Raw genomic sequence first — 57,671 nt, 5'->3', positions numbered from 1 at the left:
TCAGGAACAGATGCTCTCCCAGACTGAACCATTGAGCGAGACTATACATGAGCAAACATAAGGCCAGACCTGTCATCAGTCCCTGCAGCATTTGCTCATTCAGTGCACGTGCATGGAAATTCGACGGCTTGTTTAAACTGATCGGGACAATCATTGCTCCGACGGTTTCTACCCGCAGATACAGAGTGTAATCGGTATTTGGTGTAAGTTTTAATCCCAGTGCATGTGAACGGCTGGTAATTGGACGTTTTGAATAGGCTTGCATATTACCGAGCAAGGCGTGTTGTACTTGCAGGTTATTCTGTGTCAGATAAACGTCGATTTTATTCAAAGCCGCATAGTCAATATCCAGCACCCAGAGACCATTACTGGCAGAGGAAACGGTAAATGGAATACGCAGCCAGACGACGTCTTTGCGCAGACCCAGAGTATCTGCGGAAGTTTTTGGCGGGGTGAATGGCGATTGATCGGCAATGACCTGATCCAGAGTCAGCTTGCCTAGCGGATCGGACATGATATTGACGGCGGACCATACATTGACGACGGGATTTGCGTCGCGTAGCTGCAATATCTTCTGTGAAGCAGTCGTGATAACAGGATTTACCGGTTCGGCTGCAAAGGTTTGTGCAGCAAACAGCCATACTATAAGACAAACGATAAAGTAGTCAGGCAGGAACTGGCGGCCAGCAAAACGTCTGACGAAATTTGTCCAAAAACGGATGACCTGATACTGTCGGCTTCTCATGAGTTGCAAGATGGGATACTAAACCTGTAATGATGGAAGCGATTGGATTACCCTCATGTCCTGGGGCGCAAGGCAAAAGAAATAGTATCGTGGTGCTGAGCTTTTTCTGTCAAGCGCCATTTTGGACGAAGTTACGAGTATTTCATGAAAATTGTACAGAAGATAATGCAAAATTATTATTTCAATCGTTTGTAGTCGCATTAATTTTTTACCTCTGACAAATTTTCATCAGGAGCAGATTTTTTTTCAATCATGTCGGCTATTTTGGTTTCCAGAGAGTTCATCCAGCCGGGAGCTTTTGGATCAGATGACCAGCCAGACACCATCGTATTCACATTAGATAAAAGATGCTCCGGCAGTTTGAGCGGACGCGTCTGATCCATCAGGATGTCACTCATAAATTGTGTACCGAGTACGCGGGTAATGAAGCGGGAGATAGAAAATTCCGGCAACATCAGGCGTACCACGCCATCAATCGCTGCCGTGGCTAGCATGAACACGCTGAAAACGAATTTTGGCAACAAGCCGACGCGTTGATTAATACCGAGATCTTGCGCTGTAGAGGGGCCGCACAGGTAGCGTGTCATCAGAACTGGAAAAGGTTTGATCAGGCGAAAAGGAATAACGGATTCCATCGTTGCCATCAGCGCTACACCCAGACCCGGACGTGGGTCTGGTGAGATCGGCTCTGCACGCCCACGGGCTTGCATTTGCGCGAACATGGCTTCGGCTTGCTCCATGTCGTCAGCCATTAATTCACGGCGTATTCCGAGGATATGGCCGACTACGTTCCAGCTATGCAGGTAGGCAATTTCATCGTCTTGAGATAAACCCAGGCCAAGACGACGCAGGCTGCGTAAGAACACATAACCGAAGGTCAGCAGAGTATAGGCGAGCTCTTCCTGGTTGCACGGTAAACCGTCTTCACCTAATTTCCAGCCGTGTGCAAACAGCGCCTGGTACATATTGTTCGAGGTTTCCGGCAGGGCACTTGCGGCCAGCGGCGGGATGATGCCGGCATCTTGATCATTTTGTTTGTTACCCAGCGCTGAAACGACGTCTTCAGGTTTGCCATGCAAAATCAGATTACGGATTGTCGCGTGAATCAGACGGACTTTGAGAATTTGCGCAATGCCGCTGCCATCGGGGCTGGTGAGCCCACCTTTCATCATGACGGGGAAAATCATCGCAGCCGTTGAACGTATTCTGTATTCGGTGTGTTTTTCCAGTTGTCCGGCGACATGCAAGACGGCGGATAAATCAGGGATCACATAGCATTCTGGCAGGCTTGAGCAAAACAGCAGAGTGCATGACAGCATGCCGTAATCGATAAACAGCGTTTCGGCACGACGGATTTTGGCAAAATCTGCCCACGCTGGCAAAGTTTGACCGCTAGCCAGATAGGTTTGTAATGCTTGAGTGATTTCTGCCGGGGTGCTGCTGTCAGCCGGTGCCCAGTGCTGAATACTGGCATTGGTTTGCCACTGATCAAACTGCTGATTCACGATACCGATTTTTCGCCATTGCATTGCGTGGCTGGCGAGGTGCGTAATACCGCTGGCAGACGGTGCTGTCCATGTGCCGACAATGTCAGCAATAGCGGTATCTGCTAAAGGATCGGCCTGGTACTTTGACAGATCAAGTTGCGCGTCGCTGATTTTGCTGACTGCGACGACATTTGTTTCGTGAATATTCCACTGCCGCCAGCCTGCCCAGGCGCAGAGCAGAGGAATGCCCATCACAAACACTGTCATACTACGGATTTCGACCGGATAGCCGACCAGTAACTGGAATACCATCGCGCTGGCATACAAACCCATAGGCAGCAATGCATCGCGCTTGCTGTAGCTGCTCCCAGCCTGTAATCGAAGATCCTGCGTGGATAAGCGGAAAGTCAATAAAATCATGAGTGAGACAAAGACCCAGCCAAAAAAACCTTGGATCGTTTCGCCAAACCACCAGCCATCGGTTTTTGTCATGATCCAGGCTTTCAGCTTGAACACCATGTAAGGGTCTGCGCCGAGATCGAATGCGGTGACCAGCATTGCCGCAAGAAAAGACATAAACAGGATATTGCTGTAGCTTGATCTGGTGTCGACCGGTGTACGCCATACGATCAGATTGCTGATCACATAGCAGGAATAGGTCAGTGCAAACCACATCAGCGGGATCACTGCCGGTACATCGCCCAACCGCCATCCAAGCACATCGGTATAAACATAGCTGCCAAAAAACCAGCCGCGTGATGATCCCATCTGTTCGGCAAACCAGCCAAAACTGACTGCGATCAGCATGAATTTCAACGCAGTTTTTGCACCCAATAAATGCGTTGCATTGACCCAGCACATCGCAAACATCAATACCGAACTCGCGACGATAGCAATCGTTGTTTCACTGTGCGTACGCAAAGCCATGACGATTAAAAAAGCAGAGAAGAGGAGGTAACCGAGAACAGACCAGCGCGTCAGAGAAGATTTCATAGTTGCTTTTGAATGTGAGCGTTGAAATAGGGCTTAATGTATGGACTTAGCTGAATCGGCCAATGCGCGAGCGCAGGTCAATAGGTTCTTGGTAAATAGAAATATTTGCGTTGAGAATCTTACTCTATGAATACGGCGATGTGTGAATAATCCAATAGACTTGTCGCGAATGACGAGCCTGCAAAATATTAAATGATTGACGTCGCGCTGTTGTAGCGTCAGATAGGAATTGAAGTGCAGTTGAACCTGAAAAACGAAACTTAAAAACGAAACTTAAAAACAAAAAAGCCTCACAACAGAATTGTGAGGCTTTTTTTAGCGCCTGATTTGGCACTAAGTCAGCACTACATCAGTGCCAGGCTTAGTGCGTGGTCAGCAATGTAAGTCCTTGCGGAATTACATCATGCCGCCCATACCACCCATACCGCCCATGTCATGACCGCCCATGCCGCCGGCTGGTTTGTCTTCTGGCAGTTCTGCAACCAATGCATCCGTTGTCAAAATCAGGCCAGCAACAGACGCTGCGTTTTGCAATGCAGAGCGAGTTACTTTAGCTGGATCCAGAATACCCATTTCGATCATGTCGCCATAGGTATCGTTGGCAGCGTTGAAACCGAAATTACCTTTGCCGTTGATGATCGCATTGACCACAACGCTTGGTTCGCCACCAGCATTGGCAACGATCTCACGCAATGGTGCTTCGATGGCTTTCAATACTAACTTGATGCCAGCTTCTTGATCTGCATTGTCGCCTTTGATGACGCCAGCTGCTTCACGTGCGCGCAACAGTGCTACGCCACCGCCAGGAACAACGCCTTCTTCTACGGCAGCGCGAGTTGCGTGCAGAGCATCTTCAACGCGGGCTTTTTTCTCTTTCATTTCAACTTCAGTTGCAGCACCAACCTTGATCACAGCAACGCCGCCTGCCAGTTTGGCAACGCGTTCTTGCAGTTTTTCACGGTCGTAGTCAGAAGTTGCTTCTTCGATTTGCGCGCGGATTTGTTTAACGCGTGCTTCGATACCTACAGCCTGGCCAGCGCCATCGATGACTGTCGTGTTTTCTTTGCCGATTTCGATACGTTTAGCTTGACCCAGATCAGCCAAGGTAGCTTTTTCCAGTGTCAGGCCAACTTCTTCAGCAATCACTTGACCACCGGTCAGGATAGCGATGTCTTCCAGCATGGCTTTACGACGGTCACCGAAGCCTGGTGCTTTAACAGCAGCAGTTTTCAGGATGCCACGGATGTTGTTCACAACCAGAGTTGCCAGCGCTTCGCCATCAACATCTTCAGCGATGATCAACAGTGGGCGACCGGATTTTGCAACTTGTTCCAATACTGGCAGCAGGTCACGGATGTTCGAGATTTTTTTGTCGAACAACAGGATGAACGGATTTTCCAGGATAACGGATTGTTTTTCTGGATTGTTGATGAAGTACGGTGACAGGTAGCCACGGTCAAACTGCATACCTTCAACGATGTCGAGTTCGTTGTCCAGGGATTTGCCGTCTTCAACAGTGATCACGCCTTCTTTGCCGACTTTGTCCATTGCCTTAGCAATGATGTCGCCGATGTTGGCATCGGAGTTAGCAGAGATGGAGCCAACTTGAGCGATTTCTTTGTTGGTTGTTGTTGGTTTGGACAGAGTTTTGATTTCAGCAACGATAGCTGTAACTGCTTTGTCGATACCGCGTTTCAAGTCAGTTGGGTTGAAGCCAGCTGCTACATATTTGAAACCTTCGCGAACGATGGCTTGTGCCAACACGGTCGCTGTCGTTGTACCGTCACCAGCGTTGTCAGACGTGCGGGAAGCCACTTCTTTCACCAGTTGAGCACCCATGTTTTCCAGCTTGTCTTTCAGTTCGATTTCTTTAGCGACTGAAACACCATCTTTAGTGACTGTAGGCGCGCCGAAAGAGCGTTCCAACACGACGTTACGGCCTTTAGGGCCTAGTGTTACTTTAACTGCGTTAGCGAGAATATTCACGCCATTAACGATTTTAGCGCGTGCGTCATCGCCGAAAATTACTTGTTTAGCTGCCATGTTAAATCTCCAGAATCTTGAATGGGATTGTGATGCGGGTAGGGATTACTTCTGTACGATCGCGAAGATGTCTTCTTCACGCATCACCAGAACTTCGTTACCGTCAACTTTGACTGCTTGACCAGAGTATTTGCCAAACAGGACGCGGTCGCCTACTTTGACTTCTAATGCGCGTACAGAGCCGTTTTCCAGCACTTTGCCGTTACCAACAGCCAGTACTTCACCTTGATCTGGTTTTTCAGCCGCTGCGTCAGGTAATACGATGCCGGATGCAGTTTTTGTTTCTTGATCCAGACGCTTGACGATAATGCGATCGTGCAGGGGACGAAGGTTCATACAAACTCCTTTTGATTAGCTATGAATAGCAATGGTTTTACAAAATAATGTGTAGCTCTATTTACAATCGGGCAGAGAGGTAAATCGCTGACCAGATATGGCTACACGTAAATTCTTAAGTGAGGGAGGTGTTATTAGCACTCTCTCCCGACGAGTGCTAATTATATGGGCGAGGGACGTCTATTTCAAGACCGATTCGCAGGTTTTATTGAAAATACTTTAATAATCAGTTGCTTAGCCGGATTGTTTGGCTGCTGGAATTCATTTGAGTTTGAATCGTGGCGATCTAATGCAAAGGTCTGTGTGTTGTTGCCGGTAAGCGTTTTGCTTCATTTTTTGGAAGAGTGGCAGAATTCGATTCCTGAATGCTGATGTTTGAGTCTGAATTTCCAGGGTGGTCATTTTTTTATTCAAATCGGCATGGCTTACTTGCCTGTGCTTTATAGATAGAGCATTGCATCATCGAAATTGATACAGCGGTAATGAAGTGACGAATACGAGTCTGTATTTACTGCCGGGATATCGGTTGATTCACTTTTGCCTTATTCAAATCCATCTCCATAAAATGCCAGCTATTGTGCAGGGACCTTGCTACTTCGGTTCCTTCGTAAGGGGCGCAGTCATTGAATCCCATACTTTTATAAAGATGCTGAGCGGACAGCATGAAAGGGGCGGTATCAAGCACGACATGTTGATATCCAAATGCTTTAGCGTCGCTGAGTATTTTGCGTAAAAAAGCCTCTCCGAGGTGTTTGCCGCGAAAGCCTGGGCGGACATATAAACGCTTGATTTCTGCGATGCCAGTATTAAGGTAGCGCAAACCGACCATGCCAGCTAATTCATCCTCCAGTTCCACCAGATAAAAAACACCGTGTGGTGGTGTATCACTACATACTTTATTCATCATGCTCTCACTATATTCAGGAACGGACATACCCAGCAGGTCTGCGACCTGTATGCCAAATGAGCTTTCAATACCAGCTACGACCCATGTCATGTATTCATTATTCATACTCAGGATTTCTTTTCTGTGTACTTGAGAATCTGCGAGTTTGAAATTCAGCGTTGGCATTGTTTTGTCCATGGATTGAGTGGCTCAGAGTAATTGAGGCGGAGTAAAAAGCCTGATTGTCAGGTCTTTGCGAGCTGACACAATATTAAATTAGTTCATTATCTTTTAGTAAAAACTTAGTTTATAAAAATAAGCATAATGACATTTTTTATATTTCCAGACTGATAACTAATTGTGGTAATTGTGGCAAATAGTAGTGGGATCAGAATTTTCTATTGTGGTGCCGTAAATGTAACATTTTTCACATTGCAATATTGCAACGATTCCATTTTCAAGCGTCTTAATGTCTGATTAACTGCGTATCAGCTATCGGGCAATAGCGAGTTGAATCAACTGGCGAATAGGCTTTGGTTCAGCATGAATGTTCAGCGTATTTGTTGGGATACAGATCAAATGCCCTCACTCTGATCCACTTGGTTTTTTAGATTGGTTTATATCAACGCTAACCGCGTTTACTAATACTCACAGGGACACAATTCCTGTGGCAATTTGAAAATGGAGAGTATATGGAACAAGCTTTGAAGTTGACACAAATAGTACGCCCAACATTGTTGGCGGTACTGGTTGCAGGTGCCTGCAATGCGATGGCTGCTGAACGTGTTGAGCTGGACAAATATGTAGCGCCTGCCTCAACGCTCTCGGCAGCCAAGTCTTTAAGTGGTACGGTAGCGACAAGAGATTTGCTGGGGCTCTCGGCCAGTGAATTGCAGGCAGTTCGCAGCCAGACTTATGCTAACGGTAAAGTGGTAACACGCTACCAGCAGTTTCATCAGGGCGTACCTGTCTGGGGTGAGGCAATCGTCGAGCATGTGATGCCTGGTGCTACGCAGCCAACGCTGTCCGGTGCGATGCTAAGAAATGTAACGAACGATTTGCCTAGTGCCAATCCCTTATATTCAGCATCGCAAGCACTGACTCTGGCAAAGACGCAGTCCCGTGTTAATTCGACAGAGAATGAGCAGGCAAAATTGCATGTTCAGCTCGGTGCAAACAACGTTGCCAAATTGATTTACGTCGTTTCTTTCCTGGACACATCGAATCCTGCCAAGCCTAGCCGGCCGCACTATGTGATTGATGCCAACACAGGTGCCGTGCTGAAAAAATGGGAAGGCCTGACCCACACGCTGAGCGGCACAGGTCCTGGCGGTAATGCTAAAACAGGCCAATACGAATACGGCACTACCGCTGGTTACGGTTATTTAGACGTGTTGGTCAGCGGCTCTACCTGTAAGCTGAGCAGCACCAATGTTGATACCTACAACATGAATAACGCAACGTCCGGTTCCGGCACGCTGCACAGCTTTACCTGCCCGCGCAATACGGTCAAAACAGTGAATGGCGGTTACTCACCGATGAATGACGCGCATTACTTCGGCAATCAGGTCTTCAACATGTACCAGGCTTATCTTGGCGTACGCCCGATCAGTCAAAAACTGGTCATGAAAGTGCATTACGGTTCCGCTTACGAGAACGCTTTTTGGGATGGTAGCTCGATGAACTTCGGTGACGGTGCCTCCACCTTCTACCCGTTGACATCGCTTGACGTAACAGGTCACGAAGTCAGCCACGGCTTCACAGAACAGAACTCGAATCTGACTTACTCCGGCATGTCCGGCGGTATGAATGAAGCGTTCTCGGATATGGCTGGTGAAGCAGTCAAGTACTATGTCAAAGGCACTAATGACTTCAAAGTCGGTGTCGACATTTTCAAAGCCAGCGGTGCCTTGCGTTACATGTACAACCCACCATTGGACGGCGGCTCTATCGATAATGCAGCGAACTACACCAGTAGCCTCGATGTGCATTACACCAGCGGTGTATTCAACAAAGCCTTCTATCTGCTGGCGACAACTTCTGGCTGGAATACACGTAAAGCATTTGAAGTCATGGCGGATGCAAACCGTTTGTACTGGACTGCGAATAGTACCTTCGACCAAGGTGCTTGCGGTGTGGAGAAGGCAGCGGCAAATCGCGGTTATACCGTGGCGGATGTCACTACGGCATTTAACACAGTCGGTGTCCACGGAGGTTGCGGTGTCGTAGTGCCGCCAACGACGACAGTCTTGTCTAACGGCGTACCAGTAACCGGACTTTCCTTCACATCAGGTCAGCAGAAGTCTTACTCATTTGTCGTACCTTCTGGCTCAACCAACGCTAGCTTTAATACGTCTGGTGGCACAGGTGACGTTGATCTGTATGTACAACTGAATTCAGCGCCGACAACAACGACTTATTTGCAAAAGTCAGATGGTTCTTCTACGACTGAGAGCGTTTCCTTGGCAAGCCCAACAGCAGGTACTTACTATGTATTGCTGAATGGCTATGCGGCATCAAGTGGTGTTCAGATCGTCGCAAACTATACGACAGGAACTCCATCGAATGTGTTGACAAATGGGGTGCCGGTAACTGGTATTTCACTCGCTGCCGGTGCTAGCAAAGTCTATACAATCGTTGTTCCGGCAGGTAAAACCAGTGTCACATTCAAAACTACCGGAGGTACCGGTGATGCTGATATTTATGAGAAGCTGGGCTCCGCACCGACGACATCGTCTTACACCCAAAAATCGGATGGCGCGACGACAGTAGAGACCATCACAGTCAGCACGCCAGCAGCAGGCACGTACTACTTGTTGTTAAACGCTTATACAACGATTAGCGGTGTATCGCTGGTTGCGACATACTAAGAACGTGCTTTGTTAATGTAGGTGCATTTCTGTTGAATCCCGCTCCGTACTTCGTACCGGGCGGGATTTTTTTGTGGATGTGGAATAACTTTTTAAAGTAGTGCTGCGGTGCTGTAAACGTGAAATGGGGCGGCAACTGCCACCCCATTTTTATTCGAGCATAGATAAGGTTGGTTCGTTGTAGCTAACTTAGCTTCACTAAAATTAAGCTTATATTAAAACCACACTAAACCCACACTAAGCCAGTTTAAACGGCAACTCCCGTAAGCGTTTGCCAGTGATCTTAGCGATAGCATTCGCAAAAGCCGGTGCCAGTGCCGGTACGCCCGGCTCGCCCATACCAGTTGGCGCATCCGCGCTTGGTACGATATGAACGCTGACTTTGGGCATCTCGGTAATACGTGGCACGACAAAGTCACCGAAATTACTCTGCTCCACTACGCCGTCTTTCAGCGTGATCGCTGCACCTGGCATACACATCGATAAGCCCATGAGTGCGCCGCCCTGAACCTGTGCTTCGATGCTCTTAGGATTGACTGCCAGATTGCAATGGATCCCGGCTGTCACACTATGCAGCCTCGGCGTACCATCTTTGACCGATGCTTCGACGACATACGCGACTACCGATTCGAAGGATTCATGGACTGCGACGCCCCAGGCATGACCTTTCGCCAGGGTTTTCTTGCCATAGCCAGATTGAGCGACGGCCAGTTCCAAAGCCGCTTTATGACGCGGATGCTTGTTGCCTATCAGGCTCAAGCGATAGGCGACTGGATCTTGCTTGGTGGTAGTGGCGATCTCATCGAGTAAAGTCTCCATCACGAATGCCGTATGGGTGGAGCCGACGCTGCGCCACCATAATACCGGGACGTTGATTTTTGGATGATGTACTGACAGGCGCATAGGAATTTCATACGGTTCTTTCATTCCTTCCAGTGCGGTGGCATCGATACCATCTTTGACCATCATTGCTTCGAACGGTGTACCAGCCAGAATCGATTGCCCGACGACCACATGATCCCAGCCTGCAATCTGTCCTTTTGCGTCGAAACCAATCTGGGCACGGTGTACGTGCATAGGGCGATAGTAACCACCTTTTACATCATCCTCACGGCTCCACAATGTGCGTACCGCTGCGTTGAGACCTGCTGTTTTTGCGGCTTTGGCGACGGTACATGCCTCAACAACAAAGTCGCTGGTCGGTACGGCACGACGACCAAAGCCACCACCTGCCATCTGGGTATTGACCTTAACGTTTTGCGGGGGAATGCCCAGTGTTTTTGAGGCGGCGAAACCGTCCAGTCCAGGCATTTGCGTACCGACCCATAGTTCTGCTTTATCGCCGTTGAATGCCACGGTGCAGTTCAAGGGTTCCATGGGTGTGTGGGCTAAAAATGGAAAGACAAATTCAGCATCAATTTTGAGTGGCGCTGCTGCCAGTTTTGAGATGTCGTCGTTATATTTCAATTTGCCGGTTTGTCTGGACAACTCTTTGTAGCTCACTAATAACTGGGCACTGTCGGCTTTGTCGACAGCGGTATTGTCCCATTGGATTTTCAGCGCATCTCGACCTTGTTTAGCTGGCCAGTAACCGTCGGCAATCACGGCGATCCCCTCACCGCCGCGATCAACCGGAATGCGGACAACCGCTTTCACTCCGCGAATTGCTTTCGCCGCTGTGTCGTCGACACTAGCGATTTTGCCGCCGAACACGGGAGGGCGTGCAACAACGGCCGTCAGCATGCCAGGCAGATGGGTATCAATGCCGTATTGTTGCGCTCCCGTGGATTTTGCTTTCGCATCAAGCCGGCCTACAGGTTTGCCAATCAGACGGAAACTCTTAGGATCTTTGAGGCTGATTTTTTCCGGCACTGTCAAGTTCATGGCAGCTTCTGCCAGTTCACCATAGGTCAATTTCTTGCCACCAGGGCCAATCACTACGCCGTTTTGCGTTTTTAAGCTGGCGGCGTCCACATTCCATTGTTTCGCCGCTGCAGCGACCAGCATTGAGCGCATACGGGCTCCGAGTTCGCGATACTGTGTGTAGGAGTGTTTGATGGAACTGGAGCCTCCAGTCAGATGGATGCCAAACACAGGATCAACATAGGCTGGGTTGCTGTCGCCGTGCACACTCCTGACTTTACTCCAGTCGGCATCGAGTTCTTCCGCAAGGATCAGAGGTAAGCCAGTTTGTACACCTTGTCCAAAATCGAGCCGGTTGATTGTGATTGTTGTTGTACCGTCTTTATCAATCCGGACAAATGCTGCCGGTTGCTCGGTTACTTTGAGTTCACTCGCTTTAGCGCCAGATCCATCCGCACTGGTTTGTGCTGCACCGATCAGAGGATAGACGCCAAGTGCAAATCCACTGACTGAGGCGACTTTCAAAAAACGGCGACGCGGCAGATCAGTCTGCGAACTGATCGAATTGCTGGTGCCTGATTCTTTGGCCAGCATCGCTTGCAATTGTTTTGGTAATTCATTGCGGGTATCAAAATGCATGATGATCTCCTGGTTCAGGCAAGGTGGCTGGCTGCATCATGGATCGCAGCACGGATACGGACATAGGTTCCGCAACGACAGATATTGCCTGCCATCGCAGAGTCAATATCAGCATCGCTTGGTTTTTTATTCGACTTCAACAAGGCCGTGGCACTCATGATTTGTCCGCTTTGACAGTAGCCACATTGCGCTACATCGTGCTTGATCCACGCGTCTTGTACGACTTTGCCAACTTTGTCGCCTGACATTGCTTCAATGGTCGTGATTTTTTGTCCTGCTACTGCTGAAATTGGTGTGACACATGAGCGGGTTGCTTGCCCGTTCACATGCACAGTACAGGCACCACATAAGGCCTGGCCACAGCCAAACTTGGTGCCGGTCAAACCTAATGAATCACGTAATGCCCACAAAACAGGCGTATTCGGATCTGTGTCCAGTGTGTGTACTTTGTTGTTGATATTGAGAGAGGTCATGGCTTGCTTCTCCATTGAGTGGCGTTTGGGAATCGTGCTGAGGTGACTGCTATGAGTAGCTGATATCTGTGACAGGTATAGCAGACCCTGGCATCGTTGATGAATCGACAGCTATTCTGAGCTAGTTTGGCATTCTTTGCTGACGTTGCTTAGTAATTCGATATTACAGACGAATATAACGTCTCGCCTCAGACCAAAATTAGTCCCAACCGGCGCTCGCTAATTTGTAACAAATGAAGACTTCGGTAAGCAGGCTTGACGATTGTTTGGATGAGTATTCAAGAATTTTCAGACGGAACGCAGAACAAATTCTGACGGAATACCTAGTGGCGATTTCATCGGTTCTGAATCAGTTTGCGTGACATCTACTTACAAACTGCGGATAGGAATCCTGCGTCAACTTATCTATTGTTTCAACATGTGAGAACGAGATGTAAAACACAGAAAAAACGAATATTTTTTAACGATCGCCCATCGCAACGGAGACAGCCATGTCAGAGACTACGAGCTTAGCAGATAGACCAGATTCGATCAGTCTAGCCAAATTAGGCGATTTCACTAATGTCACCAATGCCACCAATGCCATCAATAATGAGAGCCAGGTGACATCACGCTTATCGGTTGCAGGTGTTACCAGCGGTATGCTGTCTGCATTGGTGTTGAGCGGATGCGGTGGTTCTGGTGGTGTCGCTTCTAATGCCGCTAATCCGGTTAGTGCAGATCAGGCAATGTCTGCACCTCCTGTGGCAAGTTCTCAAAGTTTGCCATCGCCTGCCAGTATCTCGTCGGCACAGGCGGCCAGGTTTTTAGCGCAGGCATCAATGGGTGCTACCAGAGCGCAAATTAGCCGGGTGCAGCAATTAGGTTATGAGGGCTGGTTGAATGAGCAATTCGCTTTGCCCGCATCTACTAGCCGGTTTGACTGGCTGGTAGCAAATGGCTACAACGCAGATACTTTCCGCAACTCGCAAGCAGGATTTGACTCAGTCGCCTGGTTTAAATTAATTGGCTCACCTGATACCTTACGGCAGCGCATTACCTTTGCCTTATCCGAAATCACCGTTGCTGCGATTGATGGCTTGATCGGCGGTGGATGGAAAGCATTTTCGGCGGCGACTTATCTCGATTTATTGGAGTCCAATGCTTTTGGTAATTACCTGACCTTGTTGCAACAAATATCTACCAGCGCTCCGATGGGGCAGTACCTGACTTTTCGTGGCAACGTCAAATACAATCCGGTTACGGGTGCTTTGCCCGATGAAAATTACGCTCGCGAGGTAATGCAGTTATTTAGCATTGGCTTATTACAATTGAATCTGGATGGGACTAACAAGCTAAATAACGGTGCCATCATCGAGTCGTATACTCTGGACGACATAACCGGCCTCGCCAGAGTCTTTACCGGATGGGATTTCAGCCTAGACAGTTTGAAATTGACGACACCAGACTTTTTGCGTCGGCCTATGGTGCAGGTGCCAAGCCGGCACGAGCTCGGTGCTAAGACCTTTCTTGGTATGACTATTCCTGCCGGAACGAATGGTGTTGATAGTTTGAAGCTCGCCTTGGATGGTATCTTTGCACATCCCAATGTCGCCCCGTTTATTAGCCGGCAATTGATACAGCGCCTGGTATGCAGCAATCCAAGTCCTGCTTATCTGCAAAGAGTCGCCAGCGTTTTTAATAATGATGGTAATGGCGTCAAGGGCAATTTGACAGCAGTGATCAAGGCAATCCTGCTGGATAGTGAAGCACGTAATGATGCAAAGATCAGTGACCCTACTTTTGGTAAATTGCGCGAACCTATTCTGAGACTGACAGCCTGGGCCAGAGCGTTCAATGCGAATTCACCGAGCGGTGTGTGGCGTATTGGCGATACCTCTGATCCTGCTACCCGTCTTGGACAAAGTCCTCTGCGCTCACCTTCGGTATTTAATTTTTTTCGCCCCGGCTATGTACCGCCCAATACGGTGATTGCCAGTGCTTCACTGGTTGCACCAGAGTTTCAGATTACCAATGAATCGACAGTGATCGGTTATGTCAATTTTATGCAGCGTGTTATCAGTGTCGGTATCGGCGATGTCACTGCTGACTATGCCGCCTTACTACCGCTGGCAGATAATGCTCAGTCCTTAGTCGATGAACTTAACCTGATTTTGCTTGCAGGTCAGCTTAACAGCACGACATATAACCTGATACGTAATGCGATCAATAGTATGCCGGGCGGTACGCTGACCGCACGTAATAACCGTATTTATTCTGCCCTGACGATGGTCATGGCAGCACCAGAATTTATCGTTCAAAAATAAGGAAGCATCATGGACAATATGAATAAGACGGGTGCTTCACGCCGTGCATTTCTGAGAAAAGCATCGGCGCTTTCTTTAGCCGGCGTTGCTACACCTTGGGCGCTGAATCTGGCGGCCATGGCGGAGGCATCGGCCGCTACTGCGAACGACTATAAGGCGATTGTGTGCGTATTTCTGTATGGCGGGAATGACTACGGCAATACTTTGGTACCGTATGATTCCAGTAACTATGCGGCTTACCAGCAACTGCGTCCAACACTGGCTTACAGCCGGGATAGCCTTTCGTCGACCATACTGACGCCCTCACTTGCCCCTATAGATAATGCCGGATTTAGCAGGCAATATGCGCTGGCGCCGGAGTTGGCTCCGTTGCTCCCTATTTTTGATGCGGGCAAGATGGGCGTGTTGCTGAATGTCGGTACGCTGATACAGCCGACGAGTAAATTGCAATACACAAATAAAACCGTGCCATTGCCGCCCAAACTTTTTTCGCATAACGACCAGCAATCGGTCTGGCAATCGTCCGCTCCGGAGGGTGCTGTGTCCGGCTGGGGCGGCAGGATGGGTGACTTGTTTGAGTCCGGTAATGGCAATTCCACTTTTACGTGCGTGAACGTCTCTGGCAATGCGGTATATCTGTCGGGAAATACCGCGGTCCAGTATCAGGTATCGACAACCGGATCAGTGCCATTAGCGGCTTCTACTAAGCCTCTGTTTGGTTCTGCCGCATCCTCAAGTGCGCTGCAGGCATTGATGAGTCAGACTAGTGCAAATTTGTTTGAAAACGAATATAACCGTGTTACGCGGCGATCCATGGATGCAAATAATACCTTGACCTCTGCGTTAGCTGGCGCGCCGGCAATCAATACAGTTTTTCCTGCGAATAACAATTTAGGGGATCAGTTAAAAATGGTCGCCAGGATGATCTCCAGCGCCAGCGCATTAGGTGCCAAGCGGCAGGTGTTTTTTGTCTCTATGGGTGGCTTTGATAATCATGACGGATTGCTGGATACGCATCCGGGATTATTAAAAAGCGTCGCCGATGCGCTGTCCGCGTTTTATAGTGCAACGGTTGAGCTGGGTGTTTCTAATAACGTCACCAGTTTTACCGCGTCTGATTTTGGCCGGACCTTGAGTGGAAATAATGATGGCTCGGATCACGGATGGGGCAGCATGCACTTTATGCTTGGTGGCGCGGTCAATGGCAAGCGCTTTTACGGTACGCCACCCGCTGTAGCGAGTGATGGGCCAGATGACGTGGGGCAGGGCCGCTTACTTCCTACGACATCGGTTGATCAATATGCCGCGACACTGGGGAAATGGCTGGGGGCCTCCGACACAGATTTATTGTCTTTGCTACCTAACCTCAAAAATTTTAATGCAAGTTCACGTAATCTGGGTTTTGTTTGATCGCTTGATCGGGTGCTTACCAACTGACTCCCATGGTAAAGTACAAGCTGAGTGTATGACTATCGGTTTGATAGTCAGACATATTGATCGTCTGGGAGAATTAGCATGGCAAAGAAAAATGAAGAACTTGATCCTGACACAGTAGCGCTGATCGCATGGTGCACTGAAGTTGAGGGATTCTTAGTCGCGGGTGGTGCGACTTTGGATCAGGCGCAGGAGCACATTGAAGAAGAAATCGATTGGTTCACTGACTTATTTTTTGACGGACTGACACCAGAGCAGGCGGCTAAAGAGGCTTTGAATGGTTGACCGGAATAGTGAATTGAACGTGAGAATATAATACCGTGCTTATGATCAATGATCGAAATGGGTGACAGCGCTTTCCTGATTAAATATGAATGAGACTGTCCTCATATTTTTTTGTGTTTTGAAACACTAATTGCTTAACCAGAAAAGCAATCCTATTTTTCTTGTAACGCTCATAATTGTTGATAATCGGCTCTAACAACGGAGCTTGCCGTATGTATTCATCGGCAATATCAGGAGGAATCCAGTCTGTGCGCCATTCGATAGTGGTTTTTTCACCAACATGAATCCGTGCGACACAGCCTTGCTCCCGGTTCATATCGATACCGGAACAAATTGCTCTGGGAAATTGTGAGTCAAAATCTTTTCTCACATTTTCCAGACCAAAATCAATCAAAATGCGGTCATCAACAATACATACAGCGTGACCTTCCACTTGCCCCGTTTTTGCATAACCTTTGTACCCGAGAAAAAATTGTCGATCGGGATTCTTCACAACGACGTAGCATGCCTGCACTTTAGTATTGAATCCTTGTTTTTCTAATAGATAGCTAAGTAATGCAGCCATGGCGACGCAAGAAGAGCCGTACTGATCAAAGTATCGGAGATTTTTAAAGTCGTAACAGATTTGCCTGATGCTTTTTGAGAGCTTGGCCTCTTGTGATAAATCTAGCAATACTGATTTCATAATAATTCTGTAATAGCTGAAGTAAACTAATTTTTGCGGATTTGATCTTGCTAACTAATCAGAGGTCTGTTGACACTTAACCCGGGATTGTGAAGAAGCCTAAGCGGGCATATCTCCTAGGCAAAGCCACATCGAGCCTATAGCATGGACAGGATTGCCATCTGCGACGATGTTATGTGGTTCTCAGACATTTCCTAAAGAGTTCGGTCAACAGCAAGATGATCCTCATTGCACTTGCCTTAGATGCCTGTTTCAACAATAAAGACATCCGCCTCGCCATCCTGCTTTTGCAATAAGCGTATTTTTTACGCTGAGTACTTATAAATTTTAGATGAGAATACCGCAGGAGAACGACAAAAACCTAGTTGTTGCAGGGTAAGTATTGTTAGTAAATGTAATGGAGCAGGAATCGTCAGGTAAGAGTGATCATAGTCGCTTGATATGCTTTCCACGCCAGATTTGCGGCACATAAATCCTCAATCGCAGTGCCTACCGATTTAAAGACAGTGATCTGTGGCTGATCTGTCCGGCCGGGATGTCTGCCGCTTACCAGCTCTGCGAGTTCTGCGACGATGGCACTACGTTGCAGATAAGCATTTGCCAGTGTTTGTGTTATGTCACCTGCTTCGCTTAGTGCGCCCGTATAAGTGTCCACAAAAACCTGTGCTTTCGCCATGAGTGCATCATCGACTTCACGCATATCTGGTGTAAATCCGCCGACCAGATCAAGGTGAGTACCTGCTTTTACCATGTGTCCCGTCACAATGGCTTGTCTGCTGGTTGTTGCGCAACTGATGATGTCCGCTTGTGCTGCCGCCTTGCTGAGATCTGTTGCGACGCTTAACCGAATATTTTTCGGTAGCTCGCATTGTTCTAGTATCGCTCGCAGACTGTGTTCCGCTTTTTTCTGTGAGCGTCCCCATACCGTAATTTCTTTGATGGGGCGCACCTGGCAATGTGCCGTTGCCAGGTAAGGAATTAGTTTGCCTGTTCCAATCATTAGTAGGTGTTCGCTGTCAGTCCGAGATATATAAGCAGATGCCAGGCCTGATGCAGCAGCGGTTCGTCTAAGCGTCAATTCCTCCCCATCCATCATGGCCAGTGGTACACCGGTCGTCGTGTCGAACAAGATAAAGATGGCATGCACCGATGGGATCTCATGATTCTCAGGCGCCACCGTTACCAGCTTGACACCGGTTGTGCCCTGCGTTTGCCAGACTGGCATGAGTAATAAGGTAGAGACGGGATTTTCCGACAATGTGTGCACATGCCTGCGCGGCGCAACGATGTCGCTGGTAAATGCCTTACGCAAAGCCGGAATCAGTTTTGCATATGTCAATTCCTGAGCCAGGAACTCTTTACTAAGATGGGGAATACTGTTCGCTTGATGTGATGAGGTCGTCATCCAGTCATTTTAGCGAAAAAATGCCCGGAAAAATAATTTCTCCGGGCGCTTTAATCTGACTGAATTGGTGCTGACACTAATTACACTACGGCGACTTTCACATCAATATTGCCACGTGTCGCGTTCGAGTAAGGGCAAACTTCATGCGCTTTTGCAACCAGTGCTTCTGCTGCAGTGCGCTCCATACCAGGAATCGAGACATTCAATGAGACTTCCAGGCCGAATCCACCTTTGCCGTTTGGACCAATGCCAACTAAACCGTTCACAGATGTTTCAGCAGGCAATGCAATTTTCGTTGCTGCCGCAACAAATTTCATCGCACCGATAAAGCATGCTGAGTAGCCCGCAGCAAACATTTGCTCAGGATTCGTCCCTTCACCACCTGCGCCGCCGAGTTCTTTTGGCGTAGTCAGTTTGACGGACAATTGATTGTCATCGGAAGCGGCGCGACCATCGCGGCCACCAGTTGCTGTAGCGTTTGCTGTGTAAAGAACTTGCATGTGATTCTCCTGAGTTGTCTTGCGTGAGAGTTACTTCAAAATAGTATTAAAACCAGTCTGAAAATTGAATCTGATGTGACTTTATCTGTCAGTGAAAATATAATAGTACACAATTAAATTGTTCGCAATCTAATTTGCGGGAAATTTTGAAAATAAATATGCCTTAGGATAAATTGTTTTCCGTTAAATCATTTCTAACCTGAGAGAGTTGAGTCTTTAAATTGATCAGGGTCTCTTTCGTTTGCCCGCTGGCGCACATGATTTGCAGGGGAATTTCTTTCGCTGCTTTTTTCAGTAATTTGCCCTGTTTTGTCAGATGGATTCTCACTTGTCTCTCGTCAATCTGGTCTCGATTGCGTGTAAGCAACTCTGCTGCCTCCATTCGCTTCAGGAGTGGCGTTAGCGTACCAGAATCAAGGAATAAGGCTTCGCCTATATCCTTGACCAAAATACCATCGTGCTCCCATAGCACCATCATGACCAGATATTGCGGATACGTTAGTCCGATTTTATCGAGTAAAGGCTTGTAAGTTTTTGTCATCGCCAGAGATGCGGAATACAAGGCGAAGCAAAACTGATTATCCAGCGCGAGTAAATCGATTTGGACAGGAACGGTATTTTTCATCGTGACAGCAGTAAATGGGAATAATGAGCGAGAGATAAGGGTTTCATCCAATTATCGACCTTATGGGATGGATAATCAAATAAGAAACATCGATACCTGCGATACCTTACCGGTATTTGGACGTTTCTGGGATTAACCCCTATTGCCCCAAGTTATAATGTAAGGCTATGGCAGGCTACCCCCGGCTGTGAATCTGGTACGGATGATAATGCTGCAAAAATATGCGTAAAGAATATATAGAGGAATAATCGTGACTTTTATCGAAAAATTGACAGAGGCTTGGGCGAAAAACAATTCTCTCCTGTGTGTGGGGCTGGATCCTGATATATCGCGTTTTCCGCGGGAACTGACGAACCAGCCGGACGCAATTTTTACTTTTTGCAAGACGATGATTGACGCTACTGCCGATCTCGCCTGCTCGTTTAAACCGCAAATTGCCTATTTTGCGGCTTTAAGAGCAGAAGATCAGTTGGAGGCCATTTGCCGCTATATCAAAACGACCTATCCAGCCATTCCTGTCATTCTCGATGCGAAACGAGGCGACATCGGGGCAACGGCTGAGCAATATGCGCGTGAGGCATTCGAGCGCTACGATGCCGATGCAGTGACGGTCAATCCGTATATGGGTTTTGATTCTGTTGCACCGTATCTGGAGTGGAAAGATCGTGGTGCGATTGTGCTGTGCCGCACTTCCAATGCTGGCGGATCTGATTTGCAATTTTTAGATGCAGGTGGAAAACCTTTGTACCAGCATGTGGCTCAACTGGTTGCTGATAAATGGAATACGAATGGACAATGCGCGCTGGTTGTCGGTGCGACATTTCCGAATGAATTGGCGCAAGTCCGTCAGATCGTAGGTGAAATGCCGCTGTTGGTGCCGGGTATTGGCGCACAGGGTGGCGACATTGCCGCAACCGTGTCGTCTGGCAAGACGCTGTCAGGTACAGGCATGATGATCAATTCGTCTAGGGCAATTTTATACGCCAAACCTGTTGACTCTGAAGACTACGCGCAAGCGGCAAGACGGGTAGCGCTGGAAACCCGAGACGCGATTAACCAATATCGCTGATTCTTATCAATAGAAACAAGAGAGGGAGCATATAGTTACTAGCTCCCTTTTTTATTGGATGATACTTCAGGCACTCACAGAAACACTGCTACCTGAGCTGCCACCGTTGACCTGAAACGGATCGGCGTAAGCGCGTAATAGTTGCAGCGCTTTTTTGAAGATTGCCGCATCGTTATTGGTGCCGCTACTACTATTGCTGCCAGTAGTACTTTCAGAATTGCTACCGGAGGTAGAATTTGCAGAACCTGATGTACTGGCTGAGGCGTTTGTTGAGGTATTGGACGCTGTTTTTTCCAGGTAGGCGAGAGTTTCTTGCAGTGATACTTTGCCATCCTGATTCGTATCTGCCGCATTAAAATTTTGCGCAACGCTAGTCAGTTTCGCCCCTGCTGTGCTGTCCGTTTTGCTGACGTCGCTGGCCAGACTGCTTAATTGATCCTTGCTTAAACCACCGTTCTGATCACCATCGGGAGGTGGTGGCGGGCGATTGGCATCTTGTGTTCCTGAGGTACGTCTTGCGTTGAATTGACTTTCTAACTCATCGCTGAGTTTTTTCAGGCCCGAGCTGAATTCTTGTTTGGTTACTTTGCCATCACCGTCACTGTCTAGCTTTTTGAAAAGATCTGAGATTTCGGTCGATGTTGTTGATGAGCTGCCTGTCGCAGCATTTGTAGAGCTTGTTGTACTAACGCCGCTGGTGGTAGACGACGAATTAATACTGCTGAAAGCAGATTCCAGATCTGAGACCTCCAGGTAGCCCTGGCCTTTTGTGTCCAGCTTACTAAAGACGTTCTCTGCGATTTTAGACGGGTCGGGTCTTTGTCTTTGGACGCTACTGGAATAGTTATAGCCAGAACTGCTGCCTACACTTCCTATTGAACTCATGATGTCACTCCCATCTGGTTGGCATGATGCTGCGGAAAAACGGATGCTTCCAGTGTTGCGGATGATTGTTGCCTGACTATGTCTGTTTTGTATCAGCGCTGACACATTGCCAGATTTTTGTAACAGGTGATTTTTTAGTATAGAAGAATCGTGCAAATTATCCAGCAGGATGCATGACGGGCAGGCGTAATTGGGCAATCAGTCCCGTTTTGCCGGGTTTATTCTTCAACACGATATCGCCTGAATGCTGGCGGGCAATTTCATTTGCGATGCTGAGGCCTAGACCTACACCGCCATCATGTTTAGTGCGGGATGTCGACAGGCGAAAGAACGGTTCAAATACCTTGCTGAGCTGATCTTCTGGTATGCCTGGCCCATCATCGCTAATTTGTATCAATAAATAATCGGATGTTTCTTGTAAATGAATATCCACGACGTCACCGGCATGCAGCGCATTCTCCAGCAAGTTCGAAATACATCGCCGTAAATCGGAGGGCATTCCCATAATCGGGCTTGCAATACCAGAAAGACCCATGCTTCTGCCTTGCTCATGAGCATTGTCAATCAGTGCTTCTGTCAATGCCTGCACATCCAGGCGTTGTGCTGTATGTATGTTTTGACCGTTGCTACGCAGGTAGTCCAGTGTGGCATCGAGCATCAGTCGCATTTCTTCAATATCGTTATCTAATTTTCCTTTCGCACTCTCATTATCCAGATGCTCAACCCGCAGTTTCATTCTGGTGAGTGGTGTGCGTAAGTCATGAGATACCGCAGCCAGAAAGCGTGCGCGTTCTTCCATTTGTTCGCGAATGCGCTCTTGCATACGATTAAACACACGGGCAGCTTGTCGAACCTCTGCCGGGCCTGATTCTAATAAGGGAGGGGCGTGTAGATTGTCGCCGACCTGACTTGCTGCTTGTGCCAAACCTTGAATGGGTTTCGCTAGGTTGCGCGAACCGAACCAGGCTGCGATCGCCAGAATGATGAATTGCAGCATCATGCTGAATAAAAAGCCCAGCATAGGACCGGGAAACCTTTCTTCATGCTCATGTGGCAGAGGAGGGCGACGTGATTCTGGTATCTGGAGCAAAGGATATTCTTCAGGTCGCATAGCGCCTGGCACGGAGACCTCTGGTGGGTGCTGTTGACGATGCGGAGGCAAGTGCTCGCCTAAAAATTGAAATAACAAGACGAAGGTCATGATATGGCTGACGATGACCGCAGCCATAGCCAGACCAAACAGACGGGTAAAAATAGTGTCGGAGAAAAAACGTCGCATGGGACTCGTTAGTACTTATAGTGAATTGGCGTATATGAGATATTGCTCTGCATATTTTGCGTTGCGTGTTGCGTCCGCCATACCGCAAGCGATGATGTACATCACCCCAATGGGGGCTGAAACATATATCCCTCGCCGCGTATCGTTTTGAGTATGGCGGGCTGGCGCGGATTGTCGTCCAGTTTTTGGCGTAAGCGCGATACTAATAAATCGATACTGCGATCATAAGCTTCGGCAGATTTGCCACGGGCAATATCCATCAACTGATCGCGACTGAGTACGCGTCCCGGACGCTCGATAAAGGCCAGTAACAAACGGTATTCGGCATTTGACAGCGGAATTACCATATTTTTTGGGGTGTAGAGTTGCCGCAGATGGCAATTGAGTCGCCAGTGATGGAAGAGAATCTCATCCCCGTTCTTATTCGGGATCTGGCGCTGACTGGCGGGTGAACGTCGCATGATCGTCTGGATACGTGCGACAAGTTCACGCGTGTCAAATGGCTTAACTACATAGTCATCTGCACCCAACTCCAGACCGATGATACGATCAGTGAATTCTCCGCGAGCGGTCAGCATTAGCACGGGAATCTGACTATCTTTACCCGTACGTAAGGTGCGCAACAAGCTCAGACCGTCCTCGCCTGGCAACATCAGATCGAGCAAAACAATATCCACGCGTACCATTGCTAACTGCTCACGCATCGCCTGTCCATCGGCGACAGCATTGCAGCGTATTCCAAACTTCTCCAGATAGCGGGCCAGCAAATCGCGTATTTCCTGGTCGTCATCGACTAACAAAGCGTAGATGTGCGGCTCTGGTAGCGGCGTTGACGCCTCACAAATTTCTTTTGCTACAGTAGACAACTCAGATTTCCTTTGCGTAGCGAAGCAGGCGGTCAAGTGCATGCACGATGGTCTGCTCCCGAACTGCATGACGGTCACCGCTGAACACTTTTCTCTCAGTATGAGTGACGCCACCTACTTGCCACGCAAAGCACACAGTACCGACAGGCTTGCCTGGTACGGCGCCACCAGGTCCTGCAATGCCGGTAGTGGATAGCGATATATGTGCCTCTGAATTAGCAAGAGCACCTTCTGCCATCGCAGCGGCGATTTCTTCGCTGACTGCCCCATGTTGCGCAATTAATGCCGCGGAGATGTCGAGTAATTCGCTTTTTGATGAATTGGAATAGGTGATGAAGCCGCAATCAAACCATTCGGATGAGCCGGCAATCTCAGTGATTGCCTGGCATATGCCACCGCCGGTGCAGGATTCCGCAATCGATAGCAAGAGTTTTTTCGATTTGAGTGTCACACCGACTTCTGTTGCGAGTTCGATAGCATTGAGCATGATATGGTCTCCTGTGGTTTTTTCGGAATACCAATGCGTAGAAAGTCAGATCCACGGATCTGACTCAGCAATTGGCCGGAATCAGCTACAGAATTACTTTACCACTTTGTGATCGTGATTTGATCGGCTTAACAAGAATTTACTGACTCATCAGTATTTGCCCTGATCACTTGCCGCTACCAGCAAAGAAAGTACTCAGGCGTAATCAGATCGCTCGCCACAATGCGAATAACAAGAGGGTATAAAACGCCGCCAGTATGTCGTCCCACATGACACCAAAACCCCCTTTTAGCTGACGGTCAAAGTAACCGATTGGTGGCGGTTTGACCATGTCAAACACGCGAAACCAGAAGAATGCCCAGCATTGGGTAGAAAAACTGGCGGGCAGGATGAGGAGTAATACCAGCCAGAACGCAATGATTTCATCCCAGACCATGCTCCCGTGATCGGCGACGCCCATATTTTTTCCGGTGACAGAGCATGCCCAGATACCGATAGCAAATCCGAGCAGGATGATCCAGGCCCAGACCGCAGGCGTAAATAACTCGGGCCAACGCACAGTGAGGACGTTAAAACTGAGCCACGCAAATAAGGTACCGGATGTGCCTGGCATCACAGGCGACAGGCCGCTGCCAAATCCCTGCGCAATAACATGGGCGGGATGTGTCAGCATAAAGCGGGCTGTCGGTCGTTTGATTTTGGCTATCTGGCCAGATTCTAATGTGGTCATGGAGTACTGAAGTGATCAAAAGATGTCAGGGCTAATGCTAATGGCTGTCCGGCGGCGTCGAACAAGCGCATACCCGGTTCGCTGTCTATCGTACCAACGCGCGTAACGGGCGTACTGCAGGATATCGATGCCGCCAATACTTGCGCCCGCAATTCTGATGGCGCGGTGAAGCAGAGTTCATAATCGTCTCCGCCTGCCAATGTAAATTCGCGTTGTTTGTTATCGGGCCGATCCTGGGACTGATTGAGCGACTGATGATATGACAAATTACGCAGCGCAGCTCCGGCGGGCAGCAAATCTGCGTACAGACTCGCTCCGACTCCGCTGCGTTTCAGGATATGTCCGAGATCTCCAAGCAGGCCATCCGAAATATCTAGCGCTGCATGGGCAATTCCCCGCAAAGCCAGACCCAGTGCAATTCTTGGCGTAGGTTGATGCATACGTTTCGCAGCAATCGCAAAGTCCTGCTCACTTAACTTTAACTCATTCCAGTAATGAGCCAATGCCAGTCGCGCGTCACCGAGGTCACCTGAAATCCAAATGTCGTCACCTACCTTGGCAGCATCCCGTCGCAAGGCTTGTCCTGGTGGTACTTCACCGAAAATAGTGATACTGATTGTCAGCGGACCTTTTGTTGTATCGCCACCGATCAGGGTACATGCGTGTTCTTTCGCCAAAGCCAGCATGCCGGCAGAAAAAGGCGCCAGCCAGCTCCGATTTGCTTCCGGCAGGGCGAGCGAGAGGGTAAAAGCCAGAGGCTTGGCTCCCATGGCGGCAAGATCGGACAAGTTCACTGCCAGACATTTATGTCCCAATAAGTAGGGATCGGCATCAGGAAAAAAGTGTCGGCCAGAGACCAGCATATCGCTGGAAATCGCCAGTTGCATACCGGCGTCCGGTTTTAGCAGCGCACAATCATCGCCTATGCCAAGTTGAATACGAGGGTCGCTGCTTGGGGGAGTGACGAAATAATCTTGGATGAGGTCGAATTCTGAGAGCATGCAGCATTGTACTCAGCTCAGAGTTATTAGAACAGACAGGAATGAGTGATTGCCCCTAGTGCGTCCGGCAGCTTGGTAAGCAGTCGCGTACCTTTACAGTCCCTTTCTATCGCGAAACCCGCAGGTGCCACTGAGTTTTGAAATTTGCATTAATGACAATTTCGTGACGTAAGGATGTTTTTAGTAATTCCATTAGAACTGACGCAAAAACTAAAACCTCTCACCACAGAGACGCTGATACATCGAGACATCGAGACATCGAGACACGGAGAAAAACAGGAGTAAGCAGTTTCTTGAAATATCAATATCAAGATAAATCCGCAAGCAGAATGCGCCTGCTGGCACAAAATGCCTTTGTAAGCCGCATGCAGGCTACGGCTTAGGTTTGTATCATGATAGGCAAGTTGTCTTTTGCATAAATCCTATCCATAAGGAAATGTTGGCGGGTGATCTTTAGAAACTCACGTGAACAAAGGTAAAAACCGAAGTTTTGCTCAAAACAAGAAATGAAACATTAGGTTACAATTATGCACATTATGTGACAATTGGTGCCCGAAGTGACTATATTGAATTCGAAAGATTTGTACTTTGCAGAGGAGCATCGCTCGCTGCTGGTAGAAAAAAACGTACCGCGTCGTCGTTCTTTTTTCGACGTCATGGCATGGGCTGTACAAATGCGGCTGACTGATACAGCAACCGGATTGAAAGGCAAAGTCGTTTTTTTGCTCAGAACCTTGCTGGATCCGGTCAATAGCCATGCATGGTATCGTTATGTCAGCAGCAACCATCTCTTAAAAACTGCAAGCTCAGATCCGGGTTTGCTGGATTCTATTCATCGTCCGTTTTTTGACCGTCGCATGCGATCGCGCGATCGACTCTCTCTGTTGACGAATCACTTTAATCTGGCAGAAACAATATTAGGCAGAGGCAATTGCCGAAGTGTGCTGTCCGGGCAGAAGCTTGAATTGGCGCGAGTTACCGGAAAGAATAATGACGTATTTCAACTGCGCTTATTCAGAGGCACGTCGTATAAGCGCGAGGGTGGTTTGAGCCTTGGTTTGTTTATCGACGATACTTTGCTGCAATGCGTGACTTTTTCTTTCGATCAACAGCAGCACTACCTGGCAATCAAAGTGGGCGGTGTGCAGGCAAGCAACTGTGGTGCCCGTGAACTGATCCGTGAATCCACCAAAGAGCTGCATGGAATACAGCCAAGATTACTATTGGTCGAAGCGTTGCGTTATCTCGCGCAAGAACTGCAAAGTACGACGATAGAATGCATCGCCCAAAAGAATCACATCTATCAAGCCTGGCGCTATAGATTTACCAAAAATATCAAAGCGGAATATGATCAGTTATGGACAGCGGCTGGCGGTATGAAGCGTGCATGTGGTAATTATTCATTGCCGATTACGACGCTTGAAAAGCCACTCTCATCCCGTCCCTCAAACAAGCGCAGCGAATACCGCGCCCGCTCTGTGATATTTGAAACAATGCGGGAACAAATCGCCCAAAGGCTCGCCATTAATTAGCATCCATTTCATTCATATTGATGAAATGGATGCTAGCGCTAACGCTCGCTCTGCCGGTATTACGCTTCCGTGAATTCAGCTAGTTCCGCTAAAAGCCGGGTACGCAGTCTCGCATCGTGAGGCGCAACGGCAAAGCCCGATAATCGGTTGCTGGCATCAAAAAACCGGCTGATCGTCACACCGTCATTTAATTCAGTCTCCCATCGTCCATTTGCCAAGTCTTTGATACCCGGCGGTACTACGGCAACAGGAAAACTCGGTGTTTTCACAATCACCGGAGACGGTTTTAAATCGATTACTGTGCTCTCGCCGAGTAGATTCCGTGCGATTGCGCGTGCCGCCACCATCAGTGGCGCAATATAAGGCAACACTTGCTGCGCGCCACCGGTAACTTGATATTGCGCGCAATCCCCCAATGCATAGATATTTGCCGCGCTTGTTTCGCCATAGGCATTAATCAGAATACCGCGGTCAGTCTGCAGCCCTGATGCTGTAGCCATGCGTAGTTTGGGACGCAACCCCACTGCGGACAGTACCAGATCCGCATTCACCAGTGATCCGTTTGCCAGCGTAACCTGAAGCGCATCGCCATCCGGCGCTTTGTGAATGCTGCTGGCGGTCGTGCCAAGTTGCAAGGTGATACCACGTTTCAACAATGCATCCTGCAAACCTAGTGATATCGCCTGTGGTGCCAGCGCTGCTAGTGGAAGAGGATTGGGATCAACCAGCGTTACCTTATGTCCGGCACCCGCCAGGTCGTCTGCAAATTCACAGCCGATCAGACCCGCGCCAAGAATTGTGATACGCGCCGACTCACCTGTAGCCGCAATTTGTTCGCGAAAAAGGGCATAGTCATCAAGGTGATTGACGGATAAAACCTGCGCTGCTGCATCGCCTGCAATCGGCAGACGGATAGCTTGCGCACCAAGCGCAATGACGACTTTGCTGTATTCAAAGTTGCCGGCATTCGTAACGACTTTGTTGGTCGCCGTATCGATATGATCGACCTTGGTTCCAGTCAATGAGCTTGCATTGACTTGCGCCGCCATTTGTTCTGCGGTCTGGTTGATTAAGTCTTTTGCCTGCTTGTTGTGCGCGCAGGCATTCGATAGCATCGGTTTAGAATAAAAGCCGCCATCATCTGCAGTAATGATGAGTAACGGCGATGTTTTATCCAGCTTGCGCAATTCACGCGCAACGGTGTAGCCAGCGATGCCACTGCCGATGATGACGATTGGATGCATAGTAAAACCTTGATTTTGTAAAATATGAGTCTGGTAACGCACAGAAGAATCATCTGAAAAGTATTCCAAGATATTCAGACGTTTACTGAGGCGCGTTACCTCTATATGAACGACATTGATTCAGGGTTGATTCCATGAGGTAGCCGAACAAGCTAACGGAGTTCAATCCGCTAAGTCAGCGATGTCAGTTGCGTCAATTAAGTCAATTAACGCGTATTCATGACCATCGACGATTGCAATATCGATGGTCATCGCACATCAAATTTCAAGCATATCGAAATCTGCTTTGGCAACGCCGCAATCCGGACATTCCCAATCTGCCGGAATGTCGTCCCAGCGTGTGCCGGCAGCGATACCTTCCTCCGGCAAGCCTAAAGATTCGTCATAGATAAAACCGCAAACGACGCATTGATATGTTTTCATAAGATTCTCGATTCTGTGTAATGAAGATAAGTGGCGATCAGGCAGGGACTCAGGCTTTAGAGGCTTCGAGCACGGCGCGATAATGGTTGGCATGACGCTCTTCCACCTTTGCTAAAGCGGCGAAGCGTTTTGCGGCAGTTTCCAGTGTGCGTTTAAACTGTTCGGCGTGTTCTTTAGACTCGGCAATTTGCTCATCATATTCAGCAACGGCGGCATGGTTACCTTCTTCTACTGCCAGATGACGAAACTTTGGATACATCTCTGTGTATTCATAAGTCTCACCTTCGATAGCAATTTCCAGCGCCTTTTGCGGCGTCATTTGTGTTTTTGGGTAAAGCAAATCGAGGTGGCCGAATGCGTGCATGACCTCTTGTTCCGCTGTCGCTTCAAACGCGAGTGCGACGTCCTCTGCGCCCGCTGCACGTGCCAGCTTAGCGAAGTAGCGATATTTAATATGGGCCATTGATTCGCCTGCAAAAGCGGCTTCAAGGTTTTGAATCGTAACGGACGGATTGGCGGTATTACTCATGGTGACTCTCCTGATGGTGATCTAAGATGCTGCAATCGGTGTTTGTTTGTTTTTACTATCGAACTGAGTGTAATGATAGATATTATTAATAAATTGTGGAAATTGATTGTTTTTACCAACTTAATAGGTAATGACTATGTTTATCTCTGTTGCGATCAAGAATTGAATTTAGTTATGTTTAAAAGTCATAGAAGTCGTACAAATACGTATAAAGTTAGAGGGAACCCTCTGCTAAAATCACAGACCATTCGTAAGTATTAAGTAAGCAAGCAAATAAAAAGAGAGGCCGCAGAGTATGGATTCGTCAGCAGATCAAAAAGAACTTTTACGTCAACAATTGCGTCAGGCAGCCCTGGAGTATCACGAGTTTCCTACTCCCGGCAAAATCAGCGTCACACCGACCAAACAATTGACGAATCAACGTGATCTGGCTTTGGCATACTCTCCCGGGGTGGCATCTCCTTGCGAGGAAATCGTTGCAGACCCGGCAAATGCATTCAAATATACGGCGCGCGGCAATCTGGTCGGCGTGATCACCAACGGTACGGCAGTGCTTGGTCTGGGCAATATTGGCCCGCTGGCGTCCAAGCCGGTGATGGAAGGTAAGGGTGTTCTGTTCAAAAAATTTGCAGGTATCGACGTCTTTGATATCGAAATCAATGAACTCGATCCAGACAAACTGGTGGATATTATCGCCTCGCTGGAGCCGACCTTTGGCGGTATTAATCTGGAAGACATCAAGGCGCCGGAGTGTTTTTATATCGAACGCCAGTTGCGTGAGCGCATGAAAATTCCGGTCTTCCACGATGATCAGCATGGTACGGCGATCATTGTCGGCGCCGCGATTATCAATGGCCTCAAAGTCATCGGTAAAGACATCAAAAATTGCAAACTCGTGGTCTCCGGTGCAGGTGCTGCGGCGCTGGCCTGTCTCGATTTGCTGGTCGATCTCGGTTTTCCCATTCCTAATATTTATGTCACGGATCTGGCTGGCGTGGTCTACAAAGGTCGTGCTGAACTGATGGATCCGGACAAAGAACGTTTTGCTCAGGACACTTCAGCGCGTAGCTTGAAAGAAGTAATTGAAGGTGCGGATATCTTCCTCGGCTTGTCCGCTGGCGGCGTACTGAAAAAAGAGATGGTCAAGGTCATGGCGGATAAGCCACTGATTCTGGCTCTCGCGAATCCGACACCGGAAATTTTACCCGAAGAAGTCAAGTCCGTCCGTGACGACGCCATCATGGCAACCGGTCGTTCTGATTTCCCGAATCAGGTGAATAACGTCCTGTGCTTCCCATATATTTTCCGCGGTGCGCTGGATTGCGGCGCGACGACGATTACCCGTGAGATGGAGATCGCCGTTGTCTATGCGATTGCCGAACTCGCACAAGCCGAGCAATCCGATGTGGTCGCATCGGCTTATGGCATCGCCAACCTGAGCTTTGGCCCTGAATATCTGATTCCAAAACCATTCGATCCGCGTCTGATGATCAAGATCGCACCAGCCGTGGCCAAAGCGGCAGAGGAGTCAGGTGTAGCGGCGCGCCCGATCAAGGATATGCAGGCTTATGTCGATCGTTTACAGCAGTTCGTCTATCACAGCGGCACCTTCATGAAGCCGCTATTCCAGGTCGCGAAAAAAGCACCTGATGAACGCAAACGTATTGTTTACGCCGAAGGTGAAGAAGAGCGTGTCCTGCGCGCTGTACAAGTGGTCGTAGATGAAAAGCTGGCGAAACCAATTCTGGTCGGTCGCCCAAATGTGCTCGACCAGCGTATCGAAAAGTTTGGTCTGCGCTTGAAAGCGGGCGTTGATTTTGAAGTCATTAATCCCGAGTTTGATCCGCGCTTCCGCGACTACTGGCAGACCTATTATGAAATGACCTGTCGCAAAGGCAATACCCAGCAATATGCCAAGCTGGAGATGCGCCGCCGCCACTCGTTGATCGGCGCGATGATGATCCACAAAGGGGATGCCGATGGCATGATCTGCGGCACCTTTGGCACAACAGGTTTACATTTAAATTATGTCAATCAGGTGCTGGGCAAGCGAGATGGCGTGAATGTCTACGCCGCGATGAACGCTCTGGTTTTACCAGATCGTCAGCTAGTCTTGGTTGATACGCATGTGAACGAAAACCCCAGCGCAGAGCAAATCGCTGAGATCACCATACTTGCTGCCGAAGAGATGCGTCGTTTCGGTGTCAAGCCGCGTGCAGCCTTGTTGTCCCATTCAAATTTTGGTTCCAGTAATAGCGAATCTGCGCAAAAAATGCGTGCCGCTCTAGCGATCATTCAACGTGACGCACCGGATCTGGAAGTCGACGGTGAGATGCATGGTGATACCGCGCTGGACAGTGCTTATCGTACCAAAATGATGCCAGGCACAACGCTGAAGGGCGATGCGAATCTGCTGGTGATGCCGAATATTGATGCGGCCAATATTGCCTATAACTTGCTGAAAACTACAGCCGGTAATAACGTCGCAATTGGTCCTATTCTGCTTGGTTGCGCAAAGCCTGTGCATATCCTGACGCCGTCTGCGACCGTGCGTCGTATCGTGAATATGACAGCACTCTGCGTGGTGGATGCGGTTGCGCAGCGCTAAGATTGCCCATGCAGTGTGCGTTGTTGATGTGCGTAGTTGATACTGGAGTGAATCGGCAGAAGTAAATTTCACTTCTTTAATTTGTTCGATGAAAAAGCCGGAAATCTTTTAATGGATTTCCGGCTTTTTCATTGCATCCGGTGATAATGATTTTTCGGAATTCTCTGAGATTTTTATATCCCGGATGATTAACGATGAGATCAACGCGTTAATAAAAAATCCATAATACTTTCAATAAATGAGAATCATTCGCATTTATTTGCTACAATAGTTTCTCACCTAATCATGAGGAACTGCATTATGGCAAACAACAACCGCTACGTAGAATGTCGTCAGGTGCTGGTCGCAAACAGTGATATTGGTCATGTAACGACGTGTCCGGAATGTGGCCATGTCCATGTGAACTTGCGCTCACTGACCGTCAGGTTTGAAATGGAAGCTTTCCGGGAGTTGGTCGATATGCTTGGATTTGCGCAAAAACGGCTGGATGCCGATCCGGCTTTGCGTGATGCAGAGACCAAGACGGTCAGTGTATCGGGCATTGACAGTGCCGTCGTCCGGCACTAACGGAGTATTCGTATGTGTGAACAGACAAAGAATGCAGCGCTGCATCAAAATGGCCTGATGGTACTAAAAACCGGCATGAAAGGCTCGCGCCGTCGTCGCTTGTGGGAGTTGCCCTATCACGCATTGTGTCCGGTGATCGGTGTCTGTCTGCCCATCCATGTATTGCGTCGTTTGGTCGATAAAGCCTTGGGCGGCCAGACCGTCGCCGATGATTACGAATTGCATTGTGGTGCGATTGCCGATTGCAAATTCCGTTCAGAGATGACTGAGCGTTTGCAAGCAGAACTGGAGCGTCGTTATGCGATTGCCTTGCGTCAGGCGACACGATATAAGACGACGGACGCTTTGTCTTCCTGGTGGGCACAAGGCCAGCATAGCAATGATGTAGCGGGCGTTTTATGGGCAACTCTGACCCATGCGCGCTGCGATTCCGTTCTGGAAGAGCGGGTATTAAGAGAAATCCACATGCTGCAACATCAGGTCGGAACTACCGAGCGCGTCAGTAGTCTGCGTTTTGCAGAAATGCAGGTCGCGTATGAAGTGATCGGCAAAGAACTTAGTGCCCTTCAAGAGCGCAGTAATCGTATCGTCAGTGCAAAAAGTGCGGCTATCGACCAATTACAAACCGATCAAGTGCAATTGCGCGCCGCGCTGATCGGTAAGAATACCGTCATCGCCAGTTTACAGGATCAGATCAAAGAACTGGAGACGGGATTCCCGGATTTGCGCGTCAGACAAGAGCAGGCACGTCATATTGAATTACAGATGGCACGTATTCATGATCTGGAAAAACAGATTGCCGTCATGCAGCGCCAGCATTCTCTGGTGCAGTCTGCACAGCACCAGCAACAACTTCAGCATCCGCAAACCGGTGCGACTACTTTACTACCCACCTCACCATCAGGACATGATGCAGCTTCTTTGCCGCAGCATACGAATGTCCTGAGTCACTTACAAAACCGCTCAGTGCTATGTGTCGGCGGACGTCCGCATATCGTGCCGATGTACCGTCAGATGATAGAGCGTACCGGCGGACATTTCTTGCATCATGATGGTGGCGATGAAGATAACCCTGCTTTGCTCGGCGCCAGTCTGGCGGCCGCAGATCTGGTGATATGCCAGACAGGTTGCGTCAGTCACGGTGCTTATTGGCGGGTAAAAGATCACTGCAAACGTACAGGCAAGCCCTGTGTTTTTGTTGATAAACCCAGTGTCAGTAGCATGGCGCGTTGTCTTAAAACGATGGCGCAAACAGTACAATCAGTACAAGCAGTGCAATCAGAAGCGCATGATAAGCTGGAAAAACTGGATATCGGTGCTGCCGGTGAGACATGCAAATAACCGTATTGATGCACCGCAGATGAGTCGTCACTAAAGTCCTTCTGATAGCGCGCAGGACTTTAGCGCTTGAGGATTCACGTAGTCTTTTATGGAGACGTCGGAGCGCAGGCATTTGGTTGTGATGAATTGCCGGAACAAGAGAAGTTTGCACATCAATCCGCAGTCAGCATGCGGTTTCCAGAGGCATTTCATGCTAACAGGCCCATCCAGCTTGCGGATTGATATGATGACTTCTAAAAAACCGTTAACTGATATTTCATGGAACCGCTTACTCCTGTCTTTTCTCTGTGTCTCCGTGCCTCTGTGGTGAGAGGTCTTGGTTTTTTTTGCGTCAGTCCTGTCGATGTGATGTTTCAATTAATAGATTTTTAGTCGTTCCCATGCGCTCCATGCGCCGCTACTTGGGTATATCGCATCGTCGGTATTGCAAAATCTTAAAGCCTCGCAATACCGACGTATTGCTCTATTAATTTGCTAGCCCTGCCTGGCGCGACAGGTTTTTTGTCAGATCAAGCCAGCTTTGTGGTTGCGGTTTGGCACGTTCGCGTACACCAAAAAAGCTGACGACCAGATCGCCATTTTTATCGAAAAATTCTACCGATGTGACATTGCCGCGTTTGACAACCCAGCCGTTTTTTAAATTGGATTCGCGCAGATGCAGGTTGAATTCTGGATCGAGGACGTTGTACCAGCCATCGCTGGCAGCCGTCTTGGTGATTTTTCCGCTAAAAATTTGCGTCACGGCCTCATTCCCCAGGAATGCCATGATACTGATCTGTCGCCGGGCTGATTCGTCGAGCAGATCACGCACGGCGGCTGACGTGATACGTTCTGCCATCCCCTCGGGTGCCAGCCGGAAAGCCTGTTCGCGGGACAGGCCAAATTCGGTGAGTATCTGATTGAACTGGTGTACGTCGGTCATCTCTGTCCAGGCTAACTGGAATTCTTTTAAGTCGACCTGGTTGTCAGGCTTCTCAGTCGTCTTGGGTAATGATGCGCCGATTTTCAGATCGGTGGTTTGATCGGCGAGACGAAAATCGGCAACCAGTTTGTCAAACACGGCGATACCTGCTTCATTTTTCAGATAGATTTTATGTGCTGAGGTGCCGCTGGCATCAAAGAATTGCAGACTGCGATTGGTCGCGCCATCGCGCCCCGGCTGTACTACTGCAAAAGCATATTTCCACTTCAGAAAATGAAAACGTAAATCGATCTCGCCACCGAGATAGCCTCCGGCGATATTGCGCAAACGTTCGCGGCGCTCGCTATCTTTTTCGGGGGCGCCTGTCTCTGCTTCTTCTTTTTGTTTGAGCCTGGTCGCGATACCTGTGCGTTCGATGACACCGTTTTCATTTCTGGTTGTGGCGAGCACGGTGCCGAGATCGAGTGCACGACGCATGATTTCCCGAAATGAATCCTCTTCGTTTTGCAGGCGGGTGACACCTTTGCCGATATTGGTCGCCAGCAGTTCAGCCTCTGAGACACCAAGTGTACGGGCAGCATCGCGGACTTGTAGTTTTGGCTGTTCAATGCGTAGCGTGGACCAGCGGTCCGCAAGCGCTGGGTTGGCTGCCTGAATATGGGCAGTCAACAGTACGCTGCATAGCGTGAATAAAAGTGTGGAACGCTTCATGATATTTTTTTCCTTATGAAATTTTGATCAGTAATTGATACTCAGACTTGCGGCGATATTTCGCCCTGCCAGCGCCTGACGCTCAATGTCGGCGAGTGCCGTTGCGGTGCTGCCTGCGGCCAGACTGCGTGACGATGCGTAGTCCCAATACTTACGGTCGCCAAGGTTGCAGATGCCGACGTTGAGTTTGATATTTTTGCGGATATGCCAATACCCTGAGACGTCGATGACGGCGTATGCAGGAACGGCGAAGCGGGCGCTAGTGATGCCAGTAATGACATCATTACTCGCCTGCTTGCTGCGTGCGTAGCTGAGGTTAAGCACGACACCAAATAATTGCGATGCATCGTCATAGCCAAGACCAGTGCTGGCTTTGTATGGCGCGATGGACGTGAGTTCACCTTTCTGGCCTGTGAACGTATTTTCGGCCGTACCACGTGATGCGCCGATCGCCAGGTCGAGGTAATACCCTTGCATGACAGGTGACCATGCACCGAGCTCTGCATGACTGGTAACTTCAGCACCCCAAGTTCTCACTTTACCTAAGTTCTCCGGACGATACAGACCAAAACTGATCGTTGGATAATTGACCGGATCAGCCGGTTGCACCGCATATTCAATGAAATTTTTGTACTGTGTATAGAACAGTGCGCTACGCAGACTGACGCCTTTAGTCGGCGATCCCTTTAAACCTAATTCAAACGCGTTACTCGTTTCTTTTTGCAAGTCGGGATTGCCCAATACCGCATAACCATTGCCAGTGCCGGTGTAGCTAAATGAATCATAGGTGCCGGTACGTTCTGCTGCGCTTGGCAGACGTGTACCGCGGTTGTATTGCACGTAGCCCTCCATGCCTTGCGTAAGTTCTACTGCAAGGCTTACGCTGGGCGTGAAATAACTTTCGCTTTCTTGCTGGATTTCTTTTGAGGCGGTTGGTACGGCGATTAAATAGTTCGCCAGATTTTTTGGTTTGAGTTGTCGTACTTCTGCGCGCAGTCCTGGTGTCAGTGTCGCCTTGTGGCCCATCAGATCAAAGCTGATGTCGTCGCGTAGATAAGCAGATAATTTATTGGTGTCCATATCGACCATGCGATTCTTCATGGTGATCTGGTGCGCGCCAGTGGCGATTACGGTACGGTCTTCCAGCCACGGCCGACGGGTTTTAGTCTGGTCTGCACTGATGCCGTAGGTGAGTGTGTATACATCGCCAAGTTGTTTGCTGGCGTTGGTGACGATACCAATACTGTTGTTGTAATAACCGGTGCTGATGTTGCGGATATAGGGTTTGCCGCCAGTAATGTAGCGCGCGTTGGTCAGGTCTTCTACTTTGGCATCCTGAACATAAATCTGGGTCGTCAAACTATCAAAAAATGGTGCAAAAAACCCGTTGGTTGAGCTGAGATAATGAGCAAGGCTGACGCGGGTGCGTTTGGTCGTGGAATCCTGCTGTGCTCCATCGGGGTAGGAGGCACCTTGCTTGTTATTGTAGGCGCGCTGATCGTTACGGTCATAGGCATCGATGGTCAAATCTAGTTTTTGTGAGGCCGATAAAGTCCATAAAAACTTAGCCAGTACTGCATCGGATGTCCAGTCATCGGGGTTGACCGGTGCGTCGCCTTTGCTCTCGTTTTCATGTCCCTTACGATGGACGATTACCGCTAATGCCTGCAAGTCTCCCATGCGCTGAGCGCCTGTTAATGTGTTTGCATAACTGCGGTTAGCTGAGGTGTCGCCTAGTTTGTATTCGAGGTAGCTATCATGCCCATCGCTTAAGTAATCCGTTGGTGATTTGGTGATAAATGTCACGCCGCCACCCAAGTCCGCGCTGGCGGAGCCGCTGTCAGATGTGCCAGCGCCGATGCGGACTTCTCGAAAGGTTTCAGGATCAAAGTATTCGCGTCCTGTACCAAAACTATTCAACGTCGTGCCATCTGGTTTCGGCGCAGCATCCGGAATCGCAATACCATCTACATCGAGGCTGACACGGTTGCCTTCAATCCCGCGAATGTTATATCCGGTATTGCCCGCGCCATCCCACACGTTGCCGCTCCCACTTGCGGCTGAGGGCACGCTGATCAGTGGCGCATAACGCACGATGTCTACCATGTTGCTGGCATTGCGCCGCGCTAGGTCATCGCTGGTGACGATGGTTTTGCTACCGGCACCTGGTTTATCTTTATTTGCTTTGACCTGAATTTCTGGCAGGGTCGTTGGTATCTCTGCCGTCGATTTAGCGGACGCATCGCTGGTTGCCGGAGCCTGGCTTATTTTCTGCGCCTGCTCTTGCATCTGTGCATGCGCTGTCAACGACAGGACGGGGGTGCTACATGCCGTCATCAGCGCCGCTTTCACTGCGATGTGCAGCAGGCGCGGTTGTCCTGCTGTGTTAGTACGGATAGATGTTAGAAACGTGCTGGTGGTTACTGGAGAAAAAGGCGTAGAGACGCGAGCAGCCGATGGCCGCAATTGCTGACTGATCATGATGATCCGGTTAGAGAGTGAAAAATAGCGTGAAAGGCTGGCTCTATAACTCGGTCAGCGCTGAGCGTAATGCAGGCGGCAGATGGAGGGAATTGCTGGCAATGAGATTACTTTAACACGAATGATTCTCATTTGCAAATTGATGTGGCGCCACTTTTTCTGTGAAAAATATGGCTCATGGCTTAATGATATGCAGGTGAATTTTATATACTCACCTATAGTATATTTTCAACGCGCTTATAAATATTGCGGATTGATGTCTGTTTTTACATTTTTATAGGGGAGTATATTGTCAGGTGCTACCGCATATCTGTATTACTGCTTGATCGGCACCCTTCCCGTAGCGACGACGCTTGATGCGCGTTCGCAATGACCGTGCTGGTCATCAAAAAACATATGCGGTTTGAACGCGCCTAATACGGCGGATTTGTGAACCCCGCCCATGAAGAAGGTTTCGTCAATCGCGATGTTCCAGGCGCGTAATGTGCGGATCACACGTTCGTGGGCTGGCGATGAGCGTGCCGTGACGAGTGCGGTGCGTAAGGGGAACGCTCTGCCATCAGCACTTTTAAAATTATTTTGCAGGAAAGACAGTGCCACCAGCAGGCGGGCGAAGGGACCTTCCGGTAAAGGTTTGTTCGCATTGTCGCGCTCGTGTCGCTCAAACGCTTCGATGCCTTGTTCCTGATAAATCCGCTCGGATTCATCAGAAAAAATAACGGCGTCACCGTCAAATGCAATCCGGATCTGATCTAGCTCTTGCTGCGGATTATCAGGAATGCCGTAGAGCAAAGCGGCTGCCACGCCCGAGTTGATGGCGGCCTGCACATCGTCTTCATGCAGCGATAAAAACAGACTCAGATTAAACGCCTGCAAGTAAGGTGATAAAGATGCGCCACCAACCAGTGCGGCGCGTGAAATATCCAGTCCGTAGTGTTTAATCGAATTAAAAATCCGTAAAGAGGTTTCAGACGAATTGCGCGACATGATCACGACCTCCACCAAACGGTGCTCTGGTGTCAGAGTATTCAGATGCAACAAGGCCTTGACCAGAGCAAAACCGGCACCGGGTTTGAGGATGGTATTTTCATTGACCAGCTGATGCTGCCGGTATGCGGCCAACCCCTGATGCTGAAAAATAGCTTCTTCAACTTCCAGATCGAACAGGGCGCGGGAGGAGATACCAACAACTAATAAGTTATCAAGCGAAAAAGCCATAGAGGTCCGTAATATCGTTCAGGCGATCGTTCAGGCGATCGATCAGTTTGTTGTGAGAGGTGCGTATCCTCAACCGGTAGTGCGCGGGCAGGTGCAGGTGTAAATATTTTGATTAGATATTGGGCGAAACTTCGTCTTGCCCTGTTCTGCTATCAAACTGCTCCAGGATTTCCAGATCAACCAATTGCAGCACTTTCATATTGGTACTCTCCAGCACGACCAGCGGTGCGACACCGTCATCCATTGCCTCCAGCCAGCGATTCGCGCACAGGCACCATTGATCACCGGGTTGCAGGCCGGGGAAATTCCATTCCAGGCGCGGCGTCATTAAATCATTGCCACGACTTTTGCTATACATTAAAAAACCAGCGCTCATGACCGCGCAGACAATATGCGTACCTGCATCCTGCTCATTCGTTTTACAGCACCCATCACGGAAAAAACCCGTCAGCGGATCAAACGAGCAGGGGACTAGCGGTTGTCCAAAGACGTTTAGGGCGAGTGTTGTAGTGGAGTTGGAGTTTGCCATTTCAGTCAATTGCTTTCGTTTGAGTGCGTTTCTTTGCCCACGATAACATTGCCGGTCCGAATAAACGAGAGATGCTATGACGATATTTTGCAAAAAAACGATAAGAGATAATGAGTATAGGGCGCAACCAAGGGCGTGTGTAAATCCACGCCAGTAGTTTTAAGTCCGTGCGTTGATAGGCTGCTGCAAATACGTCGATACCGATGAGTGTGACCGTGTCCTTACCATCACCTTCCAGTCGCCCATGTATCTGCGCCATCGCTTGCTCACAACTAATCTGGTAGCGATCAGATTGGTAGCTTTGATCAGCAATATCCACAAACCGGAGCAAGTCGCGCTGATTTTTTGACCGCAGCAGCACAATCTCTGCAAGGCATAAAGGGCATGCGCCATCATAAAAAATAGTCAGTGTTTGCACTTTAGTTCCTATTGCCATGTCGACTGAATAGAAGAGCATAACGCAAGACGGATATTGAGGTTGTATAGGGATTTAGTTCCTGGAATTAGTGTTAATAAGTTACTATTTCGCGTGGCTGTATATGGTTGCAAGCAGTGATCTTTAACTTATCTAAACCCTTGTAATAATTTTTATATAACATCGTGATGACGCCCAAAAAAATTCTTTATTGGCTGTTGCTATTTGTTTTTCTCCAAGCGGCGACTCTTGAATATTTCGACGCATATTTAATTCGTGAACCTTTGTTTCTGCATTTTCTTTATCTTGGTATAACTGCATATTTCATTGTGGCTTGGTATCACTTCGATACGATTGCTCGGGGTTATCGGCGATCAACCTATTTGAATGCAGGGATGATATTTCTGAGTGTCGTTGCTTTGCCGTATTACTTGCTACGCAGTCGCAATAAGGGGACTCGGCTTAAAGCAATCATGTCGCTTTTAGGCTTTTGCTTGCTGATGGGTATTGTTAGCATCGCAGGATCTCTTGTTGGGCATTTGATGTTTGCGAAATAGAATTCCCGATCTCTGCACTCAAGGTGAATTGCCCCGCTTTACTATTGATTGATATTTAATTCGACTTAATGTCGTCTAAAACTCCTATTTGACAACAAAATCATCTGGGAGCATTCTAGGTAAATATTAATTGGGAGAGACCTCATGCCGCAATATCGTTCACGTACCACCACTCATGGCCGCAATATGGCTGGCGCCCGCGCACTGTGGCGCGCTACAGGCATGAAGGACGGCGACTTCGATAAGCCTATCATCGCCGTGGTGAATTCTTTTACGCAGTTTGTGCCTGGCCATGTGCATTTAAAAGACCTCGGGCAATTGGTTGCGCGTGAGATCGAGGCAGCAGGCGGTGTCGCAAAAGAATTCAACACGATTGCCGTGGATGACGGTATCGCGATGGGTCACGGCGGCATGCTGTATTCATTGCCATCGCGTGATCTGATTGCGGATTCTGTCGAGTACATGGTGAACGCGCATTGTGCTGATGCGATGGTGTGTATTTCCAATTGCGACAAAATCACACCAGGTATGTTGATGGCGGCGATGCGGGTCAATATTCCTGTGGTGTTTGTCTCCGGTGGTCCAATGGAAGCGGGCAAGGTGATCAAGGTGGTCAACGGCACGCAAAAAATCATCAAGCTTGATCTGGTCGATGCCATGATCAAAGCGGGCGATAGCAGTGTGAGCGATGCCGATGTGGCAGAAATTGAGCGCTCCGCCTGCCCGACTTGTGGCTCTTGCTCTGGCATGTTCACCGCCAACTCGATGAACTGTCTGACCGAGGCTTTGGGCTTGGCTTTGCCGGGTAATGGCACCATCCTCGCCACTCATTCTGATCGTAAAGAATTATTCTTGCGTGCAGGTCGCCTGATTGTCGATATCGCCAAGCGCTATTATGAGCAAGATGATGCATGTGTATTGCCACGCAATATCGCCACCAAAGCCGCGTTTGAAAACGCAATGGCACTCGACGTCTCGATGGGTGGCTCGACCAATACAGTATTACATTTGCTGGCAGCCGCACATGAGGCCGGTGTAGCATTCAGCATGGCAGACATCGACCGTATTTCACGCAAAGTCCCTTGCCTGTGCAAAGTCGCACCGATGACGGACAAGTTTCATATCGAAGATGTGCATCGTGCCGGTGGCATTATCAGTATCCTCGGCGAACTGGCGCGTGCGGGTTTGCTAGACACCAGCTTACCGACCATCCATAGTAAAACCATGGGCGATGCGATTGCCAATAACGACATCACATGCACCCAGGATCCAGCGGTACATCAGTTGTTCCGCGCAGCCCCCGGTGGCGTGCCGACACAAACAGCGTTCTCGCAATCTGAGCGTTTTGCCTCGGTGGATATGGACCGCAGCACAGGCTGTATCCGCGATAAAGCCCACGCCTATTCGCAAGATGGCGGCCTTGCTGTCCTGTACGGCAATCTGGCAGAAAAGGGTTGCATCGTAAAGACCGCAGGCGTGGACGAAAGCATTCTCAAGTTCAGCGGTAAAGCGCGGGTGTTTGAAAGTCAGGATGCAGCAGTGGACGCCATTATGGGTGACACCGTGCATGAAGGAGATGTCGTCATCATCCGTTACGAAGGCCCAAAAGGCGGCCCCGGCATGCAAGAGATGTTGTATCCGACGTCGTATATCAAATCAAAAGGTCTGGGCAAAGTCTGTGCCTTGTTCACCGATGGACGTTTCTCTGGCGGGTCTTCAGGTCTGGTAATCGGTCATGCCTCACCAGAAGCGGCGGAAGGCGGTGCGATTGGTCTGGTAGAAGAGGGCGATATGATTGATATCGATATTCCTGAACGCCGTATCAACTTGCGCATCAGCGATGCCGCATTGGCTGCACGTCGCGTCGCGATGGAAGCCAAAGGCGATGCCGCATGGTTGCCCGTTAATCGTGATCGTTACGTCTCGCAAGCATTGCAGGCTTATGCTGCGTTGACGACATCGGCAGATCGCGGTGCGGTGAGGGATTTGTCGCAATTGAAGCGATGACTCGCAATGCGCAATAACACGCGATGACATGAGCGCGAAAGATATGCAATGAAATTCTGGGAAGGCCTCAAGCGAGAGTTTGAGGCTTTTTTATTGAAATTGATGATGTCAATGTAATAATGAAATATCTCATGGGTATGTATCAAAAGACATATCAACATCGGGAATGTGAAATCTTGATGACATTCGCCAATCATATAACTGATATCGAAATATGTGATTGGAATAGCAATAATTATCCAACTAAGATGACGGTGTTCTCATTTAATTAAGGAAAAACACCATGATCTCCATCATCATCCTAGCGCAACTCGCAGCAACCATCCTTATGTTGACAGCGGCATTGGCTGACTGATTTGATTGTTGTAAATCGCAGTACTGGTTCCAGCTGACCTGGACGTCGTCGTTAGCAATCAGCAATCTGAAATCGGCCAGCAACCAGCTCAATGCAGCACTACACTAGCTTGCTGATCTCAATGGCAACCGCCGCTATGGCTGCCAAAATTCGTTGGAGCGCCACCCTCGGCGCTCGCTAAATTCTGCAATATCCCGCAATCTGCGCTAGCCTGTTCGGTATGGCACAGGCTGCGTAATTCATTCAACTGCGTTTGCAAGTTGCTGAGTTCAGCAATCCTGGCTGCGACGTGATGAATATGCTCGTCAAGCAGGGCATTCACTTCACCGCAATTCTCGTTGGGCAAATCTTTAAACTTCAGCAAGTGACGGATCTCATCCAGTGTCATATCGAGCGAGCGACAGTTACGGATGAACTGAAGACGTTCGACATGCGCTTCGCTGTACAGACGAAAGTTGCCGTCTGATCGTCCCGGCTGCGGCAGTAATTGCTCCTTCTCGTAATAACGGACGGTCTCCACCAGACAGCCGGTACGTTTGGCTAATTCTCCTATCTTCAGATCATCCGGCATTGTGTCATCCTCGCTCATGAATTTTTGCTTGACTCTATACCTGCTACAGGGTCTTTAATGGCTACTATACGCTTAATCAGGACGACTCATGCATACCCATCACGAACATACTTGTTGCGATCACGGACATACTCATGCTCACTCAGCGCCTGCTGTGACGCCTGATCATACGCAAGAGATATCTCCGCAAACCGATGTGCCAGCCGGATCCAGCAGAACCAGTTTTGTGATCGACAATATGGATTGCCCAACCGAAGAAGCGCTGATCCGCAGTAAATTCGCTGGTATGCCGGGTATAAGTCAGCTGGATTTCAACTTGTTACAACGTAAATTAAGCGTTGTACATGCAGACCAGATAACGCAAATAGCGCAAATCACTGCGGCTCTGAAGGAGATCGGCATGAATGCGGTATTACTGCCAGCAAGCGGGCAGCAGAACGAGGCAATCCAGGTCAGGCCGCCTGGCGAATCACGCAAATGGTGGCTGCTTGGCATTGCCGGGTTTGCCGCGATCATAGCCGAAGCGCTGGTCTGGTCCGGTAGTGATGAGCATGGCTGGCCTGTGATGTTACTGGCGCTGTTCGCGATTGCCCTGAGCGGATTGACGACGTACAAAAAAGGGTGGATCGCTCTGATCAACCTGAATTTGAATATTAACGCCCTGATGGCGATTGCCGTGACTGGCGCAGTATTGTTGCAGCAATGGCCCGAGGCTGCGATGGTCATGGTGTTATTCAATGTCGCAGAAATGATCGAAGCATTGACGCTCAATCGCGCGCGCAATGCGATCCGGGGATTGATGGCTTTAACACCTGAACAGGCGAGCGTTTTGCAAACGGATGGCAGCTGGCAGATGCAGACAGCTTCGAGTATCCGCATCGGGCAAACACTACGTGTGGTGCCAGGTGAGCGGATTGCTCTCGACGGACAACTCAGTCAAGGGCATTCCGCGGTGAATCAGGCACCTATTACCGGCGAGAGTATTCCGGTGCTCAAACAAGTCGGCGATAAAGTATTTGCTGGTACGATTAATCAGACCGGTTCGTTTGAGTATCTGGTCACTGCGGTGCAAACAGACTCGACCTTGTCGCACATTATCAAAGCAGTCGAGGAGGCGCAGGCGAGCAAGGCACCGACACAACGCTTTGTTGATCGCTTCGCAGCGTATTACACCCCGATTGTGTTTGCGATTGCCTTGGCGGTTGCTGTTGTGCCGCCATTGTTATTCGGTTTGCCCTGGATGATCTGGCTATACAAGGCTCTCGTCTTGTTGGTCATCGCCTGTCCTTGTGCCTTGGTCGTTTCTACTCCGGTCACCGTCGTCTGCGGCCTGGCTGCTGCTGCAAAAGCCGGCATACTGATCAAGGGGGGGATGTTCCTTGAGCAGGGTAGGAATTTACGCAGTATTGCTCTGGATAAAACCGGTACGCTGACGCAAGGAAAACCTGTCGTCACTGATCTGATCATGCTGGAGGACAGTAAAGAATCTGATGCACAGCGCATCGCTGCGATGTTATCGGCTCGTTCGGATCATCCTGTGTCTGCGGCGATTTATCAACACATCCGGCAACAGACGCAGCATGATCTGGACGCAGAGTCCGATGTCGTCAGTGATTTTGAAGCGTTGCCCGGTCGCGGTATTCAAGCCCGTCTCCAGGGCATATTTCATGGACAGTTACACTTTTTGGGTAATCGCCGTTTAGTTCAGGAATTGGGTTTATGCAGTCCAGAACTGGAGCAGCGTTTAACAGAATTAGAAACACAGGGTAAGAGCGTTGTCGTGATCGGCAATGCAGTAATGGTAATTGCAATCATTGCCGTTGCGGATACTGTGCGTGAATCCAGCCGACAGGCAATTGCTGAACTACACAGCATGGGAATACATACGGTGATGCTGAGCGGCGACAACCAGGCGACCGCACATGAGATCGCCCGACAGGTTGGCATCGACGATGCGCGTGGCGACTTACTTCCTGGCGATAAACTCGCAGCCGTAAAGCAACTGAGTGATCAGTATGTAACCGTGGGTATGGTCGGTGATGGTATTAATGATGCTCCGGCATTGGCGCAAGCCAGTATTGGTTTTGCCATGGGGGCAGCCGGGAGTGATACTGCACTGGAGACTGCTGATGTCGCTTTGATGGATGACGATCTTAGAAAAATTCCGCACTTCATCAAGCTGAGTCGCCATGCTGCAGCGATTCTCAAACAGAATATCGTCATCGCACTGAGTATTAAAGCTGTGTTCTTTGGCCTGGCATGTGCCGGTGTCGCCACCTTATGGATGGCGGTATTTGCCGATATGGGCGCAAGCCTGATTGTGGTATTTAACGGCTTACGTTTATTGCGCTGGAAACAAACTGATTACATAAAATAGCGAGGTAACCGGATAATAAGTCGCAAGATCATGAGGTCAATGTGGTTAATTAGAATGAGGACTTGGCGCCGGTACACCTTGCAGATCAGTCCAGATGTCCTCGGGTTGTGAGCGATCCCGATAGCATATGCGACCATGATCCGGATAAGTGATCGTATCAACTGGCGCTCTGGTCCCTACCACCAGACATTTAGTCGGAGATTGACTTCGGTTTTCAAGAAAATGACCGACTGCTGCGTTCGCCAGAAATGTGGCGGCATCACCTGCATGCAACACGGATGTATTTGCTCCTTCGATGACCGTTATCTCACCTTCCAGAACGTAGATCATTTCATCTTCTTTGCTATGCCAGTGTTTTTTACTGGAGCGAGACCCCGGCTGTAGAATTTCGATGAATGCGCCAAACTGAGTGAGCTGACCCGCTTCGCTGATCCATAAGGTCTGATTCGGCGCTGATGTTCCAGGTGAGGATGTTTCTTCTTTTAGAAACTGGTGGGGACTAAAGACAGGCATGTGACTCACTCCTTTGTCGGTGGTATCTCAGATGGTATATCAGGTGAACTATCAAATAGTGCGATCTCTTAGATGCTAGAGCGGTATCACTTGAGCTCGCCACGTAAAAGCATGTGCAGGCGATCAAGGTTTTGTTCATTCGCAGGCTCGACGATATGACGTACTGCGTCTGCCACCTTCACGTCGTCAAACTCCTGAACCCACAGTACTTGAGTACCTTCTTTATCTGGTAACAAGGATACAGTGAGCGTGAAATGAGGGTGAGAGACATGGCGAATCACAAGCTTCTGTCCGGACTCGATTTCTCTGAATATATTTTCATTATGAAAGTTGGATCCGTCAGGACCATGCATGATGAACTTCCAGATACCACCTGCCTTGAACTCAAAGATTTCAAATGTGTTTGTGAAGCCTTTTGGCCCCCACCATAGCATCAGCCTGCCGGGATCAGAAAAGGCCTCATAGATTTCATTTGCAGTGTACGGAAGCGTTCGCTGCGTCTGCATTATCTGATGTTCATTCGTCGATTGATCCATTGAAATAGCTCCGGTTATAAAATTGCAGATAGTGACACCTAAAAAATAGCGGATGGATTTTAAGCCTACTAGTGGAGATGTCAGAACCTAAGGTTCTGGACGGTCCTTAAAGGTACGTTGATATGCTTACGTTGGACTATAAATAGCCTAAGAAGGCGTAATTTTGGTGCATCTTGTATCAATTTGTAATTTATTGTCATGATAGATACAAATACTGGAAAATTGCCATGAAAGCAATTATTCTCGATAACAATTTAGTTCTTAATCGGCAATTAATTGATAACTATTGAGAACCTGAATTGAGGATTTGTCGAGAACATCTTTGTATGTACCGCGAGATTCTCGTCATGACATTGGTATACATAAAGGTATTTTGCCATCACCAACAGATTACACACTGATCGGATAGAAAATGAATAACAAGAAATTGAGAATAATTGCCCTTGCCGCGCTCACAACATGTGGCGCTGCGGGTTCTGCCTATGCGGCGGATTGGCCATCAGGTTTTTCTAAATGCGCTGACGAGGGTGGCGTTTGTAAAGTAGGTGACAAGGCGCGCCAGGTATCGTTCGGCTTAAAAGATAAGTGGGTAATAAAATCCTTGTCTGGCAATGTCAGTTGTTCCGCTGCTAGCTTTGGTGTGGTAGCCAGCGCTGACGTAAAGGAAAAATGTGCTGTCGGCCCAGAGGACGGACAAGATGGCGGAAGCGGCGGTTCTAATGGTGGTGGATCAGGTACGGGTACCACTCCGGCTGGATATAGCGGAGGCTTTGCGGGACAAGTCACTGGCGGCGGTACAGTCGCCCCCGTTGTTGTCACTAGCGCAGCGCAGATGCAAAAGGTTATTGATGCTTACACGGGCACTGGTGGCCTTGTTATTCGTTATAGCGGTACTTTCGATTTCCGCACAATTCCTGATCCTTGTACTCAGTGGAAGAAACCGCAGGGCGCAATTGTTGAAGTCAAAAACAAAGGCAACATTACTATAGAGGGTACCAATGGCTCTGCCGCCAATTTTGGTATTGCTGTCAAAGGCGGCTCCAGCAATATCATTATCCGTAATATGACGATCGGTCTGTTACCAGGTTCTATTGACGCGATTGGCATTGAAGGTCAGAGCGGTAAATTCCCAGGCTATGTCTGGGTGGACCACAATACCTTGTTTAGCTCACTGGCAGAGTGCGCTGGCGCTGGCGATCTGGAATTTGATGGACTGGTCGATAATAAAGCCGGTGCCCATCATCTTACCTATTCCTACAATTACATCCACGATCATCATAAAGTAGGTTTGATTGGTTCTAGTGATAGCGATGCAAGCGACCGCTATATCACCTTCCATCACAATTACTACAAAGACGTCGGCTCACGTGTACCTTTGCAGCGCGGTGGCTATACCCATATGTATAACAATCTGTATAGCGGTCTCAAGACCTCCGGCATCAATGTGCGTATGAGCGGTTATGCTTTGATCGAAAATAACTACTTCGAGAACTCACAAAATCCGGTGACTTCCCGCGATAGTTCTGTGATCGGTAACTGGGAGCTGCGCAACAATAATATCAAGACGCCTGCCGATTTCAGTACCTACGGAATCAAGTGGATTGCCAGCGACTCCAAACCTACCCGCGATGCGACAGACTGGGTCACTACAGCGCATTTGCCAATTGGCATTTCGTACAGCTACACGCCAGATGAACCGGCTTGTGTGAAGCAAAAATTACCAGCGGTTGCCGGGGCAGGTACGTCCCTTGCCAAGCTGAGCTGCAAGTAATCCTTATTTGGTAAGCCATTCATACTAGCTGTGATTTGTCTGCGATTTGCCCTTTATTATGTTTGCACGTAAGCGTAAAAAAAGCCCTCAGAGATGAGGGCTTTTTTGCTTACCGGCTGCTATTCATACCCGGCTGGTAATTCAGTCAGGCTTGCGAAAATCATTTTCAATCCAGGCGTTAGCATTACTCATTGAGAGTTTATAGTTCGCGGCGACTTTGACTTTGGCTAGTTCATTACGGTCTGCATCCTGCGCTGTCAGGATGGCATAAGGATCATCGTCATCCGGCATGATATCCAGGCTGATTTTGTAATCTGCGGTTGCGGTACTGACCATTAAACTTTTATGCAAAATGGCATGTAGTTGTTGTTCATGACGACGGATGACTTCAGACGCTGTTTTGACCAGAGTACCAAATGCGTTTGCATCTAGTGGTTTGGGATTTTTTTTGTCGCGACCCATGGTCCACGGACCAACCAGTGCGGGCTCAGGTTCACCATCCTTGATCATGGCAACTGCCCAGCCTTCGTCGTCGTCATTCTTGATAACGCGCGCTGTCCAGCCTTTGTCCTTCCACAGGCGCGGCTCTTGAATTTTTTCGTCTGAGTCTTGCTCACTATCCTCAGGTAAATCCACAGGGTCGGTAAAGTCATTCATATGCTACTTTCTGTCAATATATTGAAATCAATCCTGCCGGAGAATTGATCGATAGAGTCGGGTGAATCTGAAAATAAAAAACCTCTTGAATTTTCAAGAGGTTAATGTTGAACGCGTCGTATGTTAAAGCCTCAGCGCATTATCAGATTAAGTATAGCGATTGTAATGCATTTCTCATTTCTCCAATCACATCCAAATCGCCAGCCACAGGTCGATTTAATTGCTTATCGCTTACTTACTCGCCTTAGCTGGGGTGGTGTAGAGGTCAATGATTGTACTGATGGCATCGCTGCACACATGGCAAAAACTGTCGCTACGATCGAACATGATGCATTGCATTTCAGGGCGGTAATAGCCTTTCGCTTCGTAATTGGCACCTTCAAAGGCACCAACGACATGCTGATGCGGTGCTTTTGAAAATAAGGCATTGTTATATTGCAGATCTTCTTTAAACAATGTACTCATTTCGGATTCTGGCCTGTTCGCCGCACGCAGGGCAGAGCGCTTTTTCTGATACTCACGGGAGTGCTCCTCGTACACCTCTTTTGGCCACGGGCTAGGCAACGGCGTACCGGCTTTTACTATATTTTTCCATTTTAATTGTGCCGGATCTGATAACGCAGTAACATTCGGCTCCCATGGTTCCTGGCGACTGGCACTGGACTGATAGGCGACAGGCGATGTGTAATATTCATCTGCTAAGCCAGCGAAGTGATGACCAAATTCATGAACGAACAAGTAATTTGCCCAATCGTTGCTAGCTGCCGCCGTACTAAACTGACCAAAAATGCCACCGCCACCATAGGTATCGTTATTTACTAGAATCTCGATAAATTCATAGGGCGCGTATTGGGCAATATCACGCAAGGCACGATTGTCTGTGGTCAATACATAACGCTCACTACCAAAGATATCGTAACGAGTTCCCAGCGGTGATGAGTGATATACCCCGGTCGACGGGCGTGACACGCCAGATTCCTGTGTTGGCACGGCCATCGCCCAGACATTGAAATCTTTTGCCCGTTCACGGAAGGGAGAGACTTGAAATAAATGATCAGACAATTTACGTGCATCGTTTTCAAACTTCGTCATATCCGCTGCCGTGTATCCATCACCTAAAATCAGCAGATCGACCTTTTGTTCAGATGGGCCGTTTACTTTGATTGGGATGACTTTTGCCGGAGCGGGACCTTGATGGCGAATCACATCCTGTGCGTCGGTATCGATGTCAATACTCCAGGTTACGACGAATTTATTTTTTTCATCGCGCTTGAGGATGCGCACACGCACTGGTTTTTCTGGTTTAGGAAAACGAACTGACTCTTGAAATGCACGTTGTACTTTATTCGCCTCTTCCGTGCTGCTCCACTCACCAAAAATTGTCGAAAAACCTCGTGAGTACAGTAATTCACCAGTTTTTAAATCCGATACCTCGACCTTGTTGACACCACGGTCGCTATCGTCGACCGGTCGCGCAAGATTACCCGCCCAAGGTAACGGTTCAACCAGAACACGCTCAATTGCATAGTTCTCGGTAGTGGCATTTCCTGTATGGACATAGTCAACCCGGACAGTCGCTGGTGTCAATGCCATCACAGGAGCCGCTATTGTCACCGTCGCTATTGCAAGTAGCGTCCTCGCTATCGTATTCAAAGTAGTTTTATACACATTAGCTCCATGATTGTTTTACCCACCCAGCTAGGACAGGTGATTATTTTAAACTGCAACTGCTGTTTACTTTTAGTGTCTGTGCACACTTGATTTTTTGATGAAATAAATTTTAGTCATCGCAGGAATATGGCTGTCATTGTGTGCTCTGGCAATCGCTATAAAGTACCTTCTCGATGAAAGAATTTTCTGTGCCAGATCAACCTATGATTTGAACTTGCAAAATACAAAAAAAACTAAAGCTCAAATAAGCGACATCACATACCGCTTGCATTAACAACAACCGTAGCGCTGGATGCCAAAAACGCCTGCAGATACAATAAAATAGAGAAGATCCCAGGCTCTCCCTTGCAATCTTAAATCGCTTCTGTCATAATCTTGGCTTGCGTTGCCGAGATGGCGGAATAGGTAGACGCACGGGACTCAAAATCCCGCGCTGCAAGGCGTGCCGGTTCGATTCCGGCTCTCGGCACCAACAGACATGCGGCTTTCAGAGATGAAGGCCGTTTTTGTTTTCTGGATACAGTTTCGAAAAAAAATATTAGAAAAGTCAAATTGGTAGCATTTACGCTATACATCAAACAGTAATTCCCGTTATTATCTTTGCCGTAGTTGAACGGATTTAATACGAAATCAACAGCGTTAATGCGCACCCACATAGCCACTGACTACATAGCCTTAGTCGTTATGTCATCTTGACCTGCTCCCCCAATTTAGTATGAAACCAATTTGGAGTCCGCAGTTAAAAAACGCTCTGCAAATCTATTTGGTGTCAGGTAACCCAGCGAACTGTGTGGCCGTTCGTCATTGTATTGCTGACGCCAAGCGTCAATAATTTCTCTTGCATGTCGCATCGATAAAAACCAATGCCCGTTCAAGCATTCGTCCCTAAATTTTCCGTTGAAGCTTCAATTTACGCGTTCTGCTGCGGCTTTCCCGGTTCGATGAAACGTAGTCGCAATTGCTTGCAGTATGCCCATTCATTGAGCATCTTGCAGATGAATTCCAGGCCATTCTCCACGGTCACGGATTTCGGCAACCCGCGGCTTTCCGCTAACCGTTCCAGTACTCCGACTACACGCCCACTCGGCAGCGAGATATCGACTTCGATTGCCACACATTCCTTCGTAAAGTCATCGACGATATTCAAGCAACGCAGCCGACGCCCATCGACAAAGCCGTCCGACACGAATCCATTGACCAACTTCTATTTGGCGCCGCCGCAAGGACCTTTTCTAGTCACTCAATACCAACTATACGTTTGCGCTTGCGCTGACGCACCATCAGGCCTACTACGTGGTACACGCTGTAGGTACCTTTAGATTGATTTTTCAACCTTCTCGCAGCAACAAGATAGGCAGCCGACGATAGCCATAGCGACGATTTTGGCCTGTGAGCACCGTCAAGCGCTTTGCCAATTCTGTACACTCGGTCGCTTCGATTCGTATCCATACAACGACCTGGATAGGCTAATCAGTCCACAGGCACAGGTACCGCCCAAACCATGAACCTGTATCACGTGTGTCATAACGAGATGTTTTTCCTGTAGGGCTCCACTTTCGGCCAACGACATTCTTCAACGCTGCATTGTCCAGCATGGCTTCGGCCAGTAGCTTCAGTTTGCCATTCTCGGCTTCCAGCTCTTTAAGGCTGAGCCTCTGACACGGTGATGCCGCCGAATCTGGCCTTCCAGTTATAAAAGGTGTAATCACTAATACCGTGCTTGCGGCAAAATGACGTAACCTTCGCGCCAACTTCGGTCTCCTTCAATACCCCGATTATCTGCTCTTCCGTGAATCACTTTTTCATGTCTGCCTCCTGTTGGCAGACTCTAGATTAGCACCGTACCATTTTCGGGAAGTAGGTCAATCTTTGCCGACAATGTGTGTGGCATTTTTGATTGGCATTTCTACGCAGTCACCTTTGGAAAAAATATTTCCACTGAGATTGTCTATCCTGAATTGTGGAGCAATGCTTGGAAACATTTTCAAGCCAAACTTTTGATCACATAGTTTATGTTGTGAACTTGGTGTTGCCATATCCAACATCAATGCTTCTTATAATTAATTCTAAATCATTCAATTCCTCACAAGGCTGAGTTCAATCACCGTCATCCCGTTTGGGCCCAATACTTTTGCAATTGAGTAAAGAGTAAAAACATATCGCCTAATACAAGTTTTTCTGCATTCATACTTATTTTTTTAAAGAAATATAAATTCACCAATTTGTAATAAATAAGTGCTAATGTGACATCTTGCCAAAAAGAATATATTTGGTTTGCTCAATAAACTCTATGGGTATTTAGGCTCATACGGCTGAATCCCTTTGCCAAAAACAGACTGATTATGTTTGGCAATTCTGAGCAATGTAGCTGATGGTCTTGCATTTGTTCTCAAATCTCAGTCGTCTATTTTTGCAAATAAATCTTATTGACTCATGTTCATTAAGACTTCTAACCCTATGGAGAATTTAATTGAAAAATTTGTTGATTTCCCTTTTTTTGTTGAGCCATGCCATTGTTGCTTTTGCAGACGGAAAAGCAGATTGTAATGCCGCTGCTGGCAGCTATCGTACGGGAACGGTGGTGAGTGCACCTAAATTTGCCAGTGCTACTCAAACGCTCAAAGGCGTAGGACTTTCTCATACCCATATTCGCGTTCAAACAGATCAGGACGGACAGATCTATGACGTTGCAATGGACAATGTATATGCTACGGACTACATCAAAAATTCCAAATCCATTCCAAAATCACTTGCTGCGATCAAACTGGGCGACAAAGTGGAGATGTGTGGTCAGTTATATTCGAGTGGGTATGGAATTCACTGGGTTCATGATAACTGTAATGTCACCCCGGACAGTGCTCATCCTGATGGATTCATTAAAAAGGTAGTAGGCAATGTTGAGGGTGGCAATTTGGAATCAAGCCAGGCATATTGCTACTTGTGGAATTAATGATTATTTGATGCTGATGACATGAAGTTGATGTGCACAATATATCAACTTCATGCATCTCAAAAAGGCAGTTGAGTATTCAACCGAGAACTCCTCAAGGTTTAATTTTCCTTAAGAGATTTGCGATATTCCTCCAAGAAAATCATCATTGTGAAATCATCATTTCGTTATGTAGCGGTACTTATTACAACGGGTCTTTGTTTATGCCTGTTTGTCTGGTTACGAAATGCAGGCGAATTCTCCGCAACTTCATCAGAAGTTCATTCACAAACGGATCCAAGATTAAGATCTTCACGTGATCGGAATGATTCAAATTCTCCATTCGGTTTTGGGAGCGCACTGATAACAACTGGAGAAGGTGCCATCGCTGACGGCAATCCGATACCTATTTATGGACGAAACGGACGTTCGGTCGATTTTGGCGGATTGCCTGTAGCGGCGTATATTTCTAAATGGGTAGGATTAGCAAGAGCAGGGAATATTGATGCCGCCTACAACGTTTATCAAGCGGAATCAGTGTGCGCTAATATTACGGAACCCTTAACCGAGTTCAACAGCGAAGCTGATCGTGAGCAGTTTGTAGCCGAGCATCAACGTCTCGTTACTTTATGTGCCGGCGTAACGCCAGCCCAGATTCAAGAGCGCCTGAGTTTTTTAAGCCTAGCGGCACGTGCAGGCAAAGTCGATGCTCAACTTGATTATTTCATGGAGGGGCCATATGGTCGTCCAATTGATTTAAAAGAGAGTCGAGATGATCTGTTGGTACAAACGTGGAAGAGCGAAGCAGTAATCGGTTTAAAAGCTGCGGCGAGTACGGGGGAGCCATTTGCGTTCGCGCTGCTTTCTCAAAGTTATGATGTTGGTGAAATCGTGCCAAGGGACGCCAAACTATCACTTGCTTACAAAGTAGCAGAGGCTGAGGTAAGGAGCACGGCTTTGTCAGAACCTCAACTAAGACGGAAATTTGGTTCGCAAATGTCTGGTGACGATTTTGATTCTGCTCTGCAAATGGGTAAAAAATTAGCGCAAGAATGTTGTAGAAAATAGCTTGAAATATTTTACTTTTACAGACCCATTAAGTTATTTGAGATAGACCAACTCACAAAAAATAGCTAATCAATCATAGCGCGACAGCAATGACAAGCTAAAAATACCGTCAACCTTATTTCTTCATGACGCCGTAATAAATGACCTCTAATATTTTGAGGATCATCAGCCAACAAACTCCCATCGAACGAACTCAATAATTGCTTAGCCTTGGCGCATGATTGTGCATCAAGCATTCGGCAAATCGCACGTCCATCGAATTTTATAGGTACATCATGTTGCAAGCACGGTTACAGCAAGTTATTGACCGACAAGAACTTAGTGCGCTTTTTCAACCGATCATTCACATGCAATCGGGAGAAACTATTGGTTATGAAGGGCTTATTCGAGGACCTTCAGACAGCCCGCTGCACTCTCCATTAAATTTGTTCAAAGTGGCTGCCGCGGCTAATTTAAGTGTCGAGGTTGAGCACTTATGTCGTAAGGTTGTACTGGAACGTTTTGCCTTACTAAATTTGCCGGGTAAACTTTTTCTCAACGTTAGTCCGGAATGCTTGCTCTACCCGACTATGAGAGATGGAGAAACTCTCGACTATATTCACCAATTTGGTATCAGTCCTGAGCGTGTGATCATTGAGTTAACGGAAAGTCAGCCAACATATGACTACGAATTATTGGGTAATGCACTGGCTCACTACAGCGACATGGGATTTCAAATTGCGATTGACGACCTGGGAGAAGGATTTTCTAGCCTGAGACTTTGGTCAGAATTGAGGCCCGCTTACGTCAAAATTGACATGCACTTCATTCAAGGCATTAACCTTGATAAGGTGAAACTACAATTTGTTCGCTCAATTCAACAAATAGCAGAAACTTCAGGCACATTGGTGATTGCTGAAGGAATAGAAACGCAAGCAGAATTACTACTAATTCGCGATCTGGGGATTGCATGTGGCCAGGGTTATCATATTGGACGGCCGCTAAGCGATCCACCGACGTTTACTTCACCTCAAATTGCAAAATCCTTGAGTAATCGAGGCATCGCAATTTATCCTCAAGAGCGTACACATTTTCAGACATCCACTACCGCGTTGCGGTTATTACGTGTAGTACAACCCGTATCACCTCAAATTTCTAACAACGAAGTTCTGGATATTTTTGTCCGAAACCCAGACCTTGAGGTGATTCCCGTAGTAGATCATGGTGTCGCCGTTGGCCTGATCACCCGTCGTAACTTGGTTGATCGGTTTGCAGTGCAATTTATCAGAGAATTACATGGAAAAAAACACTGCGATATGTTTATGGATCGCGCTCCTCTCATTGTTGATAAACATATCAAGCTACCTGAATTAAGTAGATTGGTAGTAGAAAAAGAACGTCATCATTTATTTAATGGTTTCATCATTAATGACCAAGATCAATATCTGGGAATGGGTACGGGTCATGACTTAATGCGTGAAATCACAGAAATGCAAATCAATGCAGCGCGTTACGCTAATCCATTGACTTTGTTGCCGGGCAATGTACCTATTAACGAACATATCGATCGACTCATCGAGAATGGCGGGCGATTCAGTGCATGCTACGTTGATTTAGATTTTTTCAAACCGTTTAACGATGTATATGGATATAGAAAAGGGGATGACGTTATTCAGATGACTGGAAAAATTCTGGAGGCTCATTGCGATCCTGCCAGGGATTTCGTAGGACATATTGGCGGAGATGATTTTTTAGTCTTATTGCAAAGCGAAAATTATGAAGAGCGTTTCCAAGCGATGATCGATGGATTTACAAATGAAATCAGACATCAGTTTAGCAAAAAGGATATAGAACTAGGAGGGTACATCAGCGAAGATCGTCGAGGTCAATCGGTATTCAACCCTTTGCTGACAATCTCTCTTGGCGTTGTCAAAGTAGAGCCTGGTCATTTTTTATCTCATTATCAAATCGCTACCGCGGCAGCAGAAGCGAAAAAACAAGCCAAGCGCATATCAGGAAATAGCTTATTTATCGATCGGCGAGCTGGTCCATGCGCACCAATGTATTCGGATCAAATTCAAGCTGCTTAGGCTGCTTAGTTCAAAAAACTAAGCAGCGCTAGAGGTTTTTTCAAGTCATACAGAGAAAAATATCGCCCTCAGTAATCTAAGAAACATGTTGTTACCTCCGATACAAATTCTTTGTAATCTCAAACGGATATCTTCACGTTGAATAGGGGCATCACAATTGCATCCCTTTTTACACCAT

General features: G+C 48.2%; 47 protein-coding genes, 1 tRNA gene and 1 pseudogene (1 of these 49 running past the window's edge). 17 read left to right on the top strand and 32 right to left on the bottom strand.

What is annotated here, in order from left to right; translation table 11 throughout:
- The 5 genes from ACO0K4_RS17710 to ACO0K4_RS17690 form a co-directional block, all read right to left on the bottom strand.
- On the bottom strand, positions 1-745 hold the start of the coding sequence (locus ACO0K4_RS17710; RefSeq protein WP_422958000.1) for a diguanylate cyclase domain-containing protein. Its footprint begins 1,094 nt before the window's first position; only the first 745 of its 1,839 coding nucleotides appear in the window; its start codon is at positions 743-745; its stop codon lies beyond the left edge, outside the window.
- A gap of 200 nt (positions 746-945) precedes the next feature.
- A complete protein-coding gene (locus ACO0K4_RS17705) occupies positions 946-3,225 on the bottom strand; it encodes a carotenoid biosynthesis protein (protein WP_422957999.1) in 2,280 nt (759 codons plus the stop codon).
- A 396-nt stretch (positions 3,226-3,621) separates the two neighbouring features.
- Positions 3,622-5,268 carry a chaperonin GroEL gene (groL, locus tag ACO0K4_RS17700; RefSeq protein WP_422957998.1) on the bottom strand — a complete coding sequence of 549 codons (1,647 nt, stop codon included), beginning with the start codon at positions 5,266-5,268 and terminating at the stop codon, positions 3,622-3,624.
- A 45-nt stretch (positions 5,269-5,313) separates the two neighbouring features.
- The gene (gene groES, locus ACO0K4_RS17695; protein ID WP_186916759.1) at positions 5,314-5,604 is read right to left on the bottom strand and encodes a co-chaperone GroES; all 291 of its coding nucleotides are present in this window, start codon (positions 5,602-5,604) and stop codon (positions 5,314-5,316) included.
- 508 nt (positions 5,605-6,112) lie between these two features.
- Positions 6,113-6,676 (bottom strand): GNAT family N-acetyltransferase, encoded by a 564-nt coding sequence (locus ACO0K4_RS17690; RefSeq protein WP_422957997.1) that lies wholly within the window; start codon positions 6,674-6,676, stop codon positions 6,113-6,115.
- Between the two features lie 506 nt (positions 6,677-7,182).
- Between ACO0K4_RS17690 and ACO0K4_RS17685 the strand changes: the two genes are divergently transcribed.
- Positions 7,183-9,360 (top strand): M4 family metallopeptidase, encoded by a 2,178-nt coding sequence (locus tag ACO0K4_RS17685; protein WP_422957996.1) that lies wholly within the window; start codon positions 7,183-7,185, stop codon positions 9,358-9,360.
- Positions 9,361-9,597: 237 nt separating this feature from the next.
- Here ACO0K4_RS17685 and ACO0K4_RS17680 read toward each other — a convergent pair whose 3' ends face one another.
- The gene (locus ACO0K4_RS17680) at positions 9,598-11,862 is read right to left on the bottom strand and encodes a molybdopterin cofactor-binding domain-containing protein (RefSeq protein ID WP_422957995.1); all 2,265 of its coding nucleotides are present in this window, start codon (positions 11,860-11,862) and stop codon (positions 9,598-9,600) included.
- 14 nt (positions 11,863-11,876) lie between these two features.
- Positions 11,877-12,335 (bottom strand): (2Fe-2S)-binding protein, encoded by a 459-nt coding sequence (locus tag ACO0K4_RS17675; protein WP_422957994.1) that lies wholly within the window; start codon positions 12,333-12,335, stop codon positions 11,877-11,879.
- 491 nt (positions 12,336-12,826) lie between these two features.
- On the opposite strand from ACO0K4_RS17675, the gene ACO0K4_RS17670 reads away from it, so the two are divergent.
- From ACO0K4_RS17670 to ACO0K4_RS17660, 3 genes are all read left to right on the top strand, one after another.
- Positions 12,827-14,641, top strand: a complete 1,815-nt coding sequence (locus tag ACO0K4_RS17670) for a DUF1800 domain-containing protein (RefSeq protein WP_422957993.1) — start codon at positions 12,827-12,829, stop codon at positions 14,639-14,641.
- A gap of 9 nt (positions 14,642-14,650) precedes the next feature.
- Positions 14,651-16,051 carry a DUF1501 domain-containing protein gene (locus ACO0K4_RS17665; protein WP_422957992.1) on the top strand — a complete coding sequence of 467 codons (1,401 nt, stop codon included), beginning with the start codon at positions 14,651-14,653 and terminating at the stop codon, positions 16,049-16,051.
- Positions 16,052-16,156: 105 nt separating this feature from the next.
- The gene (locus ACO0K4_RS17660) at positions 16,157-16,360 is read left to right on the top strand and encodes a hypothetical protein (protein ID WP_422957991.1); all 204 of its coding nucleotides are present in this window, start codon (positions 16,157-16,159) and stop codon (positions 16,358-16,360) included.
- A gap of 79 nt (positions 16,361-16,439) precedes the next feature.
- Here ACO0K4_RS17660 and ACO0K4_RS17655 read toward each other — a convergent pair whose 3' ends face one another.
- From ACO0K4_RS17655 to ACO0K4_RS17640, 4 genes are all read right to left on the bottom strand, one after another.
- Positions 16,440-17,045: a hypothetical protein gene (locus ACO0K4_RS17655; RefSeq protein ID WP_422957990.1), complete on the bottom strand. Its 606-nt coding sequence runs from the start codon at positions 17,043-17,045 to the stop codon at positions 16,440-16,442.
- A gap of 412 nt (positions 17,046-17,457) precedes the next feature.
- Complete coding sequence (locus ACO0K4_RS17650) at positions 17,458-18,450, bottom strand: ornithine cyclodeaminase family protein (protein ID WP_422957989.1); 993 nt, start codon at positions 18,448-18,450, stop codon at positions 17,458-17,460.
- Between the two features lie 80 nt (positions 18,451-18,530).
- Positions 18,531-18,950 carry an organic hydroperoxide resistance protein gene (locus ACO0K4_RS17645; protein ID WP_422957988.1) on the bottom strand — a complete coding sequence of 140 codons (420 nt, stop codon included), beginning with the start codon at positions 18,948-18,950 and terminating at the stop codon, positions 18,531-18,533.
- Positions 18,951-19,113: 163 nt separating this feature from the next.
- Entirely contained in the window at positions 19,114-19,575 is a 462-nt protein-coding gene (locus ACO0K4_RS17640) for a MarR family winged helix-turn-helix transcriptional regulator (RefSeq protein ID WP_422957987.1), read from the bottom strand.
- Between the two features lie 250 nt (positions 19,576-19,825).
- Here ACO0K4_RS17640 and pyrF point away from each other — a divergent pair, with 250 nt between their 5' ends.
- A complete protein-coding gene (gene pyrF / locus ACO0K4_RS17635) occupies positions 19,826-20,644 on the top strand; it encodes an orotidine-5'-phosphate decarboxylase (RefSeq protein ID WP_422957986.1) in 819 nt (272 codons plus the stop codon).
- 66 nt (positions 20,645-20,710) lie between these two features.
- Here pyrF and ACO0K4_RS17630 read toward each other — a convergent pair whose 3' ends face one another.
- From ACO0K4_RS17630 to thiL, 6 genes are all read right to left on the bottom strand, one after another.
- The gene (locus ACO0K4_RS17630; protein ID WP_422957985.1) at positions 20,711-21,529 is read right to left on the bottom strand and encodes an EF-hand domain-containing protein; all 819 of its coding nucleotides are present in this window, start codon (positions 21,527-21,529) and stop codon (positions 20,711-20,713) included.
- Between the two features lie 157 nt (positions 21,530-21,686).
- Positions 21,687-22,808 (bottom strand): ATP-binding protein, encoded by a 1,122-nt coding sequence (locus ACO0K4_RS17625; RefSeq protein WP_422957984.1) that lies wholly within the window; start codon positions 22,806-22,808, stop codon positions 21,687-21,689.
- 101 nt (positions 22,809-22,909) lie between these two features.
- On the bottom strand, positions 22,910-23,674 hold the full coding sequence (locus ACO0K4_RS17620) for a response regulator (RefSeq protein WP_422957983.1): 765 nt from the start codon (positions 23,672-23,674) through the stop codon (positions 22,910-22,912).
- A 1-nt stretch (position 23,675) separates the two neighbouring features.
- Positions 23,676-24,161, bottom strand: a complete 486-nt coding sequence (locus tag ACO0K4_RS17615; RefSeq protein ID WP_422957982.1) for a CinA family protein — start codon at positions 24,159-24,161, stop codon at positions 23,676-23,678.
- A gap of 205 nt (positions 24,162-24,366) precedes the next feature.
- Entirely contained in the window at positions 24,367-24,891 is a 525-nt protein-coding gene (locus ACO0K4_RS17610; RefSeq protein WP_422957981.1) for a phosphatidylglycerophosphatase A, read from the bottom strand.
- Positions 24,888-25,892: a thiamine-phosphate kinase gene (thiL, locus tag ACO0K4_RS17605; RefSeq protein ID WP_422957980.1), complete on the bottom strand. Its 1,005-nt coding sequence runs from the start codon at positions 25,890-25,892 to the stop codon at positions 24,888-24,890. Before thiL ends, ACO0K4_RS17610 begins: the two co-directional genes overlap by 4 nt.
- Positions 25,893-26,449: 557 nt before the next feature.
- Here thiL and ACO0K4_RS17600 point away from each other — a divergent pair.
- Positions 26,450-27,424, top strand: coding sequence for a VirK/YbjX family protein (locus ACO0K4_RS17600; RefSeq protein ID WP_422957979.1), 975 nt, complete (start codon positions 26,450-26,452; stop codon positions 27,422-27,424).
- A gap of 59 nt (positions 27,425-27,483) precedes the next feature.
- On the opposite strand, the gene ACO0K4_RS17595 is transcribed toward ACO0K4_RS17600, so the two are convergent.
- The 3 genes from ACO0K4_RS17595 to ACO0K4_RS17585 form a co-directional block, all read right to left on the bottom strand.
- Positions 27,484-28,668 carry an FAD-dependent oxidoreductase gene (locus tag ACO0K4_RS17595; RefSeq protein ID WP_422957978.1) on the bottom strand — a complete coding sequence of 395 codons (1,185 nt, stop codon included), beginning with the start codon at positions 28,666-28,668 and terminating at the stop codon, positions 27,484-27,486.
- Between the two features lie 258 nt (positions 28,669-28,926).
- Positions 28,927-29,091, bottom strand: a complete 165-nt coding sequence (locus ACO0K4_RS17590) for a rubredoxin (protein ID WP_422957977.1) — start codon at positions 29,089-29,091, stop codon at positions 28,927-28,929.
- A gap of 49 nt (positions 29,092-29,140) precedes the next feature.
- Complete coding sequence (locus ACO0K4_RS17585) at positions 29,141-29,620, bottom strand: rubrerythrin family protein (protein WP_422957976.1); 480 nt, start codon at positions 29,618-29,620, stop codon at positions 29,141-29,143.
- A 295-nt stretch (positions 29,621-29,915) separates the two neighbouring features.
- On the opposite strand from ACO0K4_RS17585, the gene ACO0K4_RS17580 reads away from it, so the two are divergent.
- The 3 genes from ACO0K4_RS17580 (at position 29,916) to ACO0K4_RS17570 (ending at position 34,136) form a co-directional block, all read left to right on the top strand.
- Positions 29,916-32,228 (top strand): NADP-dependent malic enzyme, encoded by a 2,313-nt coding sequence (locus tag ACO0K4_RS17580; RefSeq protein ID WP_422957975.1) that lies wholly within the window; start codon positions 29,916-29,918, stop codon positions 32,226-32,228.
- 300 nt (positions 32,229-32,528) lie between these two features.
- A complete protein-coding gene (locus ACO0K4_RS17575) occupies positions 32,529-32,795 on the top strand; it encodes a hypothetical protein (protein ID WP_422957974.1) in 267 nt (88 codons plus the stop codon).
- A gap of 12 nt (positions 32,796-32,807) precedes the next feature.
- Entirely contained in the window at positions 32,808-34,136 is a 1,329-nt protein-coding gene (locus ACO0K4_RS17570) for a DUF2325 domain-containing protein (RefSeq protein WP_422957973.1), read from the top strand.
- Positions 34,137-34,602: 466 nt separating this feature from the next.
- Here ACO0K4_RS17570 and ACO0K4_RS17565 read toward each other — a convergent pair whose 3' ends face one another.
- From ACO0K4_RS17565 to ACO0K4_RS17545, 5 genes are all read right to left on the bottom strand, one after another.
- Positions 34,603-35,769 (bottom strand): hemin-degrading factor, encoded by a 1,167-nt coding sequence (locus tag ACO0K4_RS17565; protein ID WP_422957972.1) that lies wholly within the window; start codon positions 35,767-35,769, stop codon positions 34,603-34,605.
- Between the two features lie 27 nt (positions 35,770-35,796).
- The gene (locus tag ACO0K4_RS17560; protein ID WP_422957971.1) at positions 35,797-38,250 is read right to left on the bottom strand and encodes a TonB-dependent hemoglobin/transferrin/lactoferrin family receptor; all 2,454 of its coding nucleotides are present in this window, start codon (positions 38,248-38,250) and stop codon (positions 35,797-35,799) included.
- Between the two features lie 315 nt (positions 38,251-38,565).
- Positions 38,566-39,468, bottom strand: coding sequence for a 5'-nucleotidase (locus tag ACO0K4_RS17555; RefSeq protein WP_422957970.1), 903 nt, complete (start codon positions 39,466-39,468; stop codon positions 38,566-38,568).
- Positions 39,469-39,580: 112 nt separating this feature from the next.
- Positions 39,581-39,997, bottom strand: a complete 417-nt coding sequence (locus ACO0K4_RS17550) for a DUF2237 family protein (RefSeq protein ID WP_422957969.1) — start codon at positions 39,995-39,997, stop codon at positions 39,581-39,583.
- 1 nt (position 39,998) lies between these two features.
- Positions 39,999-40,433: a thiol-disulfide oxidoreductase DCC family protein gene (locus tag ACO0K4_RS17545; RefSeq protein ID WP_422957968.1), complete on the bottom strand. Its 435-nt coding sequence runs from the start codon at positions 40,431-40,433 to the stop codon at positions 39,999-40,001.
- Between the two features lie 167 nt (positions 40,434-40,600).
- Between ACO0K4_RS17545 and ACO0K4_RS17540 the strand changes: the two genes are divergently transcribed.
- Both ACO0K4_RS17540 and ilvD read left to right on the top strand, forming a co-directional pair.
- Complete coding sequence (locus tag ACO0K4_RS17540) at positions 40,601-40,969, top strand: hypothetical protein (RefSeq protein WP_422957967.1); 369 nt, start codon at positions 40,601-40,603, stop codon at positions 40,967-40,969.
- A 144-nt stretch (positions 40,970-41,113) separates the two neighbouring features.
- Positions 41,114-42,976: a dihydroxy-acid dehydratase gene (gene ilvD, locus ACO0K4_RS17535; protein ID WP_422957966.1), complete on the top strand. Its 1,863-nt coding sequence runs from the start codon at positions 41,114-41,116 to the stop codon at positions 42,974-42,976.
- 473 nt (positions 42,977-43,449) lie between these two features.
- Here ilvD and cadR read toward each other — a convergent pair whose 3' ends face one another.
- Positions 43,450-43,920 (bottom strand): Cd(II)/Pb(II)-responsive transcriptional regulator, encoded by a 471-nt coding sequence (gene cadR, locus ACO0K4_RS17530; RefSeq protein ID WP_422957965.1) that lies wholly within the window; start codon positions 43,918-43,920, stop codon positions 43,450-43,452.
- Between the two features lie 70 nt (positions 43,921-43,990).
- On the opposite strand from cadR, the gene ACO0K4_RS17525 reads away from it, so the two are divergent.
- Positions 43,991-46,279, top strand: coding sequence for a heavy metal translocating P-type ATPase (locus ACO0K4_RS17525; protein ID WP_422957964.1), 2,289 nt, complete (start codon positions 43,991-43,993; stop codon positions 46,277-46,279).
- A gap of 45 nt (positions 46,280-46,324) precedes the next feature.
- Here the strand turns inward: ACO0K4_RS17525 and ACO0K4_RS17520 are convergent, their stop codons facing one another.
- Together ACO0K4_RS17520 and ACO0K4_RS17515 are read right to left on the bottom strand one after the other, a co-directional pair.
- A complete protein-coding gene (locus ACO0K4_RS17520; RefSeq protein WP_422957963.1) occupies positions 46,325-46,792 on the bottom strand; it encodes a cupin domain-containing protein in 468 nt (155 codons plus the stop codon).
- 86 nt (positions 46,793-46,878) lie between these two features.
- Positions 46,879-47,328, bottom strand: a complete 450-nt coding sequence (locus ACO0K4_RS17515) for an SRPBCC domain-containing protein (protein WP_422957962.1) — start codon at positions 47,326-47,328, stop codon at positions 46,879-46,881.
- A gap of 412 nt (positions 47,329-47,740) precedes the next feature.
- Here ACO0K4_RS17515 and ACO0K4_RS17510 point away from each other — a divergent pair, with 412 nt between their 5' ends.
- Complete coding sequence (locus ACO0K4_RS17510; protein ID WP_422957961.1) at positions 47,741-49,099, top strand: pectate lyase family protein; 1,359 nt, start codon at positions 47,741-47,743, stop codon at positions 49,097-49,099.
- 141 nt (positions 49,100-49,240) lie between these two features.
- On the opposite strand, the gene ACO0K4_RS17505 is transcribed toward ACO0K4_RS17510, so the two are convergent.
- Both ACO0K4_RS17505 and ACO0K4_RS17500 read right to left on the bottom strand, forming a co-directional pair.
- Positions 49,241-49,756, bottom strand: a complete 516-nt coding sequence (locus ACO0K4_RS17505) for a hypothetical protein (RefSeq protein WP_422957959.1) — start codon at positions 49,754-49,756, stop codon at positions 49,241-49,243.
- Between the two features lie 231 nt (positions 49,757-49,987).
- Complete coding sequence (locus ACO0K4_RS17500) at positions 49,988-51,349, bottom strand: M64 family metallopeptidase (RefSeq protein ID WP_422958060.1); 1,362 nt, start codon at positions 51,347-51,349, stop codon at positions 49,988-49,990.
- 465 nt (positions 51,350-51,814) lie between these two features.
- On the opposite strand from ACO0K4_RS17500, the gene ACO0K4_RS17495 reads away from it, so the two are divergent.
- A tRNA-Leu gene (locus tag ACO0K4_RS17495) sits at positions 51,815-51,899 on the top strand.
- Positions 51,900-52,137: 238 nt separating this feature from the next.
- Here the strand turns inward: ACO0K4_RS17495 and ACO0K4_RS17490 are convergent.
- Both ACO0K4_RS17490 and ACO0K4_RS17485 read right to left on the bottom strand, forming a co-directional pair.
- A pseudogene (locus ACO0K4_RS17490) lies at positions 52,138-53,206 on the bottom strand (IS3 family transposase).
- Positions 53,207-53,289: 83 nt separating this feature from the next.
- Positions 53,290-53,472, bottom strand: coding sequence for a hypothetical protein (locus ACO0K4_RS17485; RefSeq protein WP_422957957.1), 183 nt, complete (start codon positions 53,470-53,472; stop codon positions 53,290-53,292).
- Positions 53,473-53,897: 425 nt separating this feature from the next.
- Between ACO0K4_RS17485 and ACO0K4_RS17480 the strand changes: the two genes are divergently transcribed.
- The 3 genes from ACO0K4_RS17480 to ACO0K4_RS17470 all read left to right on the top strand — a co-directional run bounded on the left by ACO0K4_RS17480 (position 53,898) and on the right by ACO0K4_RS17470 (position 57,493).
- Entirely contained in the window at positions 53,898-54,377 is a 480-nt protein-coding gene (locus tag ACO0K4_RS17480; protein WP_422957956.1) for a hypothetical protein, read from the top strand.
- A gap of 150 nt (positions 54,378-54,527) precedes the next feature.
- Positions 54,528-55,424, top strand: a complete 897-nt coding sequence (locus tag ACO0K4_RS17475; protein ID WP_422957955.1) for a hypothetical protein — start codon at positions 54,528-54,530, stop codon at positions 55,422-55,424.
- A gap of 275 nt (positions 55,425-55,699) precedes the next feature.
- Positions 55,700-57,493, top strand: a complete 1,794-nt coding sequence (locus ACO0K4_RS17470; RefSeq protein WP_422957954.1) for a GGDEF domain-containing protein — start codon at positions 55,700-55,702, stop codon at positions 57,491-57,493.
- Positions 57,494-57,671: the final 178 nt, after the last annotated feature.

The sequence above is a fragment of the Undibacterium sp. RuTC16W genome (assembly GCF_049339445.1).
GTDB lineage: Bacteria > Pseudomonadota > Gammaproteobacteria > Burkholderiales > Burkholderiaceae_D > Undibacterium.
The sequence above is the reverse complement of the archived record's forward strand: the minus strand, read 5'-3'. Positions and strand labels throughout refer to the sequence as shown.

What these genes read in the sequence shown, in the direction of transcription:
- ACO0K4_RS17705 (WP_422957999.1), bottom strand. Translation starts at nt 3,225, where the DNA reads ATGAAATCTTCTCTGACGCGCTGGTCTGTTCTCGGTTACCTCCTCTTC.
- groL (WP_422957998.1), bottom strand. Translation starts at nt 5,268, where the DNA reads ATGGCAGCTAAACAAGTAATTTTCGGCGATGACGCACGCGCTAAAATC.
- groES (WP_186916759.1), bottom strand. Translation starts at nt 5,604, where the DNA reads ATGAACCTTCGTCCCCTGCACGATCGCATTATCGTCAAGCGTCTGGAT.
- ACO0K4_RS17690 (WP_422957997.1), bottom strand. Translation starts at nt 6,676, where the DNA reads ATGCCAACGCTGAATTTCAAACTCGCAGATTCTCAAGTACACAGAAAA.
- ACO0K4_RS17685 (WP_422957996.1), top strand. Translation starts at nt 7,183, where the DNA reads ATGGAACAAGCTTTGAAGTTGACACAAATAGTACGCCCAACATTGTTG.
- ACO0K4_RS17680 (WP_422957995.1), bottom strand. Translation starts at nt 11,862, where the DNA reads ATGCATTTTGATACCCGCAATGAATTACCAAAACAATTGCAAGCGATG.
- ACO0K4_RS17675 (WP_422957994.1), bottom strand. Translation starts at nt 12,335, where the DNA reads ATGACCTCTCTCAATATCAACAACAAAGTACACACACTGGACACAGAT.
- ACO0K4_RS17670 (WP_422957993.1), top strand. Translation starts at nt 12,827, where the DNA reads ATGTCAGAGACTACGAGCTTAGCAGATAGACCAGATTCGATCAGTCTA.
- ACO0K4_RS17665 (WP_422957992.1), top strand. Translation starts at nt 14,651, where the DNA reads ATGGACAATATGAATAAGACGGGTGCTTCACGCCGTGCATTTCTGAGA.
- ACO0K4_RS17660 (WP_422957991.1), top strand. Translation starts at nt 16,157, where the DNA reads ATGGCAAAGAAAAATGAAGAACTTGATCCTGACACAGTAGCGCTGATC.
- ACO0K4_RS17655 (WP_422957990.1), bottom strand. Translation starts at nt 17,045, where the DNA reads ATGAAATCAGTATTGCTAGATTTATCACAAGAGGCCAAGCTCTCAAAA.
- ACO0K4_RS17650 (WP_422957989.1), bottom strand. Translation starts at nt 18,450, where the DNA reads ATGACGACCTCATCACATCAAGCGAACAGTATTCCCCATCTTAGTAAA.
- ACO0K4_RS17645 (WP_422957988.1), bottom strand. Translation starts at nt 18,950, where the DNA reads ATGCAAGTTCTTTACACAGCAAACGCTACAGCAACTGGTGGCCGCGAT.
- ACO0K4_RS17640 (WP_422957987.1), bottom strand. Translation starts at nt 19,575, where the DNA reads ATGAAAAATACCGTTCCTGTCCAAATCGATTTACTCGCGCTGGATAAT.
- ACO0K4_RS17630 (WP_422957985.1), bottom strand. Translation starts at nt 21,529, where the DNA reads ATGAGTTCAATAGGAAGTGTAGGCAGCAGTTCTGGCTATAACTATTCC.
- ACO0K4_RS17625 (WP_422957984.1), bottom strand. Translation starts at nt 22,808, where the DNA reads ATGCGACGTTTTTTCTCCGACACTATTTTTACCCGTCTGTTTGGTCTG.
- ACO0K4_RS17615 (WP_422957982.1), bottom strand. Translation starts at nt 24,161, where the DNA reads ATGCTCAATGCTATCGAACTCGCAACAGAAGTCGGTGTGACACTCAAA.
- ACO0K4_RS17610 (WP_422957981.1), bottom strand. Translation starts at nt 24,891, where the DNA reads ATGACCACATTAGAATCTGGCCAGATAGCCAAAATCAAACGACCGACA.
- thiL (WP_422957980.1), bottom strand. Translation starts at nt 25,892, where the DNA reads ATGCTCTCAGAATTCGACCTCATCCAAGATTATTTCGTCACTCCCCCA.
- ACO0K4_RS17595 (WP_422957978.1), bottom strand. Translation starts at nt 28,668, where the DNA reads ATGCATCCAATCGTCATCATCGGCAGTGGCATCGCTGGCTACACCGTT.
- ACO0K4_RS17590 (WP_422957977.1), bottom strand. Translation starts at nt 29,091, where the DNA reads ATGAAAACATATCAATGCGTCGTTTGCGGTTTTATCTATGACGAATCT.
- ACO0K4_RS17585 (WP_422957976.1), bottom strand. Translation starts at nt 29,620, where the DNA reads ATGAGTAATACCGCCAATCCGTCCGTTACGATTCAAAACCTTGAAGCC.
- ACO0K4_RS17580 (WP_422957975.1), top strand. Translation starts at nt 29,916, where the DNA reads ATGGATTCGTCAGCAGATCAAAAAGAACTTTTACGTCAACAATTGCGT.
- ACO0K4_RS17575 (WP_422957974.1), top strand. Translation starts at nt 32,529, where the DNA reads ATGGCAAACAACAACCGCTACGTAGAATGTCGTCAGGTGCTGGTCGCA.
- ACO0K4_RS17570 (WP_422957973.1), top strand. Translation starts at nt 32,808, where the DNA reads ATGTGTGAACAGACAAAGAATGCAGCGCTGCATCAAAATGGCCTGATG.
- ACO0K4_RS17565 (WP_422957972.1), bottom strand. Translation starts at nt 35,769, where the DNA reads ATGAAGCGTTCCACACTTTTATTCACGCTATGCAGCGTACTGTTGACT.
- ACO0K4_RS17560 (WP_422957971.1), bottom strand. Translation starts at nt 38,250, where the DNA reads ATGATCAGTCAGCAATTGCGGCCATCGGCTGCTCGCGTCTCTACGCCT.
- ACO0K4_RS17555 (WP_422957970.1), bottom strand. Translation starts at nt 39,468, where the DNA reads ATGGCTTTTTCGCTTGATAACTTATTAGTTGTTGGTATCTCCTCCCGC.
- ACO0K4_RS17550 (WP_422957969.1), bottom strand. Translation starts at nt 39,997, where the DNA reads ATGGCAAACTCCAACTCCACTACAACACTCGCCCTAAACGTCTTTGGA.
- ACO0K4_RS17545 (WP_422957968.1), bottom strand. Translation starts at nt 40,433, where the DNA reads ATGGCAATAGGAACTAAAGTGCAAACACTGACTATTTTTTATGATGGC.
- ACO0K4_RS17540 (WP_422957967.1), top strand. Translation starts at nt 40,601, where the DNA reads ATGACGCCCAAAAAAATTCTTTATTGGCTGTTGCTATTTGTTTTTCTC.
- ilvD (WP_422957966.1), top strand. Translation starts at nt 41,114, where the DNA reads ATGCCGCAATATCGTTCACGTACCACCACTCATGGCCGCAATATGGCT.
- cadR (WP_422957965.1), bottom strand. Translation starts at nt 43,920, where the DNA reads ATGAGCGAGGATGACACAATGCCGGATGATCTGAAGATAGGAGAATTA.
- ACO0K4_RS17525 (WP_422957964.1), top strand. Translation starts at nt 43,991, where the DNA reads ATGCATACCCATCACGAACATACTTGTTGCGATCACGGACATACTCAT.
- ACO0K4_RS17520 (WP_422957963.1), bottom strand. Translation starts at nt 46,792, where the DNA reads ATGCCTGTCTTTAGTCCCCACCAGTTTCTAAAAGAAGAAACATCCTCA.
- ACO0K4_RS17515 (WP_422957962.1), bottom strand. Translation starts at nt 47,328, where the DNA reads ATGGATCAATCGACGAATGAACATCAGATAATGCAGACGCAGCGAACG.
- ACO0K4_RS17510 (WP_422957961.1), top strand. Translation starts at nt 47,741, where the DNA reads ATGAATAACAAGAAATTGAGAATAATTGCCCTTGCCGCGCTCACAACA.
- ACO0K4_RS17505 (WP_422957959.1), bottom strand. Translation starts at nt 49,756, where the DNA reads ATGAATGACTTTACCGACCCTGTGGATTTACCTGAGGATAGTGAGCAA.
- ACO0K4_RS17500 (WP_422958060.1), bottom strand. Translation starts at nt 51,349, where the DNA reads ATGGCATTGACACCAGCGACTGTCCGGGTTGACTATGTCCATACAGGA.
- ACO0K4_RS17485 (WP_422957957.1), bottom strand. Translation starts at nt 53,472, where the DNA reads ATGTTGGATATGGCAACACCAAGTTCACAACATAAACTATGTGATCAA.
- ACO0K4_RS17470 (WP_422957954.1), top strand. Translation starts at nt 55,700, where the DNA reads ATGTTGCAAGCACGGTTACAGCAAGTTATTGACCGACAAGAACTTAGT.